The sequence below is a fragment of the Shewanella oneidensis MR-1 genome, assembly GCF_000146165.2.
GTDB classification, from domain to species: Bacteria; Pseudomonadota; Gammaproteobacteria; order Enterobacterales; family Shewanellaceae; genus Shewanella; species Shewanella oneidensis.
This window is the reverse complement of record NC_004347.2, coordinates 4901818-4945000: the sequence shown is the minus strand read 5'-3', so window position 1 is coordinate 4945000 and position 43183 is coordinate 4901818. Positions and strand designations below refer to the sequence as shown.

Sequence of the window (43183 nt, the reverse complement as noted above, 5' to 3'; positions counted from 1 at the left end):
AGGTTAAGCGAATAGCGGAGCCGTAGGGAAACCGAGTGTTAACTGCGCGTTTAGTTGCAAGGCGTAGACCCGAAACCCGGTGATCTAGCCATGGGCAGGTTGAAGGTTGAGTAACATCAACTGGAGGACCGAACCGACTAATGTTGAAAAATTAGCGGATGACTTGTGGCTGGGGGTGAAAGGCCAATCAAACCGGGAGATATCTGGTTCTCCTCGAAAGCTATTTAGGTAGCGCCTCGAGCGAATACCATTGGGGGTAGAGCACTGTTAAGGCTAGGGGGTCATCCCGACTTACCAACCCTTTGCAAACTCCGAATACCAATGAGTACTACTCGGGAGACAGACGGCGGGTGCTAACGTCCGTCGTCAAAAGGGAAACAACCCAGACCGTCAGCTAAGGTCCCAAAGTGTATGTTAAGTGGGAAACGATGTGGGAAGGCTTAGACAGCTAGGATGTTGGCTTAGAAGCAGCCATCATTTAAAGAAAGCGTAATAGCTCACTAGTCGAGTCGGCCTGCGCGGAAGATGTAACGGGGCTAAACATACCACCGAAGCTACGGGTGCAATCCATTAGGGTTGCGCGGTAGAGGAGCGTTCTGTAAGCCGTAGAAGGTGAAGGGGTAACCCACACTGGAGGTATCAGAAGTGCGAATGCTGACATGAGTAACGATAAAGGGGGTGAAAAACCCCCTCGCCGAAAGACCAAGGGTTCCTGTCCAACGTTAATCGGGGCAGGGTGAGTCGACCCCTAAGGTGAGGCCGAAAGGCGTAATCGATGGGAAACAGATTAATATTTCTGTACTTTTGCTAACTGCGATGGAGAGACGGAGAAGGCTAGGCTAGCGCGGCGTTGGTAGTCCGCGTTTAAGGTGGTAGGTGGGTGACTTAGGCAAATCCGGGTCACTATACACTGAGAGCTGATGACGAGTCCCCAAGGGGATGAAGTAGTTGATGCCATGCTTCCAGGAAAATCTTCTAAGCTTCAGGTTAGTAGGAATCGTACCCCAAACCGACACAGGTGGTCGGGTAGAGAATACCAAGGCGCTTGAGAGAACTCGGCTGAAGGAACTAGGCAAAATGGTACCGTAACTTCGGGAGAAGGTACGCTCCTGTTGGTGATGAGACTTGCTCTCTAAGCTGACGGGAGTCGCAGATACCAGGTGGCTGCAACTGTTTATCAAAAACACAGCACTGTGCAAACTCGCAAGAGGAAGTATACGGTGTGACGCCTGCCCGGTGCCGGAAGGTTAATTGATTGGGTTATCGCAAGAGAAGCTCATGATCGAAGCCCCGGTAAACGGCGGCCGTAACTATAACGGTCCTAAGGTAGCGAAATTCCTTGTCGGGTAAGTTCCGACCTGCACGAATGGCGTAATGATGGCCACGCTGTCTCCAGCCGAGACTCAGTGAAGTTGAAATTGCGGTGAAGATGCCGTATACCCGCGGCTAGACGGAAAGACCCCGTGAACCTTTACTATAGCTTGGCACTGAACATTGACCCTACATGTGTAGGATAGGTGGGAGACTTTGAAGTTGGAACGCTAGTTCTGATGGAGTCGTCCTTGAAATACCACCCTTGTAGTGTTGATGTTCTAACTTGGCCCCATTATCTGGGGTAAGGACAGTGCCTGGTGGGTAGTTTGACTGGGGCGGTCTCCTCCCAAAGAGTAACGGAGGAGCACGAAGGTTGGCTAAGTACGGTCGGACATCGTACGGTTAGTGCAATGGCATAAGCCAGCTTAACTGCGAGACAGACACGTCGAGCAGGTACGAAAGTAGGTCATAGTGATCCGGTGGTTCTGAATGGAAGGGCCATCGCTCAACGGATAAAAGGTACTCCGGGGATAACAGGCTGATACCGCCCAAGAGTTCATATCGACGGCGGTGTTTGGCACCTCGATGTCGGCTCATCACATCCTGGGGCTGAAGTCGGTCCCAAGGGTATGGCTGTTCGCCATTTAAAGTGGTACGCGAGCTGGGTTCAGAACGTCGTGAGACAGTTCGGTCCCTATCTGCCGTGGGCGTTGGATGATTGAGGGGAGTTGCTCCTAGTACGAGAGGACCGGAGTGAACGAACCGCTGGTGTTCGGGTTGTCATGCCAATGGCATTGCCCGGTAGCTATGTTCGGAATCGATAACCGCTGAAAGCATCTAAGCGGGAAGCGAGCCCCAAGATGAGTCATCCCTTGGACTTTAAGTCCACTAAAGAGCCGTTCGAGACTAGGACGTTGATAGGTCAGGTGTGTAAGCGTTGTGAGGCGTTGAGCTAACTGATACTAATGACTCGAGAGGCTTAACCATACAACCCAGATGGGTTTTACTGAAAATGTTCCAGACATTTTCCAGTACTTCCTCCTTCCCTGGAGGTCGTACAGTACTTAGACGAATACAAACACTTAAGAAGTGATACTCAATACAGCTTTCTAAATTAATAAATAAGACAAGAGTAGGTTCTAGGACCTAGCAGCACACAGTGCGCTCTCGAGTCTTGTTTAAACCGAATTTGCTTGGTGACAATAGCATTGTGGTCCCACCTGATCCCATCCCGAACTCAGAAGTGAAACGCAATCGCGCCGATGGTAGTGTGGGGTCTCCCCATGTGAGAGTAGGTCATCGCCAAGCGCCTAATTTGATTTCACTTTTAAACGTGAAGACAAACAGTCTCGTAAGAGAGCATAAAGCCAGCTGAATAAGCTGGCTTTTTTGTTTTTCATTTTCAAACTGAACATATCGACACCTTTTCTAAAGTTTCATTTCAGCTATTTTAAAAATCAATAATTTCATTTGATTACAATTAATTACCCTTTGAGTTGTTGATCTGTTTAATGGTCCTTATGTTAAGTCTTTTTGCTTAATAACCGGTTACCCGTTAGCATACTGGGCGTCGACCATTTAATTTAAAATTATTAGCAACCAATGTTTCGCAAACTCTCGCTCGTTGTGTTGATACCTGTGTGCATGCTAACACTTTACTTAGTGTTGGTTACGGCTGAGTATTTTTATGAGAGTAAACAGGTGCGCAAGGAGTTGGCCGATCGTCAAGTGGGTCAAATAAAGCAGCAGCTTTTACGTATGCAGGCCATTGTGCAATCGGCACAAGCATTACAGGATATAGAACGCATTGAGCAGGAGGTCTCTCTCGCGACGTTAGATATGAATGTTATGGTCTATATCTTGCTCGATGCAAACAGCCGGATTCGATTTGCTAATCATGCAGTTTGGCGCGATAGCAATGCGATTGAAGTGATAGATGGGTACGATGTAATTCAGCACCATGCCGTAGTGCAATCAGGGTTGGCGAGTATTTCTGTTAATCCCGAAAGGTTGTCTATTCAAGCCTATTATCCTGTTGAAGCCCAGTATCCTGGAGCGACAGAGTTGGTTTATCTCGAGTCTGATTTAGCTCCTTTAGTAGCTAAAGCCTCAACTGAGTTACAACAACGATTTATGCGTGTATGGGGACTTGGCGCCCTGCTGCTTATTGGCTTTACCTGCGTGTTATATTATTTGTTGATACGTCCATTTAAGTTGTTAAGTAAATCGGCTAAGCATGTCGGTACACCGGAATTTACAATACAAGTACCTTGGAGTGCTGCTGAGGTTTTATCTTTACAGACGAGTCTCCAACAGGTGCATGAGCGCTTAGGTCGAGCGGTTAAGCAGCTTAATGATAGTGAACAGCGCTGGTTGTTTGCCGTTGAAGGCTCGCGCAATGGTATTTGGGATTGGGATCTTCGAACTGGTGAAGTATTTCTCTCCGATCGATGGAAGGAAATGATTGGTTACCTTCCAGATGAACTTGAAGGGGCATTCCAGACGTGGGAGGCGCGTTTACATCCAGATGATAAGCAAGCTGTGTTGAATTGTCTGGATGAATATGTGAGCGGCAAAACAAAGGAGTTTGAGAGTGTGCATCGCTTACTACATCGCGATGGCCATTATGTTTGGGTTTTCGACCGTGGCATGTTAGTTGACTGGGATCATTTGGGGCGACCTACCCGAATGATTGGGATTCATGTTGATGTGTCTGAGAGTGAGAAAAACCATGCTGCTATTGCGGAGTTAGTTAAGCAATCTGCAAGTGGCCACCGAATGCTTCCTGAAGCGTTTATGGAACAATTGTCTCAATACCTGTCTCAACGAAATCGTGCAGGTTATTGGGGGGCTTTATTATTCGTTAATGTGGATACTCATGATATTAGTGATTCGCTGTCAACCCATGAACTAGAGCGATTACTGTCTCAATTAGGCGCAAGACTTTCGAGCTATTTTACTGAGAATATTGTTGTTGCACATATTGAATTTGGTAATTTTGCATTTTTAGTCAAAGATTTAGCTGTTGATGCCGAAATGGCTGGGCGCCGTGCCTTGGCCTTAGCAACCGAGTTAAGGCAAATCACGATGCGTCCTTTCCATTATGGTGAGCATCATTTTAGTTTGGTTGCGAATCTGGGTATTTGCTTATTAGATTCGGTTGAAACACTTGCACCAGAACTTGTGGTTCGGCGTGCTCAACTCGCAATGGAGCATGGTAAGTCATCGGAACATGCAGGTTGTGCTTTCTATCATCCAGACTTAGCGCGTGCATTGGATCCTGAACCGTCATTACTCAATGCATTGCAACGGGCCATTACTGACAATCAGCTCTCATTGATGTTCCAGCCCGTTGTGGATGTGTATGGCAAGATAGAGTCTGCTGAAGTCTTATCTCGCTGGTCTTTAGCCAATGGAGAAATCGTCCCTGTTGCTCAATTTATTAGCTTAGCTGAGCAAAATGGATTGGTTGCCTCGCTTGATTTAAATGTTACCGAGCGAGTTTGCCAGTTAGTCAAACAGTTTAGGCAACTTGGCATTACGTTGCCGCGTTTGACGTTGAATATAAGTACCTTATCTTTCTGCCAAGCTGATTTTATTGAACAATTTATTGCTGTAGTTCGTTCCTATGAGCTTGATGATAAGCAACTGGGCGTTGAACTTGCTGAGAGTGTGTTCCTTACATCTAAAGCATTTGTTGAGCCACGGATTATTCAGTTAGTCGAGGCAGGGATTGCTATTACGTTAGATAACTTTGGTGCCGGGCAGAGTGCCTTAAGTTGCCTACATAACTACCCGCTAACTGAGGTGAAGTTAGATGTGCATTGTGCAGTAAGCTTGTTGAATGATGCGAGTTGGAACCAAGCACTTATTCAAGCGGTACAACCTTTTAAACTGCCGATAGTGGCTAAAGGCGTTGAATCGGTTCAGCAACAACAGCTATTTACCACCTTAGGATGTACCCATTTCCAAGGTTACAATATCGCTCGCGCCTTGAGTTTGAATGATTTTAAACAGCTTGTTTGTCCACGTCCCTTGTTGCGTAGCGTTTAAAAAAATCGAGTGCGTAATTCAGCGCTTGATTGCGATAGCTATCTTTCTCCATAAATATCTCATGGGCTGCTCCTGCAATCACCTTTAATTGGCAATTAGAGCTCACTGCGAGATTTTGCGCTGCATTGTCGACAATTTTATCCTCACCGGCCTGTAGGATCAGAATAGGTGTACGTATATGCGTTGTTGCCAATACACAAGCATCGGCTGCATCTAAGGATTCAGTAAGCCAACGGTTAGTCGGAGAACCTAGCTGCAGCTTTGGCGCCGCCTCATACAATTCTCGGTAGGCTTGGTAACGGCTCTGGCAATGGGTGAGATCATTTCCCTTAAAGGGGACTGGGACTGCCTTATAGTTTTGACCACTTAGCACATAATTAGGCTCTCCACCGTTGAGACTGGTATCGAGTTTACTGGCTAACCAACGGACAAACCCTTTAGGCATGGGTAACTTGATGCCATACATAGGTGCTGAAAATACGGCAGCGGTAAAGACATCGGGATGCTGTTTTAGATACAAGGTGCCGATGGCACCGCCCATAGAGTGCCCAAGTAAGAACAGTGGTGAGGTGGCGTGTTTAAGCACAACCGTTTGCATAAACAGCGCAAAATCATCAATGTAGTCATTAAATCTCCGTACATGTCCTTGATGGGGATTTGCGGTCATTCGACTCGATAATCCTTGACCGCGGTGGTCGATAGCAAACACCGAGTAGCCTTGCTGATACAAGTCAAAAATCAACTCTTGATACTTTAGGTAGGATTCCACGCGGCCACTGCTGATGACTATGCTGGCATGGGCTTTAGGATGCTTAACCATCATATAGGCCAAGGTTAATCCATCGGGCGTGTTGAGTGTGTCTTGGACAACGGTTTGCCAAAAGGCTTGCTGTTCAGAGGTATTTAAATCGTGTTCCGTTGAAAAAACTGATGGCGTTTGGCTCATTCTCTGTCGCGTATCTCTGGCAAAAGGTTCGTTAGAGTGTAACAGAGAACCTAGGGTGTCAGGAAAGGGAGCCTGAAAATACTGACTCCCTAGGATGACATTAAATCGCGGCTTTTTTCGCTTCAATAAAGTCGTTTATCTGTTGTTCAAGCACTGACATCGGCACAGAGCCATTTTCTAATACTGCATCATGGAAAGCACGAATATCAAATTTATCGCCTAAGGCTTGCTCTGCTTTGGCGCGTAAGCGTTTTATGGTGAGTTCACCAATCTTGTAGGAGAGTGCTTGCCCTGGCCAAGTAATGTAGCGGTCAATCTCAGTGGTCACATTGTGGAGTGATAATGCTGTATTATTTGCCATAAACTCAATGGCTTGCTCACGACTCCACCCCTGAGCATGCATGCCTGTATCGACAACTAGGCGGGCTGCGCGCCACATCTCATAGGTGAGGCGACCAAAATTGCTGTAAGGATCTTGATAAAATCCCGCTTCTAATCCCAAGTATTCGCTATACAATCCCCAGCCTTCGCCAAAGGCAGAAATATAGCTGTAGCGGCGAAAATCTGGCTGTGAGCTTAGTTCAGAATTGAGTGAAATCTGTAGATGGTGTCCTGGTACGGCTTCGTGCAGGGTTAATGCCTCTAGTTCATAGAGTGGGCGTTTATCTAAGGCGTAGGTATTGACCCAGTAGTAACCGGGTTCATCGTCACGATTCGAACCAGAGTAACGGCCAGAGGTATATTTAGGCGCGATTTCGGCGGGTACGGGGGCGATACCATAGGGTTTTCGCGGTAATTTACCAAAATACTTTGGTAACGTGGCATCGGCCTTTTTGGCAATAAACGCTGCTTCTTTCAGGAGTTGATCCGCACTGGTTGCATAAAACTGGGGATCGGTTCTTAAGAAATACAAAAAGTCGGCAAAGCTGCCTTTAAAGCCCACAGACTTAATGACTTGCTCCATTTCCTGGCGAATGCGCTTTACTTCTTTTAAGCCGAGTTCATGCACTTCTGCCGAAGTGATATCTAAGGTTGTGTAGTATCGAACACGGTTTTCATAAAAAGCATCCCCATTGGGTAGACTATTAGCAGCAATATTGTCCCGAGTGTTGGGCATATATTCCTGAGTCATAAAATCATAAAAAGCCTGATAGGTCGGGATTACATTTTGTTCGACCAAGGCTCGACCTTGTTGCGTTAACTGAGCTTTTTGCGCCTCGGTGAAATGGTTTGGGTACTGAGTAAAAGGCTTGAAATAACTGCTTTTCTCTACCGGTAAAATATAAGCGCTAATGCTGTTTTCAAATCCTTTAAGGGTCGCTTTGGGTGGGGTAATTCCTTCCTTTAATCCTTGCTTTAACCAATAGGTTTGCTGGGCAAAGTAATTTGGCAGCGCTTTAAGTTTATCCAGATAGTTTTGATAATCCTCTTGGGTGTTGAAGCGTCCTTGAGCAATGGAGGATATGTAGGCGTGGAAGCCACTTTCTGCGGTGATTGGTAGGTAGTAATCCTTGTACTTATACAGGTCGACTTCGTTTTGTAGTTGATCCTCAAGGATTTGAGCATTGATTTTATCTTCTTTACTCAGCTTACTGCGATCCAGTGCTTTCAATTGGACCAAAATCGCTATCTGACCTTGATTGAGCTTGGCTAAGGCTTCTGGGGACAGATCTTGCAATTTACCTGCGGCGCTCTTATCGCCCATTCCATAGGCCATTTCTGGGCTGGCACTGAGTTGGAGTTGCCAGCTTTGATCCACTATCGCTTGTAGTGCGGGGGCCATCGTCTTGACTGAGGATTGCGTTATTGCCACCGCTGTTTGGCTGGCGGATTCTGCAGGGGGCTTAGCCGTGCTACAGGCGCTCAGGACGCAAATGAGTAAGCTAGGGGTAAAGAGTTTATGCATGATTTATCTCGGATATTTTCGTTGTTATTGAAGTCATTATGCCTGAGGTCTTGCGCAGATTCTTGTACGCATATTAAGCGGAATTGTGACTGAATGTGAATTTAAATCCCTCAGTGCCATTAAAGAATGCGTGTTAAACTTAGGGTCCGCCCTAGACCAAATAACAAAAGCATTGGCTGGGTAGTTCACATAGGGGTTAATTATGATCAATACATCCATTCCATTGGTGGATTTGCATCGTCACTTAGATGGTAACGTGCGAGTGAACACCATTTGGGAGCTCGGACACCAACACGGCATTGCTTTACCTGCCGATTCTTTAGAGACTCTCGCGCCGTTTGTACAAATTCAGGGGAAAGAAACCAGCCTAGTTGCCTTCTTAAAAAAGCTTGATTGGATGGTGGCAGTTCTGGCTGATTTAGATGCCGTCAAACGTATCGCTTATGAAAACGTGGCCGATGCGGCGTTATCTGGCCTTGATTATGCGGAGCTGCGTTTTAGCCCATATTACATGGCGATGAACCATAAGCTACCGATTGAAGGCGTGGTTGAAGCGGTTATCGATGGGGTTAAAGCCGGTCTGAAAGATTACCAAGTTAACATTAATCTTATCGGGATTATGTCGCGCTCCTTCGGCCAACCCGCTTGCACTCAGGAGCTTGAAGGTTTGCTCGCCCATAAACAACATTTGGTTGCAATGGACTTAGCCGGCGATGAGTTAGGTTTCCCTGGCGAATTATTTAATGAGCACTTTAAGCGAGTGCGTGACGCGGGATTAGCTATCACTGCCCATGCGGGAGAGGCGGCGGGTTCACAAAGTATGTGGCAGGCGATTCAGGAGCTGGGGGCGACACGTATCGGCCATGGGGTGAATGCGATTCACGATCCTAAGCTGATGGAATATCTGGCTAAACACCGTATTGGTATAGAATCTTGCCCAACCAGCAACTTGCATACTTCGACAGTGTCCTCCTATGCTGAACATCCTTTCAGAACCTTTATGGATGCCGGTGTGTTGATAGGCCTTAATACCGATGATCCGGGCGTAAGTGCGATTGATATCAAGCATGAGTACCGCATTGCCAAGTTTGAACTGGGATTAAGCGATGCTGAACTGGCTCAAGTACAGCGCAACGGGGTAGAAATGGCATTTTTATCAGAGAGCGAACGCAAGGCGCTGTATGCGGCTAAAGCATAGAGTGGCTGATTAAAACCCAATAAAAAATCCGACATTTGAGTCGGATTTTTTATTGGAGATGTGTCAGTGTTAGATCACACGAGAGAACTGTTGTTGACGCGCTTTTTGACGGTAGTAAAGGTCGAAGCACATACAGATATTGCGGATCAACAGGCGGCCAGTGGGGCTGATGGTGATCTTTCTGTCGGCGACTTCAACTAATTTATCATCGATAAAGGTTTGCAGTAGTTTTAAGTCTTCGGCGAAGTATTCCTCAAACTTAATTCCCAGTTTTTCATCTATTTTGGCCATATCTAAGTCGAAGTGGCAGATCAATTGTTTGATCACTACGCGGCGGATTTCGTCGTCACGATTCAAGCTGCAGCCTTTCCAGAGCGCATGGCCATCTTTATCGATGGCTTCGTAGTAAGGGCGAATGTCCTTTTGGTTTTGCGCATAGCAATCGCCAATTTGGCTGATAGACGACACGCCAAGACCAAGCAAATCGCATTCTTCTTGGGTGGTATAACCCTGGAAGTTGCGGTGCAGTTTGCCTTCGCGTTGTAACTTAGCCAGCTCATCGTCAGGCTTCGCGAAGTGGTCCATACCAATGTATTGATAACCCGCGCCAGTTAAGGTCTCGATAGTTTGATGCAGCATCTCAAGCTTTTGTTTTGGCGAAGGTAAATGCTCATCTTTAATTTTACGCTGCGCGGCAAAACGCGCGGGTAAGTGAGCATAGTTGAATACAGATAGACGATCGGGCGACAGATCTAACACGCGCTGCATGGTGGCGGCGAATGTCTCTGGAGTCTGGTGTGGCAAGCCGTAGATTAAATCGATATTGGTTGAGACGAATCCCATAGCCTTGGCTTTGGCCATTAAATCGAAAATAAATTGCTCGTCCTGCTCACGGTTAACCGCGACTTGTACTTCTTTGTTGAAGTCCTGAACACCAATCGAAATACGGTTAAAGCCGGCTTCTTTAAGGGTGTCGAGCATGGAAAGTTCAATTTCACGCGGGTCAACTTCGATAGAGAACTCACCTTCATCGGCAAAGTTAAAGTTAGCCTTAATTAATGCGGTAAGTTTAATAATTTGCTCAGGATTTAAGAAGGTTGGTGTGCCGCCGCCCCAGTGCATTTGGGTGACCGAGTAATGCTTAAACAGTGGGGCGCGCTTAATAATTTCGTGGCTTAAATACTCAATGTATTGGTCGGCCTTATGGGCGTGACGAGTGATGACTTTATTGCAGCCACAGTAATAGCAAAGTTTGGCGCAGAAGGGGATGTGAATATACAGCGACAGTTTGTCACTCTTGCTGTTTTCAATCGCAGTTAACAGGTTTTGTTCAGTGAATGAATCATCGAACTCTAGCGCCGTTGGATAAGAAGTATAACGGGGACCGCTGTAGTTATATTTTTCGATCATCGACTGATCCCAGCTTATCTGAGTGGGCTGCTTCAAGGCGTGTCCTCCGAGGGTAAATTAGCAACAAACGAAGTATGCAAGGTTCTTAGGCAAATAACCTTGATCTAGGTTGTAAAAATGATGTCTGTCATTTTAGAAGTTACGCAATATCTATGAAAAAACAGCGTGTGTCTGTCGTTTTTTGGAGGTTTTGTGCACAGGCTCACGGGAAGTCGCACTCAAAGCACAGAAAGGATTTAGATTGATAGCCTCGATACCGATGTAAGCTTGGTTTCGAGGCGGAGTAAGCATTTTTAGTGTAGTGCTTTTAGCTGATAAGTAGATAACTTCTTGGCATCCTCGTTGATACCATCTGCCAGTTCGGCTTCGGATTTCATTCGTGCAAAATCGAGCTTCATACGCTCCTGTTTTGGTAGGGCTTGTCGTGCTTCCATAATCGGATGATCTTTAATTAACTCAAAATGTTGGAAGAAAGCAGGAAACTCAGGAGCAACCCTTTCGCTTAAGGATAAAATCTCGAATAAACGGCCAATCCTAACTACACCTTCGGAGATTTCGCAGCGGTCTTCAATCATAGCTGTCGCAATATAGCGGATATCTTCGAGTACTTTGGCGCGTTTAGTATTAGCAACAGCTTCGCGTTCGGCTAAAAGCGCTTGTTGACGTTGTTTTTGTTGCTTGAGTTTGAGGAGTAAAAAAGTGGCGTAGCTACTGAGGGCAACAATGATGATAAAACCAAGAACGGTAAGAGTGGTAGACACGAAAACTCCTTGTTCAGAAAACATAAAAACAAAGCTTAATCGCTTTGTTTTTATGCAAATTCTAAGATTTAAAACTTATCTTGATAATCTTTTAGCAGTTCGGCACCTGATTCAAAGCGGTCGAACAGATCGTCATCTGAGTCGGCTTTAGATTTAGCTGGCGCTTCATCTTCTAGCTCGTCGCTAATACCCAGTTTTATCATCAGGGCTTCAATCTTGTTGAGCTGTTGATCCAACCATTTTTGATCGGCATCGCTTAAATTGCGACCTTCTTCTAACATATCAAGCAACTGGTTCAGTCTTGGGTCTTCTTCCAGCTTCAGCAGTTTTTGCTCGTCGGTTAACTTAGGTTGCTTAACCTTCGGGGTGGCTGACTTTTCTGTTGTGGTCGGTAAGGCCAGTGCCACAGGCTTTTTGCTGCCATGACGTGGATCTTTCTTCTGCGCTGCCTTTTTTTGCGGTGCTTGAGCTTGGATCAGTGCTTCATTATGGCGGCTGCCGGATTTATTGCCCTTTTCTGCGCGCTTGCCTGTGACTTCAGCACGATCCTGCTTTTTCACTCTTGGCTGTTGTTTGGGGCTATTCTCGCCGCCCTTGCGTGTTTTCTTGCTACGAGACATGATTTTCTCAATTATTTACAACGTATGGCCTAGCCGATACAGGATCGACTAAGTGCTAAATTCGGTCGGCTGTTATACCAGATTATGATGTTTTTTGCATCAAAACGAGGTCCTTAGCGGCAAATAATAGTTCAAAATCACTATTGCTTGCTAGGTATTCAAAAGTTTGTCGTTGGTAAAAACTCACATGGGTGAGGTTGTTCTTATAGTGCCACTTAGCAAAGCCTTCTAAATCAATTAATAAAGGAGTACTTATTGCTAACCATCCGCCTGGTTTAAGTAAGCGGGTCAGTAAGCTCCATTCTTTTATGGGATACTGAAAATGCTCAAACACTCGGTAGCAGCAAATAAAATCATACTCTTGCTTGAGTGTTTCGTGGTCAGGAGCAAAGAAAGGGTCATACTGTTTGAAAGTGTGCCCCGCAGATTCAATGGTCTCTAGGCTGGTTTGATCTAACACTCGTCCAAAATTCAATCCCGTGAGGCTACCATTTTGCTGCTGTTGTATTTGCGTAAGCAAAGGCAAAATAAATTGCGAGAGGTGGCGTTGCTTTGACGCGATGCGTGATCGGCCATAACGCTGTTTTTCTGCAGCTGGTGGAAGATGACTATTCGCATCGGCAAAGGTTAGCCAACATGTCTGGCAAATATAAAAACACCGTTTTTTGTCCTGTAGGAGCAAGTGTGTTTGCGTGCTATGACAAAGAGGGCATCTGCGCATCGAATCAACTAAGAAAGTATTAAGGCTTTGATTGTAACAATTATATTGGTTTAGCGCACTTTCTAGATGTGAGTGTTTGTTGGTCAAAAATCACAAAGAAAAAGGCGGCAGTTAAACTGCCGCCTTACAAACGGTGCATTTTGCACCCTATTCTGATTCCAAGTATCCTTACTTGCTATGCGACTTTCCCGGTCGGTATCCTTCTTTTTTTTCTGCTTTCCCTGCATTATTTTTGTTAGTGGTCATCCAGACACTTAATTAGTTTCTGTCGCCATCCTGACCACAGTTTCCGTAGATGGTCTCAAGACACATCTTTTATAGCAGCGTCATCAATGACGTAAAGTTAACCATCCTTGTTACTTTAAGTACCTTCCAGTGATAACAAGCTTCCAGCCAGTGCATCCAAAGCTATTCGCTTCCTTTGCAACAGTTTACATCATGTAAGCTGTGTCCTGATGGGGCAAGTTACCCTGAGTGTAAGGCATTTTGCTTATTGCAAACTGGCGTTATCGGCCATCCCTTACAAAAATGTACTGACCGGGATTTCAAGGTGAAATCACTACTCTTGTTATTATTAGAGAGTGGTCTTAGTTATATTATTGTTATTGAGAGTCTTTATTCTTATATCTTTAATGTTAATTATACCGAAATCTGCAAGTTATTATTAATTATTTTGTACAAACAGATGGGTTTATCTCGGTACGGGGGTTATTAAACCCAAATCTGTGATCTATGTCAAGCATGAATCTTTGTCAGTTTACGTTAACGTAAACAAAAATAAGAATAAGGTGTTTATGCATAATGCCACCATTCACTTAAACGAGTGGCACTATGCAGTTGCAGGCTCTTTTAGCGGGGTTGGCAGATACTACAAAATACGGTGGTACGTTGGCCTAAACGGATTTCGCTAAGTAAATTACCACACTGTGTACAGGTTTCGCCGCCGCGGCCGTATACATGCAGCTTTTGCGCGAAATAGCCGGGTTTACCGTCAGCGTTGGTGAAGTCCTTAAGCGTGGTGCCGCCTTGCTTGATGGCGTGGGCGAGGATTTGTTTTACCTCAGCAACCAGTACCGTTAAGCGTTCAATATCTATCTTGCCTGCCTCGGCCTCGGGGTGTATTCCTGCGGCAAACAGTGCTTCATTGGCGTAAATATTCCCAACGCCCACCACAATATGGTTATCCATCAGACAGAGCTTGATGGCCTTTTTCTTGCCCGCCAGCGAGGCAGCTAACTGATTAACGTTAAAGGCATCGGTCAGAGGTTCTGGCCCGAGTTTTTCCAGCAGCGGATGGGCTTCCTCTGGCAATTGGCACCATAACCAAGCGCCGAAGCGTCTTGGGTCGTTAAAGCGCAGAATGCGGCCATTGGCGAGAACGAGATCGATATGGTCATGCTTCTCCACTGGCGTGTCATGGGGCAGGATCCTTAGGCTGCCCGACATCCCCAAATGCACTATGCTGGTGCCAGCATCCGTATCGATTAACAGATACTTAGCGCGGCGGCGCACTTGGCGTATGGTTTGGCCAATGATCTGTTTGGCAAGCTCAGGAACTGGCCAACGCAGGGAGGGGTTACGCACGATTAGGTCAACCACGGTTTGATCGACTAAGTAAGGGGTTATCCCCTGACGCGTGACTTCGACTTCTGGTAATTCCGGCATGATTGGGTTCTTTTATTCAATAGATTAACTTGCGGGTTTCGCATCGAGGATGGGCTGTAAATCAACCCTTAAGCTCGGCGGCACTAAGTACCAGTTTGCCGCAGGAGATTTGAGCAGGCCTTCATCGGGGAAATAAATCCAGCGCTGTGATTGGCGAATATCCGTAATTTGGATCACCAGTTCCTGCGGTTTGCCAGTGGGTTGTGGCGCGTCATTCAAGGGCGAGACCCTTAAGCCTTGCCAAGCTTTTGCCCATCGCTCGCAGTTGAGCACTTGCGGATCGCATTCCCAGCTTGAGGTTTGTTTGTGCAGCCATATACCCTCTAGCTGCAACTGAGCCAGCGGTGCATTGTCATCAAATAGCCGTTGCGCATCACTTGGCACATTTTGGGTTTTCTTATCCATAAACGTGAGCACGGCAATGATAAACACGCTGGCAAGAATAATGATGTTATTCCACTGTTTACGAGTGAGCGCCATAGGAGAAGTAACACAAAAAATAGGACTGATACCATGAGTGTATCACGGCAAAATTGAGATGCTAGCCCTGAGGTGAGGAGGTTAACCGCCGGTAGTGTTCATAAAACGCAGAATTTGCACTTCGTTATTATCAAATACATGTTGCTTAGGTTTACGCTTAATACCTTGGAGAATGGCGGTTTTTAGCCGCTCAATATCTCCGGGAAACTCTCTTATAATGCTTTTTAAATCAATGGAATGCTCATTACCAAGGCAGAGTAGTAATTGGCCTTCTACGGTAACGCGCACCCTATTGCACTCATGGCAAAAATTGTGGCTATGGGGTGAGATAAAGCCGATGTGAATTGGACTATCAGCCATTGTGTAGTAGCGCGCCGGTCCGCCAGTACGTTTATTGGAGAGCTGAAGGGGGTAATGCTCGCTAATCATGGCCTTAACTTCATCGCTACTGCAATGGCGCGCGCGTTTGCGTTCATCCATTTCACCCAACGGCATTTCTTCAATAAAGGCGATATCGAGGTTGCGGTCGCGGCAAAAGTTAACCAGATCGATGATTTCATGATCGTTTTGTTGTTTGAGGATCACGGCATTGATTTTAATGCGCGTAAAGCCAGCTGCAATGGCAGCATCAATGCCTTCGATAACGCGTGCTAATTTGCCGTTACGAGTGAGCTGAGTAAATAGCGCTGGGTTAAGGGTATCTAAGCTGATATTTAAGCGTTTCAGGCCCGCATCAAACATAGGTTTGGCAAACTTACTGAGCCTAGAGCCATTGGTGGTCATCGACAAGTCCTTGAGGCCAGGGAGCTTGCCAAGTAAGTTCACCAGTTGATCGCAATCGCTGCGCACCAGCGGCTCGCCACCGGTGAGGCGAATTTTGGTCACCCCAAGTTCAGTAAAGGCTTGGGCGATCCAAGCCAACTCTTCGAGGTGCAATACATGGTCCTTGGGTAAAAAGCAGGGCTCTTCCGTCATGCAGTAGACACAACGGAAGTCGCAGCGATCCGTCACCGAAAGTCGTAAATATTCGACCTGACGGCCAAAGGCATCCACGAGTTGGCTCATAGGGGCTCTCTGGATCTTATAAAAGATCGGCAAAGGGTTGAATAAAAACAGTTTCACCCGCATTAACAGCGTCAGCATCATCACCGATGATGATAAGACAATTGCCTTTGACCATCGAGCTGAGCATACCTGAACCTTGGTTGCCTGTGCTGCTGACATGCAATCTGCCATCATTAGCGATGCGATAAATGCCGCGGATAAACTCAGTGCGGCCTTGGCGGCTACGCAGGGTTTCATCGGTAATCGCTGGGAATAACGGCGCTTGCCAGTTTGTCTCGCCGCCGAGTTTACGCAGCGCAGGTTGCACAAATTGCAGGAAAGACACCATCACCGCCACCGGATTGCCGGGCAAACCAAAGAACAAACTATCGCCAACCTTACCAAAGGCGAGTGGGCGACCGGGGCGCATATTGATCCGCCAGAAGTCGATATTGCCAAGGCGTGCCAGTACGGCCTTGATATAGTCGGCATCACCAACGGAAACGCCGCCAGAGCTGATCACCACATCGGCCTGCGCCGCAGCCTTGGTTAAGGTGGTTTCGAGTGCGCTTTCGGAGTCTTCGATAATGCCTAAATCGATGACATCACACCCTAAACGTTTTGCCATCGCCTTGATGGTGTAACGGTTCGAGTCATAAATACAATTAGGATTAAGTGCTTCACCGGGTTGGCAGACTTCATCACCAGTTGAGAACACGGCTACCGTTGGGCGGCGATAAACCGTTACACGGTTAAGGCCGAGGGAGGCTAATAAGCCTTGTTCGGCGGCGCTTAGGCGTGTGGCTTGGGTGAGGGCGACTTGGCCTTGGCCAATGTCTTCACCCGCAAGGCGAACGTGTTGGCCCTGTTGAATGCGGCCTTCAAAACTGACCTTGGCATTGGCTTCGTTAGCCAGTTCTCGAGGTTGAACGGTGTCGGCTCCAGCTGGTACGGGCGCGCCGGTCATAATGCGCACGGTTTCACCAGCCTTGAGTGTGCCTGAATATTGATGTCCGGCTAAGACTTCACCGACTAAGTTGAAACTCTCAGGCATGGGTTCTTGATAGGCAAAAGCGTAGCCATCCATTGCTGAATTAGTTTGCTGCGGTACATCTACGGGCGAAATGCTGTCGTGGGCGAGCACGCGGTTATCTAAGTCGTCTAAGCCGATGTCTTCCACCTCAGTGACGGGCGTGACATGGGATAAAATCTGCGCTAACCCTTGGCTGACGCTCAGGTTTTTATCACTGCCTAAGGTGCAGGCATCGACTGTCGCAATCGGTAAGGTTGGGTTAGGGGCTTGCCAGCTATTGGCATATTCCATAACAAAGTCAGCGATTTGTGCGACATTGTTGAGATCGAGTCTTCTGAGCTCGCTCGGCAGTTCGGTGTCATCACAGCAAGCGATGGCGAGAATATTGTCGTCTTGGGTATAAATAAACGGCTTGCCGTGGGCGGCGCGGTGCAGCTCGATTTTTGGCAACGTGAGTTTTTTAAAGCCTTCGACTAAGACAATATCAACCTTGTCGGCTTCAATTTGCTTTAGCAGGTGGACAAGTTCTGGGTCGCCATCGCGGGCATCTTCGGTCATCAGCGCCCAACGCACATGGGAGGCGACTAACATTTGCCGTGCGCCAGCTTTACGCATCTCATAGCTGTCTTTACCGGGAATATCGACATCAAAATCATGGTGAGCATGTTTGATCACCGCCAGACGCAGGCTGCGCTGATTTAATTCGGGGATCAATTGCTTGAGTAGGGTGGTTTTCCCCGTGCCGCTATAGGCACAAAATCCGAGAACGGGAATAGATAGCGGATTGACGAAGGGAGTACTCATTTGCACCTCTAATCTAGGAAATTTGAAGCCTTAGCTTTGGTTTATCTCAGCAGCCAGTCGTTGCTTTTGTTCTGGCGTGTTCACATTTACAAAGGCGTTGGGCTGATCAGCGAAAGACTCAACGACGCAGTGATGTTTGGCATACCAAAAATCAATTTTACGCTCACCCGCTTCGAGGAAGGCTTTCATCGACTCGCGCAGGTTTGGCTTTAATAACATTACTACGGGTTGCTGATACTCACCATCGCTGGCCACGGCAAGCTCAGCATCGTTTGTCTCTATGGCGGCTAATAAGCGGGCGACTAAATCCCGCGGCAGCAGCGGACAATCGCAGGGCACCACGAGCAAATAGTCTGCTTGGGTGTGGCCCATAGCAGTAATCATGCCCGCCAGAGGGCCGAGAAACCCAGTATGTTCATCGCTCAACACCGTAAAACCGAACTCAGCATAGCGTGTTTGGTTACGATTTGCGTTGATCAGGATCTCCTTAACCTGTGGTTTTATCCGCTCGATAGTGTGTTCTATCATGGCCTTGCCGTTTAGCTCGACGAGGCCTTTGTCATCCCCGCCCATACGGCGTGCCATACCTCCAGCAAGAATAACCGCATCAATTTGCAACGACATATAAAGCTCCCTGTGTGGATGGAGTGGGCGTCTGTTGACAGAAGGTTATCACCTGTTGCTCTTCAATGTGCCACTGCTGCTCGCAAATCGCGGTGAGCGCACAGTTTTGGTGGCTGCTTAACAGCATTCCCGCTCCTTGCTGTTTGAGCTGCAGGATCATTTGTAATACTAGGGCTTGGGAGTCTTTGTCCATATTGGATGTCGGCTCATCGAGCATCAGGAGTTTAGGCTGTAAAATCCAAGCGCGGGCGATGGCGAGGCGTTGTCTTTCTCCGCCAGACAGATCGCTCGCTCTGGCCTGTAACAATGAGCCAAGTTGAGCCATTTCAATCGCTTGGCCTATTCTGCGTTTGGCCTCGATTTTTGAGGCAGCAAAATGTAGGCCGTAGGTCAGATTGTAATTCACTGTACCATCAAATAAATACGGATGCTGGTGGAGGTAAATTGCTTTACCTAACAAAGGATTACGTGTCCACCAAGGATCTTTTTTAAAGCCGTTTATCTCAATCTTACCCTTGGATGGCAGCTGTAGACCCGCGAGGATTTTCATCAGAGTTGACTTACCCGTGCCGTTATCACCCTGTAGGTAAATCACATTTCCTTGGCATAATTCGAGGCGCTGGGCTTTGAATAACAAGCGCGAGCCAAAGGACATTTCCAAGTCACGGGCAATCAGTTTGGCTTGGGTCATTGCTTAATGGCTCCTTGGCGTTTCTTTGCCGCGTAAACTACCTAAGGCAAAGTTGAGGATCAAGGCCAAGATTAGCAGCACTAATCCGAGGGCGATAGCTTGGGCGAAATCACCTTTGCTGGTCTCCAGTGCGATAGCGGTAGGAATATTGCGGGTCACATTTAAAATGTTGCCGCCAACCATCATCGAACAACCAACTTCAGTGAGAATACGGCTAAAGGCCGCCACAATCGCCAGTAATAATGGCATACGTAGTTCGCGACAAACAGCCCAAACCGCGCCAGCCCATGAGGCGCCTAAGGTGCGTGAAGTTTCCCAGGCTCTGCGATCGACACTGGTAAATGCCGCTTGGCTCATGGCGATCATCACGGGGGCACAAATCAGCATTTGGCCGAGGATCATCCCTTCTTGAGTAAACAACCACTTTAAATCCCCAAGTGGGCCATTACGGGTCAAAATGAGATATACCAGCAGGCCGATAACAACCGTAGGGATCGATTGCAGTGTCTGCACTAAGTTAGTGACAAACCACTTGCCGGGAAAATGGGCAAACGCCAACACAAAACCTAACACCATCGAAGGGACTAAGGTGATGAGAAGTGCCGCAAACGAAACCGAAAACGAGACAGAAATGATGGACCAAACGTCGGGGTCCAATGAAAACAGCAGGCTTAACGCCTGCTGTAACAGTGCTAGCCAGCCTTCGCTCATTCGCTATAGGTTGCCTTGAACAGTTGCTCGCCTTCAACTTTGAAGCTGTTGATCATGGCTTGACCTTCTTTGCTGATCAGCCAGTCACTGAAGGCTTTAGCGCCTTTGTGGTTTAAATCTGGGTATTTAGCTGGGTTGATCAGAATCACTTGGTATGGGTTTGCTAGGGTTTTGCCACCATCGAAATCCACACCTAAGTCCAACTTGGTTTTGTACGCCACGAAAGTACCACGGTCAGACAGAGTGTAACCTTGTAACTCGTTTGCCATCAGCAGGGTTTTACCCATGCCTTGACCTACTGAAGTGTAACCTTTGAAGTCTGGAGTCACGCCTGCTGCTTTCCATACTTCTAACTCTTTGATGTGTGTGCCAGAGTTATCACCGCGAGAGAGGAAAGGTAAGCCAGATTTCGCGATTTTTGCGAAGGCTTCTTCAGCGGTTTTGCTTTCACGTAGTTTTGCAGGGTCATTTTTAGGGCCTAAAACGACGAAATCGTTTTCCATAATGCCACGTGGCTCAACGCCAAAACCATCGGCAACAAACTTAGCTTCAGCACTTGGGGCATGGGTCATCACTAAATCCACATCGCCTTGCTCGCCCAGTTTCAGCGCTTTACCAGTACCCGTTGCGATAACTTGGACTTTATAGCCTGATGCACTTTCAAACTTAGGCAGTAATTCTTGTAACAGGCCTGAGTTTTCGGTGCTGGTGGTTGTGGCTAACTTAATGACTTCTGCCGATTGAGCGGGTAACACTGTGAGCATGCTGGCTGCAACAACCAAGCCCAGTAATGACTTCATGTGGGATTTCACGTTTAGCATGGATACTCCTTGATAAAAAATAGGGTTCCAACTCAAATGCCTAGTGAGTTGAGGGGGTCCAAATTGTAATGCGTTCGGTTGAAAGCAAATAGGGTGCCAAACTGATATTCATGCTTTTACCTTCACAGCATGATCTAAATTGTGAGCTCGATCTCATGCTCAGCAAATAGTTTGCAGACAAATTGTCTCAACGCATGCTTCTTGTGGTTCATAGTGACCTATTTGTCTAGTTTCAATGCTAGAATTGGTCGCAATTGAGTCAAAATGTCCAGAAGTGAGCACTATGAGCCAGATAGATAATAACCTCAAGCCCCTTCCTTCCGCTGTGTCGGTCCTGATCGTTGATGACGAACCAGGGATGCGCAGTTTTTTAAATAAGGCACTCTCGAAAAAATTCGCCTTAGTCGAAACTGCGGGCAGTATTGAAGATGCTGAGCAGCTACGTAGTCGCTGTCACTTCGACTTATTGATTGTCGATATTCGTTTACCCGGTCGCTCGGGTATTGAGTGGAGCGAAGCGTTAGATGAACAAGGTCGACGTTCCGATGTAATTTTTATGACCGGCTATGCGGATTTAGAAGTCGCGATTAAAGCACTGCGCGCTGGCGCGTCTGACTTTATTATGAAGCCATTCCACCTTGAGCAGATGATGTCTGCGGTTGACCGCTGTATTGAGCGCCGCTTGCTTCGCCGTGAAAACTTAATGCTGCGCCGTGAAGTGTCTATTGGCTATTCCTCCACCATTATTGGTAGCAGCGATGCGATGAAGTCGGTTAAGCAAGTGATTGAACGTGTCGCACCAACTAATGCGGTTGTGTTAATCCAAGGGGAATCGGGCACGGGTAAAGAGTTAGTTGCGCGGCAATTACATTTACTCAGCGGTCGCCAAGGGCCTTTTGTCCCTGTTAACTGTGGCTCGATAGCGCCTGAATTGCTTGAAAGTGAACTCTTTGGCCATACAGCAGGGGCCTTTACTGGCGCCAAGGGTAATCGCGAAGGCTTATTTAGTTTTGCCTCCGGCGGTACGATTTTCCTCGATGAAATTGGCGAGATGCCGCTCAAAATGCAAACCGCGCTGCTCAGGGTGCTGGAGCAGAAGGCGATTCGCCCAGTGGGCAGTGAAAAGGAAGTCAATATTGATGTCCGAGTGATCGCGGCAACTAACCGTACATTGGTGGATGAAGTTGAGGCGGGTAACTTCCGGCGCGATCTCTATTATCGTCTGAATGTGCTTGATATTTTAATTCCACCGCTGCGTGATCGTCCGGAAGATGTGGTCGAATTGACCCACCATTTTACCCGCCAATTGGCTGCAGAGTTAGGCGTGCGCGAAGTGGTGTGGAGCCATGAGGATATGGTGAAACTGCAACAACATGAGTGGCCGGGTAATATTCGCGAGCTACGCAATATGATTGAGCGCTGTATTCTGCTTGGTAAGCCTCCGGCAGAGTATTGGAAGCAACAGGTGAAAACTGAATCCTTGGCTTCCCAAGGTTATCCATTAGATTGGCCACTAAAAGAAGTGGAAAAACATCATGTGACTAGCGTAGTGGATTTGCATTCTGGTAATAAATCCGCAGCAGCTCGGGACTTAGGGGTTTCCCGTAAGACTTTAGATCGCAAGTATAAAGAATGGTTTGGCGTTAGCGACGAGCAGGAGTTTTAAGTGTCTTTTTTTACTCACTTTTTTGGGGTTAGTTGGCAGCAAATGCAGGCTAAAGTGCGTTATCGCATTCTGATCCTGACTTTATTGCCGATTTTGCTCACCTTAGTGAGTTTAGTGTTTATCACGATTTACTGGAATATCAGTTATACAGGTAAGCAACTGTTTATGAAGGTAAAAGCTGATTTGGCTGTCGCTGAGAACACTCTGCAGCAGGTGCAAGTTCGGCAGGAAAAACAGCTAGAAAGGGTGATGACTTCATGGACATTCCAGAATGATTTTAGACCCATCCTCAGTGGCGCCTTAGCCCATAGGGCGAGCATAGATACCTTTCTGCATGAGCAAAAAAAGCAGCTCGATTTAGACTTTTTACGGCTGGTCAGTGTCGCTGAAGCGGCAGCAGATCCTGATTTACGACAGATTTTACCAAAAATTGGTGGAATGTTGCCCTATTCTGGACTGATGGTGCTATCCCGTGAGCGCTTAGCTCGGATTGACCCAGATTTAGCGCAAAGGGCTAGTATTCCCTTGCTGGCGACTTTGCGGGCGCAAAGTCCGGATAAACAAGTTGAAGAGCGGGGTTTACTCAGTCGTAGCTTGCTGCCAATCCCAGATTCTGAAGGTAAAGTGGCATGGTATCTCGACGGTGGAGTGTTGTTTAATCGAGATACTCGCATCGTCGACCATATCCGCGATCTCGTCTACGACAAGGGCACCTTGCCCGAACGCTCAATTGGTACTGTGACGATTTTCCTCGATAACATTCGGGTATCGACCAACGTCCCTTTACACTTTTTTCCACAGCCGAATGAGTCCCAAGGACGCGCACTGGGTAGTTTGGTCTCGGAGGAGGTGCGGGAAAAAGTGTTAAATCACGGGGAGTTATGGGTTGACAGGGCGTTTGTGTACAACGACTGGTTTATTTCTGCCTATGCGCCGTTAGAAGATATCCGTGGACAGCGAGTTGGGATGATCTATACCGGTTTTTCCGAGTCGCCATTTATTCATAACTACCTACTTAATATCATTGAGTTAGGCACCATTCTAATGTTAGTGCTGCTTATTTCTGGTTTGCTGGTTTACCGCGGCGCCTACAGTCTATTGCAGCCGATTGAGCGTATTCACCATGTGGTGCAAGCCGTGCAGTCTGGGCGCAATGTGCGAATTGGTGCCTTGGGGCTAGATAGGGATAACGAGCTATCGAACCTCGCTGAGCAGTTCGACCGCATGCTGGATTTATTGCAGCGGCGTAATGCGCAGATCCAAGCCGCCGCCGAACAGCTAGAAATGAAGGTCGAAGAGCGGACTCGTAGCCTGCAAGATAAGACGTTAGAACTACAGCGCAACGTCGCCTTACTCAATGAGACACGCCAGCAGTTGGTGACCAACGAAAAGTTGACCGCTCTAGGTGAGTTAACCGCCGGTATTGCCCACGAAATCAATAATCCGACCGCTGTTATCCTCGGCAACATGGAGTTACTGCGCTATGAGCTGGGTGATAAAGCCGAAGTCGTAAAAGAAGAAATTGATCTAGTTATTCAACAGGTTGGACGTATTAGCACCATTATTCGAAGCTTACTGCAATATAGCCGTCCGGGTGAGTTCAATGCTCCGTTAGAGATGCATCCCATTACGCCTATTATCGAGGAAATGCTGGTATTAGTGCGACATTCGATTCAAAAACAAGAAGTTGTGCTGATAACTGAATTGAATGCCAGTTGCCCTGTGCAGGTCAATCGCCCGCAGTTACTGCAAGTGTTGATTAACCTTGTGGTGAATGCTGCCCATGCGATGGATGGCAAGGGACGAATTTGGGTTCGCACCTATGATTGGGTGCAGCAGGATATAGCGATTGGTGTCAAAATCGAGGTTGAAGACGAAGGTTCAGGGATTGAGCCTGAGCAATTAGGGCGGATTTTTGATCCTTTCTATACCACTCGTAAAGATGGTACTGGCCTTGGATTATCACTCAGTTATGGCATTATCAAGCGTATTGGTGGCACGATTGAGGTGAGTTCGGTGTTGGGTAAAGGCTCAATCTTTACGATTGGTTTGTACCATGAGGCGAAGGAAGACCATCAAAACAATCCCTACGACGGCTTACATTTTTCGGGAAATCACCCTGAAAGTTAAATGTGGCGCAAACCTAGACATGGTTAGCCTAATGCGCCTATTCGCTGAATAACAGGCAAAAAAAAGCCGGATGATGAATCCGGCCACAAAAGAGTGTGTGAGCAATGTCGTGCTTGCAAACTCAGGAGCACTTTAACAACGTCAGATTACCAGTCATCAGAGTTAAAGATGAGTTTTGGAACGCAAGTTAACGATAATCATTCTCAATTAGCTTTGCAAGCTATTTCTCGCAAATAATGCACATTTTTATTGATGGCGCGTTTATGCGGCCGCAATAGATTTGCTTAAATGCAGTTTATGATCGATCTGACTCATTGGATCGGCTTTAAGCTCGGTAATTAAATATTGGTTTCTAATCAACAGATTGAGCATCGCGGGGAAGCGATTCATGGTCTTCACTTGAATATGGCCATAGCCTTGGTTGCTCGCCCATTTCTCTAGGTATTCAAGTAGGCTTTGCGCCAACCCTAAACGTCTAAAATCGGTAGCGACACCACCTAACCAACTATAAAAAACTCCCTTTTCCTGTTCATAACCCAGCTTGAAGCCCGCCAGTTCGCCTTCCACATAGGCTAAGAGAATCAAGCAACTCTTGCCTGAGAGTCGTGCCGTTAAGCTATCGCTGCTCAATGGACGGTCGAGTTCAGGAATTTGCTTACTCAGGTCGAGGAGTTGTGTGGTCAACTCGGGAGTCAGAGCTGTCATTGCTTTGATTTCAATTGAATACATAATTTTCTCTCACAAAAAAACAGCCCCAATTGCGCATCAATGCTGTGGGGCTGAACACAAAACTGCTCAAATTATAACAGGTCTGGCCAGTTGGGTTAATCAGGAAAATGATTTTTGTGGGCTAGTTTGCAATATCTTGTCTTGTAAGACTTTGAGCAGAACGCCGTACGCGGGTAAGAATAGACCTAGGCTAACGAGTAGTTTAAAGCTGTAATCTACGGCCGCAATTTCAGGCCAGTTGGTGGCCATAAAGCTGTCCGTTGAGGCATAAAAAGCGACACTGAAAAATACTAAGGTGTCGACTAAGTTACCAACGATGGTTGATGCCGCTGGAGCGACCCACCAAGAGCGACTCTGGCGAAGACGGGCGAAGACGGTGATATCCATCAATTGACCAATCAAGTAAGCCGCAAAGCTGGCAAAGGCGATGCGAAATACAAAAGTGTTCCATTGGCTTAATGAATCTATTCCTTGGAAGCTACCTTGATGGAATACCACACCCATGACATAGGAAATCATCAGTGCAGGCACCATGGCCTTGAGAATGATGCTACGGGCTGGTGTTTGTCCAAAAATACGCACCGTCAGATCGGTTGCGAGGTAGACAAAGGGAAAACTAAACGCGCCCCAAGTGGTGTGATAACCAAACAATTGAAACGGTAGTTGTACCAAGTAGTTGCTTACGCAAATAATCAGTATATGAAATCCCACTAATAGCAGGAGTGCGCGACGAAGCTGCGCTGGGGTTAACATTAACATATGTGGCCTTTTTAGTTGTGTAGGGCGGGGTGAGGGAACCCGCTAAGTTGTCTATTGTTATTTTATCCGATACCAGCCTGCTGAAATCGGGGCCGCCATTATAGTGACCGTGCTTGAAGATGCAAGCTTACTGTCTATATTGCAAACGATTTAGCTGTTACTTCCGAGATAGTGGAGTAATAAGGTTCCAGCATAGGCATCGAAATTGTCCTACACTTTTAGGAAATGGTAGGAGAAACCGATGAGATCATTTCTTGCAGCATTGTGTTTGAGTTTATTGAGTTTCTGTGCTGGCGCTACTCCAAACAAGCCCGTCGTGATCAACCTTGTCACCGCGTCATGGGAAGGCTTTGCTAATCCTGATGAGACAGGGTACTACTTTGATATTCTCAATCGAGCTTTTCCACTCCCTAAATGGCAGGTCAATGTGCAGTTTATGCCTTTTGCCCGCACTTTGTACCTGCTTGAAACTGGTCGAGTTGATATGGTCTTCAGTGTTTATAAAGAGGATGTGAAAAATAGCTTATTGAGTGAAAACGCTGTTGAGCTAGATTCGATTGATGCCGCTGTAACCCCTCAAATTGCAGCTACGTGGTCAGGAATGGAGAGCTTATCCCATAAAAAAGTCCAAGCCATGTTGGCCTATCGCTACAATATGTTGACGCCAATTCCCATGTTTTATGAAGAAAGTAGCGACATGTTGAGTATGCTCAATAGCGTGAATGCGGGACGAATCGATGCCATGCTGGACTACAAAAAGAATATTGAGTCGCTTATTCCTCAGTTGAAGGGATCACAACAGTTTGTGATCATCCAAGGTGTATTAAATGCAGAGGTTTTTTTTGCCTTCGCCAATACCGAAAAAGGGAGAATGTTAAAGCTAGTATTTGATGCCGAGCATAAAAAACTTATTGAATCTGGTGAACAAGACAGGCTATATGCTGAAGCAAAAGCAAAGGGATTTTAAGTTTTTGGCATCTGCGCTAGCTGTCTGGTGCCTATAGCTCAATCAAAATTGACATAATAGTCGCTAGCTTGTTTTCAAGCTCTTGCCATTCAGCCTCTGGATCGGAACCTGCAATAATGCCTGCCCCTGCAAACAAATTAATTTTACCTGGCTCAATCAACGCGCTGCGAATTGCAACCGAAAACTCACTTTCGTCTTTATTAAAATACCCACAGGCACCTGCGTACCAGCCACGCATATAACCTTCACGTTGCCGAATAAACGTCATTGCCGACTCTCTAGGGAGACCGCCCACTGCGGGGGTGGGATGCAGTGCTTGTAGCAGTTGAAAGTCGCTGACTCCGGGTTTTAACTCTGCACGAATTGCGCGGTGCAAATGTTGAATATGATTCAACTTAAAGATGGTGGCTTCTTCTTCGGCACCCACATATTGGCTCAGCGGCGTGAGCATACTGACTATATGGCGACGGACCAACTGATTCTCGACGCTATTCTTGTTGTCTTCGAGCAGCGCATTGGCTAGCGCCACATCTTCCTCTTGGTTCAATCCCCGCACTGTGGTGCCTGCTAACGCCTCGGTAAAGAGTTCTTGCTGGCTGCGGCGGAATAAGCGCTCTGGCGAACAGGAGATATAAGTACGATCAGGGCTAAATTGGAACCCAAATTGGAAACTGTTTGGGTTACGTCCTTGCCAACAGGCTAAAACCATCCAAGGGTCAACCTGTTCATTAACCTCAAGCTCGGTTAAACGAGAAAGGACAACCTTAGGGGTATCTTGATTAAACTTAGGCTCAATCACTTGTTCGACTAAGGTTTTCCAGTGTGGAAAGTCAGGAATATCCTGACGACTTACTAAGGTGAGTTTGTTTGGCGGTGCCAAGGGACGCGCAGGCATAACAGCTTCAATGGCGGCGATAGCGAGGTCGATTTCATCAATCGGATTATTATCGGCAAAATTGAGATTCACCCGCAAACTAAACTGATTTGCGCTGCGTCTAAACTCAATTCTGGGTAGCACAAAGCGGGTATTACCAAACTCGGGCCAAGATTCGATACTGCGATCAAAGGCAACACCACCATAGTAACGAATGTCAGGATTGCTAGACAACATGCGTTGCTGCTCGTAAACACTGGCTAATGCCTTATCGTCGACGCCAGTTTCGAATTTGAAGTCTTTACATGCACCAATGGCCGCAACTTCTTCAACCTTATCACGTCCATGCCAGTAGATACGCGGATAGAGGGTTTGTGATGCCAGCCATGAAATCAAAGGGATAGAGACAGTTTTTAAGGATAACTGCACTATCGGCTCCGTTGCGGGAACCTGTTTCATTTGAATAAGTTTGTCGATGAGAGACTTGAGGTCTTCAGACAGGGCGTGAGCAGGCAAGTAAAACTCCAAAGGTAACGAAATGAAGGTGCTGGCTGAAGTTAACGCTCTCAGCGGTGAATATGAACCAAGTTAATGTATTCTTTTTAAAGTTATTTACACCAAGTGGGTGAGTATGTGTAAATAAGAATCTTTCGCTCAAATTAAAGGCCGAGACCGTCAGTGTCAAGATGCAACCCACGAGTGTGTGACTTTTGCCATAGTCTCATTTTGAGACGCAAAAAAATGTGACCAAGATGGGTCTTTTTGTCGATACCGTGGCTTATGTTGGACATTTTGTCTTTTTTGTGAGAGATGCGTTTTCCATTTGTTTCTATTAGTTGATCTAGGTTAGTTTTTGGGTTTTTAAAGGTTGAGGCGGAAATGTCCGAGACCACAATAGGGGGCACATTTTAAACTTCCAGTGTGACAAAGTTGTATGACCAGCAGAAAGCTGCCTCGAGATTTTCACGGATCACCTTGGCATGACGGCAGAGCTAACATGAAGTTACTCGAGCTTGAAGGTGTCAGCTTTAACTATGGTAGTCAGTTACCCTTGGTGTTTCAGGAGATAACGCTAACGATTGGCAGGGGGCAGTGTCATTGTGTGAGTGGGCCAACGGGGTCAGGTAAATCGAGTTTAATAAACCTACTTGCGGGCGCACAAAATCGTCCACATGAGGGGGATATTTGGCGTCACCCTCAACTGGTCACTGGTTTGGTGATGCAAGATCCACAAACGCAGCTGCATCGACAAACTGTTGGTGCAGAAGTCGTATTTTCCTTAGAGAATCTAGGCATTCCTGCCGAGAGTATGTTGCCTAAAGTGCAACATGCATTACGGCGAGTCGGGCTCTTTTTGCGGCTCGATACGCCAGTCAGTACCCTTTCCCTTGGTCAAAAATACCGCTTGATGATTGCGGCTCAGCTTGTTTGTGAACCGGATTTATTGTTGCTTGATGAGCCATGGGCACAGCTGGATGATCACGGTGTTAGCGAACTGCTCGTGGTGCTGCGAAATCTGATTAACGAAGGAATGGCGCTGGTGCTGGTGGAGCACAATGCCACGGCCTTTGCCGAAATCATCCAATATTACTGGCAATTAGAAGACGGCCATCTTTCTGCTGGTTTGCACCAGACGCCTGAGATATTGCCTGTTATTGCTCCTGCTTGGCGTACTGCGAGTAAATGTGAACCGTTTGGAAAAGTTCTCGTTCAAGCAGAGCCGTTTGAGTTCAGTTTTGATAGTGGGCATCTACTATTTACATGTCCGAACGGATTTAAGCTATATGCCGGTGAAATTGTGACTTTGATTGGGGATAATGGTTCGGGTAAAACCAGTTTACTCAAAACCTTAGCTGGCGCATTGAGCTTAAAACAGCGTTTACCGCTCAAAGTGCTAGGTCGACGCCCTAAATTGGGCGTGTACGGGGCTGAACTTGGACTATTAATGCAAAGACCTAGCCGACAACTCTTTGAAACAACAGTGCTTGCTGAAATGCAGTTTAGTCTTAAGCGTTTTGAGCTTCCCTGTGAACGAGCTGCACAGCTACTAGAAGAATTGGATTTGAACCATTTAGCCGAATTACCTCCCCATCAATTATCTTATGGTCAACAACATTTGATCGCGCTCGCATCTTTAGCCTGTATGCGCCCCAAAGTATTGTTACTTGACGATCCTCTCGCCGGTATGGATAAACATTACTCCAGTAAAGTATGGTATTTGCTTCAAAAGTTAACTGCGCAGGGCTGTGCGATTTTGCTCACCAGCCATAGAAAGATACCGCGGGACCAAATATCGCGACAACTGCATTTACATCACGGACAACTGTTTGAAGACGTACCTGAAATGCAACTACGCTATGTGGATCAGATGTCATCGACGTTAGTTGGCTGATTTATGCCTTTTATCTTGAAATAGACACTGATGCGTCAAGTTTAATCTTGGCTTCTTTACGGCGTGAGCTAAACATTTGGTTGGTCATTTAAGTTGCTTACCCCAGCTCAAACCATACAGACTTCATTTGGGTGTGAGAGAGTTGAGCATTTCGAATCTTTAAAATTAAAAACATTGAAATATTAAACGATTAGCTCAAAAAATAATAACCTCCTTGTTTTGTTAGTTTTTTGAACCATTCTCTCATTATCGCCAAATAAGTGTATGGTGATTTTGCGCTTCCCAGCTTAGAATGCCGCATAAATTGGCTATACTACCAAAAGTAAAAACAGAACCGAGTGAGCGAGTGTGGCTCATTATCGTATGGTGGATAGGCATCTATTAAGTCATCCTTGGGGTTGCAGTTATGAGTGAGTCGGCAGAATCGGTTGACCTAATCAAATTGCCAGTGTCGAAATTGACTCTGGGAATGTTTGTCTCGGCAATTGATAAAAATGATCAAGGTCGGCTGGCTATTGCAAATGCTGGGCAAATCAAGCACAAGGACGCGATTCTAAAATTAACTAAAAATGGCATCAAATATGTTTGGGTTGATACTGAACGCTCGGCTGAGCATTGCGGTTTTAAACGCAAAGTCAGCAACGATAGCCAAGTTAAAAAATCCATCGTAACCCGTGAAAAACAACAGGAGCAGGCTCAGGTTATTTTGACTGAAGCTAAGGATTTGATTCGGAAAGTGCTCTCTGAAACATTTGAGGGTAAAGCGATAGAAGTCGCACCATTCGAAGCCTTGGCTGATAGCATGATCGAGTCTGTGCTTTTGGATGAAGATGCCCTAAAGTGCATGTCAGCACTGCGTACTAAAGATGCTTATCTACTTGAACACTCAGTAAATGTTGCCTTTCTTTTAGTCACTTTTGGCAAATATCTAAAACTTGACCGCAGCATGCTAAGAGAAATGGCCGTTGGTGGCATTTTGCACGATATAGGCAAGATTAAGGTCGATAATAAAGTCCTGCATAAACCGGGCAAGCTTACGCCTGAAGAATTCGAGCATATGAAGTTGCATCAAGTGTATGCACTTGAAATTATGAGCGAAACAAAAGGCCTTTCCCAGATCAGTAAAGATGTCTGTCTAATGCACCATGAAAAGTTGGATGGGCGAGGTTATCCAAGGGGATTAAAGGGTGATGAAATCCCGCTCCATGGACGCATGAGTTGTATCGTCGATATTTTTGATGCCTTAACCGCCACGCGCTGTTACAAAGAGGCTATGAGTCCTGCGGCCGCCTTTAAGATATTGCTGAGTCTGACGCCATTCCACTTAGATCAGCAGTTAGTCTACGATTTTATTCGTTGTATCGGGGTTTATCCTGTTGGTTCGTTGGTGGAATTGTCCGATGGGCGCGTGGGAATTGTTTGGGCCTCTAAGGATAGAGATGCATTACACCCAATAGTTAAATGTTTTTATTCTCTAAAAGCAAAACGTTACACAGAAGTTGTCATAGTTGATCTGCTCAAGTCAGAACTACACATTGAACGTGGTGTGTCACCAAGCTCCTTAGATATAGATCCAACCCCTTTTTATTGATAAGCCTTTGTTGTACCTGATATCGGCCATGATGTCAGGTGCCATTCATTGCACTTGCGACGTTTAAGGCCTTACACTGAGCTAACGTTTATATTGGGCTCAGTTATGAATAATGTACGGAAATCAATCTTACCCATTCTCGTCATTCTGCTGTCTTTAGCACTATTGATCCCTGGTGTGACGCAACCTATTTTGAGCATTAGCGGCAGCATAGATAAGGCCAAACTTACCGAGCAAGGCATCGAACAAGTAGCGCGAAGTTTTGATGAGGATTTAGGGCGCGGCAGTGCCCGTGGCATGTTAAATATGGTCAGTGGTCTACTGGGGCTGCATACCCTCAAAGGTGAGGTGCAAGTATTACAGCAGACCCGCAGTATTTGGAGCACAGTCACTGAATTATATAATACAGGCAATGGCTTAGTCGCAGGGCTGGTGATGCTATTTAGTATTATTATCCCCGCCATTAAACTTAGCCTAATGTTGGCACAACAAAGCGTAAGTTCAATTGCGCTACAATGGCGAATTCATCATATTGTCGATTTGCTTGCTAAGTGGTCTATGGCCGATGTGTTTGTGGTGGCCTTGATCATTACCTTTTTGGCGGGCAATGCTTCGGGCGGTATGGGGGAAATGCTCAAGACACAGGCACAATTTGAGAGCGGATTCTATTTCTTTACCGCTTACTGCATTCTATCCATTGTAAGTGGTTACTTAGTGCGTCGACCCACACCTATTCTGTAGCAAATTTAAGGGTATACTGAGTTACTCACTCTATATGCCTTCTGTGATTAGCGAGCGGTTTGCTTATCAACGTTTATCCCGTTCATGCTGTCACCTCAACACGGGTTTACTGGCTTAGTTGTTATAGCTATTTGTTATTTTAAATCGATATTGGCCGGTTTTTTAGTTCTAAAGAATACTGAGCATCCCCTAACTTTGCTGGAGGATGCAAATGAAAAACTCGCTGCTGATTGTGTTTTGTCTTATTGCCCTAGTTGCATCCACGCAAACCACTGGACTACTTCGATCGTTTATCGAGTTTTCGGCCTTTTTAGGTGTGCTAGGGTTGGCTTGGCGGATAAAGCCTAATGCCGAATAAGCCTACAATTTATTGAAAATACAGAATATAAGCTAAAGATGTGACCCCGATCGCCATCCACAAAATTACCCCTAACAGCAATGGTTTTGGGCCACTTGCACGCATTTTTTGTACTGTAATCCCTGCGCCAATCAAGAACAGACACAGCACAAGCGTGTGCTTCGATACCATAAATAAGGTGTTGTAGAGCGGTTGGAATTGCGGTAACCAATGGGCGATAGCGATGGCTAAACAGTAAAAACCGATAAAATACGGTAGGTTAAGCTTGCGCTTATCACCACCAAAGATCAGTGCACTGACAAGGGCAATCGGAATAATCCACAGTGCGCGTGCCAGTTTAATGGTCGTTGCAGTTTTTAGCGCTTCATCACCGTAGGCGGAGGCAGCGCCCACCACGGAGGAAGTGTCATGAATCGCAATAGCACTCCACACGCCAAAATCATATTGGCTCATATTGAGTAAATGCCCAAGGGCGGGGAATAAAAACAAAGCTACCGAATTAAGTACAAACACGCAGGCTAATGCCGTAGCGGTTTGATCGGCTTTGGCATTAACAGCAGGTGCCACGGCCGCAATAGCACTTCCTCCACAGATGGCAGTGCCGGAGGCAATCAAGTGCCCTGTAATAGGGTCAAACTTCAGTGCTCGAGTGACTATAAAGCCTAAAATCAGCGTGAAAATAATTGAGCCGATAATGAGCCCTAAGTTGTGGCTACTGGCCTCAATCGCAGCGGTTAAGTTAATGCCGAAGCCTAGGCCAATAATCGAATAAGACAGTAATTTTTTGGTGAGTGCCGCGATATTCCAGTCTTTAGGTACCCACCCAAGGCTAGCTAAGGTAAAGCCGAGCACAAGCGCCATGGGAGATGACATAAATGGCGTGAGACATAGCAACGCAGCGCAGATAAAAATAAGGCGATGGGGATCTTTAAGTTGTGAGAATATCGATGAAAAATTCATAACGCCTTAGGGGGTAGCGACACAATCCTATCGTTCTCACTACAGCAGGACTCGCAATATGGCGATCATCTGATCAGAACGTGGACGCTGATAAAAGCGGGTATTATAGCGGCTAAATTAATCTTCAATAAAATCAATTAAATTTATCTTTAGAATCAATTAAGCTTATTCTTAGAGTCAATTTATCTGACTGATTAGCTGACGATGGTAATTAAAAGTTGAGGAGAACCACCGAGCGGTGTTTCTCCTCGGTAGTGTTCATAATTCTGTGTCATTTCAGTAAAATATTCAAAAACAGGAATGACACATGACCCAACCTTTTAACTTCGAACAAGCCCTTAAAGATCTGCAATCAGGTAAAAGCCTCACAGGTAAAGACAGCATTCTTGGCCCACTGATCAAGCAACTCACTGAAGCGGCTCTCCAGGCTGAGCTTGAGCAGCATTTAGCGCATGATCCTCAGCCTAATCGTAAAAATGGCAAAACCCCTAAGACCATTAAGCATCCGTCCGGTAACTTTGAGTTAGACGCGCCTAGAGACCGCAATGGCACCTTTGAGCCTCAGTTGATTAAGAAAAATCAAACTACGCTAACCGATGAAATCGAACGTAAAGTGTTATCGATGTTCAGTATAGGTATGAGCTATCGCGATATTAATCAACATGTTGAAGATATGTATGGACTCAATGTGTCTAACGCAACAGTCAGTGCTATCACTGACAAACTCATCCCCGAACTTAAAGCGTGGCAACAGCGCCCATTAGATAGCCATTATCCTATCGTGTGGCTTGATGCGATACATTATAAAGTCAAAGAGGATGGGCGTTACGTCAGTAAAGCCGTTTACACATTGTTAGCGCTTAATATGAAAGGAAAAAAGGAAATTTTAGGGCTTCACTTATCCGAAAATGAAGGCGCTAATTACTGGCTATCCGTACTGACCGATCTTAATAATCGTGGTGTAAAAGATATTCTTATCGCCTGTGTTGACGGCTTGACCGGTTTCCCTGAGGCCATAGCCAGTATCTTCCCTCATACGGAAACACAGCTATGCGTTATCCACCAGATCCGCAACTCAATGAAGTATGTCGCCTCAAAAAATCAGAAAGCGTTTATGGCTGATTTAAAGCCTGTGTATCGAGCCGTGAGTAAAGAAGCCGCAGAGATGGCATTGGACGAACTGGAGGCCAAATGGGGTGATGCTTATCCGCTGGTAATCAACTCTTGGCGTCGCAAATGGCATAATTTGTCCCATTATTTTAAGTACCCAGAACATATCAGGAAAGTGATTTACACGACCAATGCAGTTGAGGCTGTGCATCGCCAATTTAGAAAGCTCACCAAAACCAAAGGTGCATTTCCTAATGAAAATAGCTTGTTGAAGCTACTTTACGCAGGCATATTAAACGCCTCAGATAAATGGACCATGCCAATCCACAATTGGAGCCTTTGTTTATCACAGTTAGCGATTTATTTTGAAGGGCGTTTAGATAGCGTGCTAGAAATTTAAAAATTAGCCTGACACAGAATTTTGAACGCCCTCTTCTCCTCTGAGCATAGAGCGGTTTTAGAGGTTTACGATACTTTGTAGGCTGTAGTCCCCACCATCCTTAGCGGTAAACAGCTTGTCTTGAATATCGTTTGCGCTTGGCATTCCTGCATGTAAGAGGCTTAACCAGTGGCGAGATGCGGTGTTACGTGTAGTCTTTGGCTCTGCAGTGAGTTCCATTGGTGTTTCGATTTGCACATCTTCTAAATTAGCCAAATCCCGTGCGCCAATCATACCTGTGCGGTCAAAACATAGCTCTACATGGCAACCTTGATCCTGTAACACTATGGCGCTAGGCGCATCCTTTGTGCCATTAAAGGCCACAAACTGTTTGGCTTGACGTAATCCGCTGTGGCTACCGTCGGCAAAAAAAGCCAGCAGATGTTGGTAGTAAACCACATAGCTGATCACCTCTTGGTGTGAACCCGAATCCAGCGGGAAATGACGGTCGAGGAATTGCTTCGCATGAGCGAGTTTTTCATGTTCTGCCGCATTCACTTGGGCGACGGCAAGTACTTCTTCGGCGATGAAGCTGTTTAGATTCGGTTGGATCTGGTGGCTCTTGATAATTGACATATTCATCGCTAGTTCCTCTACACTTTCCAATTTAAAAAATTAGGGCCTTGATTTCACATCTAATTGTTCAACATTCGTCTTCAATTTGGCTTGTCCGACAGCGTTAATGGTTAAGCAGTATCAGGTGGATAACCTTTCCTCGATTGCTTGATTTGTAGTCTAGTGTATTTTTTACTACAATTTCACAATAAAAATTTTACAATGTGAATTTTACAAAATGCGCAATGACCAGAGCTTGATGAGAAAGTCACATTTCCTTGGCACCAAAATACGTAACCTACGGAAACGTAATAATTTAACCATGGAAGATTTATCGGCACGCTGTATCCGCGTCGATGCGAGTAGTGCGCCATCGGTGTCATATTTATCGATGATCGAGCGTGGTAAGCGCGTGCCCAGTGCCGAAATGCTGGCCGTGATTGCGACAGTGTTTCAAAAGGACGTTGACTGGTTTTTAGACGATGTGCCCGAAGAGAGTGCCATCACGCCAGACAAAGGCCGCCGTGGTGGGATTAGCGGTATGGCACTCGAACCCAGCTTTTTGTTTTCAAATGATATTTTGCAAATTGCTATACCAGAAATGTTGTCGCAGACCGGGATCTCGGGTCGGCAATTTGCCCATTTGTTAATCCGCGCCCATCAAGAACACCATCAAAACCATTTCCCCGATCTTGAACGTGCCGCCGAAGAGGTAGGGTTGAAGCGTATGCCCTTATCCCTCGATGAAATGCTGGATATTGCTAAGGGAGTAGGTTTAAAAATCAAGTGGATAGATAGCACTCCACAGGAAGTGATTGATGAGCGTGGTGTCAGTTCGCATCAGTTAGTCACGTCTTTTTTTGAGCCACCCAGCACGATTTATATCAATAAAATGCTTAAAAACCGCCCCAGTCGGCTTAAGTACGATCTCGCCGCCCATATCGGCCATTGCGTGTTACACAATAAGGATGGGCTTAAGAGTGTGATGATCTCCGGCCGTAAATTGCAGATGGATGAAGAAGTGACAATGCAATCTAATACCCTGAATGCACAGGATATTTTGCATGCTTGGCGCGACTTCGAATCCAGCTTTTTTGCCGGAGCCCTGTTATGCCCTAAAGTGCCCTATCGACAATTACTCGACCGTCACGGTTACGAAATTGAGGTGCATAAACAGCTACAAGTGTCGGCTTCGGTTGCTATGCGGCGGATGACCGTGGTATCGCCTTATCCCCATTGGCATTATTTTGATGCCTACGCGCCGGGCAAACTTAAAGCCGTTTACCGCGGCAACGGTATTCCCCTGCCTTGGGGCAATATGCGGCTGGTGGAAGACCCCTGCCAACACTGGGCGGTGTTTAGAATGATCAGTGAGCCTTCAGTTGGGACATCAGCGCAGATTTCGATTTTAAATGTGGGGAATGAACCGCGAATTTATTGCTGCGAATCGATTAAGGTCGAAGATTCGGCGGGCAACCCCCATGTGCTCTGCGCTGGCATTGATCTCAATCCGGCCATTGAAGCTCAAGGTAAAGATGCCCTCTCTATCGCCCATGATTTAAAGGCCGCCTGTGTTACTGGCGGCGGCTCAGTGGCGATTCCTAAGCATATAAAAAGTGACTTAGTCAGCATTGCTAAGATATTGAATATCAACTGGATTGAGCGCGGAATTAAAAACGATGCCCGCTTGATTTGCTCCCGCGGCGCCGTCTGCCCACGGCAACCCAGCTGTTATCAAGCGGGTAAATCCCAGTGTGATGGGGCTGAGTAAGATGTCGCGGAGGGGATTGAGGTTAAGCGCGCTCACCTGTTTAGCATTGTCGTAGCCTGTAGACTTAATAACCTTAATCAGCACGTTTTTGGACAGAAGAGCGTCGATCCATGGTATTTGCTCGGCGACACGCAGCGAGTCCATCCGTGGATGCTCGACCGCCCCGTCCATGGGGCGGACGGTCGTCTCGCTAATCACCATGGCTCACCTGTTTAGCATTGTCGAAGCCTGTAGACTTAATAACCTTAATCAGCACGCTTTGGACATTTCCGAGTTAAAGCCTTAACTCTAACGCGTGTGTTTCGGATACAAATTTCTATTGGGTAACGTCTGAATTCACCGGCGCTGCGCGGCTTTATCGGCAGCGTCCGGTGGAATGAAGGGTTAGCCCTGAACAACGAGAGAGCCAACCGGGATGGAAATTTCAGGAGGGGAGAGCTGAAGGTGCTCCTCAATGACCTCATGACCAGTGGCCCCTTTCACTCCCTGCCCCCAAAGAAACACCTCGGCTCCAAAAACGCTGGGAGCCATTATGACGCCAGGTTCGGTGGCGGCCGGAAATGTTTTTGCCAAGTGCTCTTTGCTACCGTAGGAAAAGTTTGATTCGACCAGACTCGACCTCACAAGCCCTTCGACTGAGTGAACAAGAATTGCTACAGCATTTTCCGAAGACGAAAACGACATGGCTTCTAGGTAGACCGAAACTGGAATATAGATAGACATTTGGGTGCAGTCGGTTCCAAGGCTCTTTCCTTTTCCCTTGTACATGCTGTGCACAAGCGAATAGAAGATATAGTGCAAACGAAGCTGGTAGACAGACAAAGACTTAATTATAGCAAGGACTGCAACGCCACGGTCATCGCGTTCGATCTCAGATTTTGACGAGGCAAGAACGCCTCCATAATAGTCAGCAACGATTGAGTCTTCGCAAAACCGACCCTCGTCGATTACGTGCTTTAGGACCCTCGGGCTAACCTGTCCATCTTCGTCAATTCGATTATCTAGTTTCTTTTGTGCTCGTATAAAAATGTTGTCCAAATTCACATTGCATTTTGTGACAAAGTTTTTTACTTCGCCCCCAACATAGTCGGCTGTGGGGCCAAGTATTTTTACTAGGATGTCCTTTGAGCCGATTACCGCAAGGCCGGCACCCACAGTTGAAATTGGATCCATGTGTTCTCCGAAAGGCTAACTTCTTAGTATTTATGCGCTGCGCTGTTTGCAAGACATAAATCGCTTGTTGGACTTGGCCGCTGCCACATCCATGTCAATTGGTATAAATGATGCTATAGGAATTTGCTTTTTTGCGGTAGCGGTTTTTTATACAGTTTGATTGGTAATTACTTGATATGGCCTACCTTTTTGTTCTTTCACGCTTATTTTTTTCTCATGAATCACTATCTAACGACTCAAAAATCCAAGGAATACACCTCCTCTCGGAGTTGCCGCTGGGCGAATAGACAAATTGCGTGAGTCTCGCCATGGATGGCGAGCTAGCTTACGCAGGTGCAGGGACGCATCCTTCGGAAGCGATAGCAAATTTGGCAATGAGCACAAGGGGCTTTCAACTCCGTTGGGGGCGTCTTGGAGCATCCAAGGAGGATAGGACGAGCAGTCCTCCTTGGTCGGGTGTGGGGTGAAGCCCCACGACTTTGATTTTGATTAAAGCATTCAAACTACGAAAAATATGGGATACATAACTTCTAAGTCGCACCATCAACTTTTCTATAGGTAAAGCTTTACTTGGCCACTGCGAAACACGCTTTGGGGCATTAGCTTTTTAGTCGGACGAACCAGTTCAAGGGTCGTGAAGATTGCCATTGTTGCAACAGTGACCTTCTAAAACATGGAGGTTTTAGTAGAGCCCTCATGGATGAGTTCACGGCGTGTCACTGGGGAAACAATGACAATTCTCTTAGTACACCTAACGAAAAGTTATCTTGTTTTGGGCATAAGCTTTTTAGAAAGCCAGTGTATCAATGAGTCAATAAACAAAGGCCAGAGAACGAGGCTCCGGCCTATCAGTTTTTCTACAGTAAGAACGTGTGTAGGTGGGTTTTCTACACTAACGCATCGTAACAAATTCCTCTGCGCCAGTTGGGTGGATGGCGACAACGGCATCGAAATCGGCTTTGGTGGCGCCCATTTTCATTGCTACCCCAAAACCTTGGAGGATCTCATCCATTCCAAAGCCAATGCCATGAATACCAACAACTTTATCTTCTTTACCCGCGCAGACTAACTTCATCTTGCAGGCTTGGCGATGGCTTGTTACAGCGGTATACATGGAGGTGAAGCTTGAGGTGTAGACCTTCACATTGCCATCGCCATATTGCGCGCGGGCTTCTGGCTCGGTCAACCCCATAGTGCCAATCGGTGGATGGCTAAAGACTACGGTTGGGATTTGGCTGTAATCCATTTTTGCATCGCTCATGGCATTAAATAGACGCTCGGAGAGTAAACGACCGGCTTTTACGGCGACAGGGGTCAGCTCTACACCGCCCGCCATAATATCGCCCACACAATAAATACCTTTGTGGGTGGTATTTTGCTGTGCGTCGGTAATCACATAACCTTTGCTATCCAGTTGTACCTCGGTGTTTTCTAAGCCGATATTGCCTGTTGCTGGTGAGCGACCAATCGCCCATATCAGGCAATCGACGGTAACGCTTTCGCCATTTTCGAGGTTCAGAGTCAGGCTGTCGTCGGCATTTTTGACCACTGATTGTGGGACGCTGTTGGTATGTAGGGTTGGGCCTTCGGTCTTCATGGCATCGACGAGGGCGTCGATCAGCATAGGGTCAAAGTTACGCAGCGGTGCATGTTTACGTACAAATAGATGAGTTTCACTGCCGAGTGCGTGTAACACGCCTGCGACTTCAACGGCGATATAGCCAGCGCCGACAACAGCGACACGTTTAGGTTGTTCGCGCAGGGCGAAGAAGCCATCGGAATCAATGCCATATTCCGCACCAGGAATGTTAGGGATGGTTGGCGCGCCGCCAGTGGCGATGAGGATATGGTCGGCAGTGTAGTGCTCGCCATTCACCTCAATGGTGTTACCATTCACAAAGCGGCCGTAGCCATTGAGTAAGGTGACTTTATTATTGGTAAAGCCGCGACCGTAGGCTTCATGGATGCGACCGATATAAGCTTCGCGGCTGTTGACTAAGGTGTTCCAGTCGAATTTGTTTACCGAAACATCAAATCCATAATCTTTGGCGTAGAGGTTCATGGCTTCGGCGATGTGCGCGCCATACCACATGACTTTTTTAGGCACGCAGCCCACGTTTACGCAGGTGCCGCCGACATGTTTTGCTTCGATGAGTAGCACTTTAGCGCCACGCATAGCAGCTCGGTTAGCTGAGGCGATGCCGCCGCTGCCTGCGCCTAGGCAGATATAGTCAAAATGTTGGGCCATGAGTTTCTCCGTCTAATCCTAAGAATGAGGTGCTTAATAGCAGAAGGCCATTGTAGGTTGGATTGAGTTTGCAGACCAGCCTATTAAGTTGCCTTGCTATAGACCTTGGTTTGCCGCAAAAAATCTCAATCAGCCTGATATCAAACGTATTAACAACCTGTTAATTCTGCGGAAGTTTAACGGCGGTATTGGCAGCGGTGGTGATCGTCTTGGTTTGGTCCTTCAACACCGCATTTAAGACATTGCCATTCCTGCCTGCGAGCGCTGAGCTCATCGCTTTGATAGTCGGCGGCTTTGTCTTGCTTATTGCCAATCTGCGTTTCGAGTTGTGACATCCGGGCATCAAGCCAGCGGCAACTGGGATCGTTAGCGACTTTTTCGCGGCTGGCGAGTTGTTGCTTGCGACTCAGTTTTTTCTTTTTAGTTTTAGTGGATTGCGTTTTGTCGGTCTTTGCTTTGGGTGACTCATTATCAATATTTACTGTGGGTGGTGAATAATCCAAAGCGCTTTGCTCTACGGGAATGGGCAGCAGCTTACCTTCGCTGTCGAGCAGTGTTCCCAATGGCAGTGGGTCAGTAGTGGTACTTTTTGAGAGGGATTCGAATACTAATTCAGGCTCGCTCTCAGGTACTGCGGCTAAGGATGGCAGACTGCAAAAGGTCAATATGATAAATGTGTTAGTGAGTATTTTTAACTGGTGAGCCAACATTCCCTGTGCCTCGCTAAATCAAGGTCGCTCCATCGACATCTTGAGTGTAGTTAGGTGTGGGATAGTTTGCCAAGCAGCAGTGATATCGATAAAACCTAGAAGCTCATATTGAAATGGATACCCGCATAGGTTTGGTCTTGCGAGTTCACATCACCATTGGCTGCCGCTTCTTGCTCGATATCGGCCTGCGCAATACTGTGGCTAATATGACCGCTAATGATGATATTTTCGGCGAGGTTATAGCTTGCTTCTAGCCCAAATTGGAGATGATTTTTGCCATTGTGTTCTTCTGTTCGATATTTAAAATCAAGACCTTGTGTTACATATGGTGAAAGCGTAAATTGCTCTGTAAGTTGCCAATAGCTGTGTAGACTCAGCTCTACAAAATAGCCTGCCGCTTCGGTGGAATAGACATAACTCACTGAAGGCACTAGCCAAGGCGCGGCGGTGTAAGCCAGTTCAGCAAACAGTTCGTTATCCTGACAGCGGCTATCGCTATAGCCTTCGATTCGTTGATATCCAAGAGTTGCTTCTAAGTGTTCGTTCAAGTTTAGGGCGTATTCTAGGCCGATATTCCACTCGGTATAAGCTTGGCTATCGCCGCGGCCCACGAGGGCGTAGGTGGTGAGATTGCCGTATTGGACGCTGGCATTCATCCAATAAATTCCGCCCTCTGCTAAGTTATTACGCCCTTGCGAAACATACTTGCTATCCCAGCCTAAATCTACGCTCACAGCCCAAGGATTGGTGGTGGTTGCAGGCAATAAGCTGCTCGCTACTCCTTCGGTTTGCGTCAAGCTCTCGTTAGCTAAACACGGATGGCTTAAGCACACTAAGCTAATGACGCCTGCGGCGCTAATGATGGATTTAATTGAAACTGCCATATTTAAGCCAATCTGATTGAAAATGCGGAATATGCGTAGATATTAGCCCATATAAACACAATCATTAATGAGAATGGATTTGATTTGCGATCAAACCGTCAAGATTCAAAGGGTAAATTTGGTGTAAATCCTAATTGAGAACTGGCTCACTTTTTTCTTTGTGGAATGTCGTTAAGCGTACGAGCGAAGATGACAATCGATTTTCTCGCCTTGATAAATCGAACATAAGCCCTTATTTATTAGCTACACAGATTGTAGAGGAATCATTATGAGCAACCCTTTGCTTAACGGCGCAAGCTTACCGCTTTTTTCACAGATTAAACC

At 46.5% G+C, this 43183-nt stretch carries 35 protein-coding genes and 2 rRNA genes (2 of these 37 running past the window's edge); 14 read left to right on the top strand and 23 right to left on the bottom strand.

What is annotated here, in order from left to right; genetic code table 11:
- The 3 genes from SO_RS22020 to SO_RS22010 form a co-directional block, all read left to right on the top strand.
- Positions 1–2301 (top strand): 23S ribosomal RNA (locus tag SO_RS22020); it begins 592 nt to the left of the window's first position.
- A 205-nt stretch (positions 2302–2506) separates the two neighbouring features.
- Positions 2507–2622, top strand: a 5S ribosomal RNA gene (rrf, locus tag SO_RS22015).
- 294 nt (positions 2623–2916) lie between these two features.
- Positions 2917–5367 carry an EAL domain-containing protein gene (locus SO_RS22010; protein WP_011074320.1) on the top strand — a complete coding sequence of 817 codons (2451 nt, stop codon included), beginning with the start codon at positions 2917–2919 and terminating at the stop codon, positions 5365–5367.
- On the opposite strand, the gene SO_RS22005 is transcribed toward SO_RS22010, so the two are convergent.
- Together SO_RS22005 and SO_RS22000 are read right to left on the bottom strand one after the other, a co-directional pair.
- Positions 5324–6313 (bottom strand): alpha/beta fold hydrolase, encoded by a 990-nt coding sequence (locus SO_RS22005; RefSeq protein ID WP_011074319.1) that lies wholly within the window; start codon positions 6311–6313, stop codon positions 5324–5326. The genes SO_RS22010 and SO_RS22005 overlap by 44 nt on opposite strands.
- A 100-nt stretch (positions 6314–6413) precedes the next feature.
- Positions 6414–8219 carry a DUF885 domain-containing protein gene (locus tag SO_RS22000; protein WP_011074318.1) on the bottom strand — a complete coding sequence of 602 codons (1806 nt, stop codon included), beginning with the start codon at positions 8217–8219 and terminating at the stop codon, positions 6414–6416.
- A gap of 202 nt (positions 8220–8421) precedes the next feature.
- On the opposite strand from SO_RS22000, the gene add reads away from it, so the two are divergent.
- Positions 8422–9417, top strand: a complete 996-nt coding sequence (gene add, locus SO_RS21995) for an adenosine deaminase (RefSeq protein ID WP_011074317.1) — start codon at positions 8422–8424, stop codon at positions 9415–9417.
- A 69-nt stretch (positions 9418–9486) separates the two neighbouring features.
- Here the strand turns inward: add and hemN are convergent, their stop codons facing one another.
- The 12 genes from hemN to SO_RS21935 all read right to left on the bottom strand — a co-directional run bounded on the left by hemN (position 9487) and on the right by SO_RS21935 (position 20802).
- Positions 9487–10863, bottom strand: coding sequence for an oxygen-independent coproporphyrinogen III oxidase (gene hemN, locus SO_RS21990; RefSeq protein ID WP_011074316.1), 1377 nt, complete (start codon positions 10861–10863; stop codon positions 9487–9489).
- 257 nt (positions 10864–11120) lie between these two features.
- Entirely contained in the window at positions 11121–11588 is a 468-nt protein-coding gene (locus SO_RS21985; RefSeq protein ID WP_011074315.1) for a DUF2489 domain-containing protein, read from the bottom strand.
- A 68-nt stretch (positions 11589–11656) separates the two neighbouring features.
- Positions 11657–12208, bottom strand: a complete 552-nt coding sequence (yihI, locus tag SO_RS21980) for a Der GTPase-activating protein YihI (protein WP_011074314.1) — start codon at positions 12206–12208, stop codon at positions 11657–11659.
- Positions 12209–12290: 82 nt separating this feature from the next.
- Positions 12291–12929 carry a class I SAM-dependent methyltransferase gene (locus tag SO_RS21975; protein ID WP_011074313.1) on the bottom strand — a complete coding sequence of 213 codons (639 nt, stop codon included), beginning with the start codon at positions 12927–12929 and terminating at the stop codon, positions 12291–12293.
- A gap of 849 nt (positions 12930–13778) precedes the next feature.
- Positions 13779–14594, bottom strand: a complete 816-nt coding sequence (gene mutM / locus SO_RS21970) for a bifunctional DNA-formamidopyrimidine glycosylase/DNA-(apurinic or apyrimidinic site) lyase (protein ID WP_011074312.1) — start codon at positions 14592–14594, stop codon at positions 13779–13781.
- A 24-nt stretch (positions 14595–14618) separates the two neighbouring features.
- Positions 14619–15074, bottom strand: a complete 456-nt coding sequence (locus SO_RS21965) for a hypothetical protein (RefSeq protein WP_011074311.1) — start codon at positions 15072–15074, stop codon at positions 14619–14621.
- Positions 15075–15155: 81 nt separating this feature from the next.
- Positions 15156–16139, bottom strand: a complete 984-nt coding sequence (gene moaA / locus SO_RS21960) for a GTP 3',8-cyclase MoaA (protein WP_011074310.1) — start codon at positions 16137–16139, stop codon at positions 15156–15158.
- Between the two features lie 16 nt (positions 16140–16155).
- Positions 16156–17955 carry a bifunctional molybdopterin-guanine dinucleotide biosynthesis adaptor protein MobB/molybdopterin molybdotransferase MoeA gene (locus tag SO_RS21955; RefSeq protein ID WP_011074309.1) on the bottom strand — a complete coding sequence of 600 codons (1800 nt, stop codon included), beginning with the start codon at positions 17953–17955 and terminating at the stop codon, positions 16156–16158.
- A 30-nt stretch (positions 17956–17985) separates the two neighbouring features.
- Positions 17986–18579 (bottom strand): molybdenum cofactor guanylyltransferase MobA, encoded by a 594-nt coding sequence (gene mobA / locus SO_RS21950; protein ID WP_011074308.1) that lies wholly within the window; start codon positions 18577–18579, stop codon positions 17986–17988.
- On the bottom strand, positions 18563–19270 hold the full coding sequence (locus SO_RS21945) for an ATP-binding cassette domain-containing protein (RefSeq protein WP_011074307.1): 708 nt from the start codon (positions 19268–19270) through the stop codon (positions 18563–18565). The genes mobA and SO_RS21945 overlap by 17 nt, the downstream gene beginning before the upstream one ends.
- Positions 19271–19273: 3 nt before the next feature.
- A complete protein-coding gene (locus tag SO_RS21940; RefSeq protein WP_011074306.1) occupies positions 19274–19981 on the bottom strand; it encodes an ABC transporter permease in 708 nt (235 codons plus the stop codon).
- Positions 19978–20802 carry an ABC transporter substrate-binding protein gene (locus SO_RS21935; RefSeq protein WP_011074305.1) on the bottom strand — a complete coding sequence of 275 codons (825 nt, stop codon included), beginning with the start codon at positions 20800–20802 and terminating at the stop codon, positions 19978–19980. Before SO_RS21935 ends, SO_RS21940 begins: the two co-directional genes overlap by 4 nt.
- Positions 20803–21085: 283 nt before the next feature.
- Here SO_RS21935 and SO_RS21930 point away from each other — a divergent pair, with 283 nt between their 5' ends.
- Together SO_RS21930 and SO_RS21925 are read left to right on the top strand one after the other, a co-directional pair.
- Entirely contained in the window at positions 21086–22468 is a 1383-nt protein-coding gene (locus tag SO_RS21930) for a sigma-54-dependent transcriptional regulator (protein WP_011074304.1), read from the top strand.
- The gene (locus SO_RS21925; protein ID WP_011074303.1) at positions 22469–24598 is read left to right on the top strand and encodes a sensor histidine kinase; all 2130 of its coding nucleotides are present in this window, start codon (positions 22469–22471) and stop codon (positions 24596–24598) included.
- A gap of 261 nt (positions 24599–24859) precedes the next feature.
- Here the strand turns inward: SO_RS21925 and SO_RS21920 are convergent, their stop codons facing one another.
- Together SO_RS21920 and SO_RS21915 are read right to left on the bottom strand one after the other, a co-directional pair.
- Positions 24860–25327 carry a GNAT family N-acetyltransferase gene (locus SO_RS21920; RefSeq protein WP_011074302.1) on the bottom strand — a complete coding sequence of 156 codons (468 nt, stop codon included), beginning with the start codon at positions 25325–25327 and terminating at the stop codon, positions 24860–24862.
- A gap of 99 nt (positions 25328–25426) precedes the next feature.
- The gene (locus SO_RS21915; protein ID WP_011074301.1) at positions 25427–26086 is read right to left on the bottom strand and encodes a 7-cyano-7-deazaguanine/7-aminomethyl-7-deazaguanine transporter; all 660 of its coding nucleotides are present in this window, start codon (positions 26084–26086) and stop codon (positions 25427–25429) included.
- A 241-nt stretch (positions 26087–26327) separates the two neighbouring features.
- Between SO_RS21915 and SO_RS21910 the strand changes: the two genes are divergently transcribed.
- Positions 26328–27053 carry a substrate-binding periplasmic protein gene (locus SO_RS21910; protein ID WP_011074300.1) on the top strand — a complete coding sequence of 242 codons (726 nt, stop codon included), beginning with the start codon at positions 26328–26330 and terminating at the stop codon, positions 27051–27053.
- Positions 27054–27084: 31 nt separating this feature from the next.
- Here the strand turns inward: SO_RS21910 and SO_RS21905 are convergent, their stop codons facing one another.
- On the bottom strand, positions 27085–28443 hold the full coding sequence (locus SO_RS21905) for an isochorismate synthase (protein WP_011074299.1): 1359 nt from the start codon (positions 28441–28443) through the stop codon (positions 27085–27087).
- 481 nt (positions 28444–28924) lie between these two features.
- On the opposite strand from SO_RS21905, the gene SO_RS21900 reads away from it, so the two are divergent.
- From SO_RS21900 to SO_RS21885, 4 genes are all read left to right on the top strand, one after another.
- Positions 28925–30319 (top strand): ATP-binding cassette domain-containing protein, encoded by a 1395-nt coding sequence (locus SO_RS21900; RefSeq protein ID WP_011074298.1) that lies wholly within the window; start codon positions 28925–28927, stop codon positions 30317–30319.
- A 406-nt stretch (positions 30320–30725) separates the two neighbouring features.
- Complete coding sequence (locus tag SO_RS21895; protein WP_011074297.1) at positions 30726–31910, top strand: HD-GYP domain-containing protein; 1185 nt, start codon at positions 30726–30728, stop codon at positions 31908–31910.
- A 105-nt stretch (positions 31911–32015) separates the two neighbouring features.
- Positions 32016–32651 (top strand): paraquat-inducible protein A, encoded by a 636-nt coding sequence (locus SO_RS21890; RefSeq protein ID WP_011074296.1) that lies wholly within the window; start codon positions 32016–32018, stop codon positions 32649–32651.
- A gap of 211 nt (positions 32652–32862) precedes the next feature.
- Positions 32863–33009: a hypothetical protein gene (locus tag SO_RS21885; RefSeq protein ID WP_011074295.1), complete on the top strand. Its 147-nt coding sequence runs from the start codon at positions 32863–32865 to the stop codon at positions 33007–33009.
- A gap of 9 nt (positions 33010–33018) precedes the next feature.
- Here SO_RS21885 and SO_RS21880 read toward each other — a convergent pair whose 3' ends face one another.
- Positions 33019–33969, bottom strand: a complete 951-nt coding sequence (locus tag SO_RS21880; protein WP_011074294.1) for a YeiH family protein — start codon at positions 33967–33969, stop codon at positions 33019–33021.
- A gap of 307 nt (positions 33970–34276) precedes the next feature.
- On the opposite strand from SO_RS21880, the gene SO_RS21875 reads away from it, so the two are divergent.
- The gene (locus SO_RS21875; protein WP_005054087.1) at positions 34277–35479 is read left to right on the top strand and encodes an IS256-like element ISSod4 family transposase; all 1203 of its coding nucleotides are present in this window, start codon (positions 34277–34279) and stop codon (positions 35477–35479) included.
- A gap of 57 nt (positions 35480–35536) precedes the next feature.
- On the opposite strand, the gene SO_RS21870 is transcribed toward SO_RS21875, so the two are convergent.
- On the bottom strand, positions 35537–36100 hold the full coding sequence (locus tag SO_RS21870) for an aldolase/citrate lyase/malate synthase family protein (RefSeq protein WP_011074293.1): 564 nt from the start codon (positions 36098–36100) through the stop codon (positions 35537–35539).
- Between the two features lie 211 nt (positions 36101–36311).
- Here SO_RS21870 and SO_RS21865 point away from each other — a divergent pair, with 211 nt between their 5' ends.
- Positions 36312–37844: a DUF3612 domain-containing protein gene (locus SO_RS21865; RefSeq protein ID WP_011074292.1), complete on the top strand. Its 1533-nt coding sequence runs from the start codon at positions 36312–36314 to the stop codon at positions 37842–37844.
- Between the two features lie 384 nt (positions 37845–38228).
- Here the strand turns inward: SO_RS21865 and SO_RS21860 are convergent, their stop codons facing one another.
- From SO_RS21860 to SO_RS21845, 4 genes are all read right to left on the bottom strand, one after another.
- Positions 38229–39017: a hypothetical protein gene (locus tag SO_RS21860; RefSeq protein WP_011074291.1), complete on the bottom strand. Its 789-nt coding sequence runs from the start codon at positions 39015–39017 to the stop codon at positions 38229–38231.
- 892 nt (positions 39018–39909) lie between these two features.
- Positions 39910–41265, bottom strand: a complete 1356-nt coding sequence (gene gorA, locus SO_RS21855) for a glutathione-disulfide reductase (protein WP_011074290.1) — start codon at positions 41263–41265, stop codon at positions 39910–39912.
- A 176-nt stretch (positions 41266–41441) separates the two neighbouring features.
- Positions 41442–41975 carry a hypothetical protein gene (locus SO_RS21850; RefSeq protein WP_011074289.1) on the bottom strand — a complete coding sequence of 178 codons (534 nt, stop codon included), beginning with the start codon at positions 41973–41975 and terminating at the stop codon, positions 41442–41444.
- A 95-nt stretch (positions 41976–42070) separates the two neighbouring features.
- Positions 42071–42859, bottom strand: a complete 789-nt coding sequence (locus tag SO_RS21845) for a hypothetical protein (protein ID WP_011074288.1) — start codon at positions 42857–42859, stop codon at positions 42071–42073.
- A gap of 268 nt (positions 42860–43127) precedes the next feature.
- Between SO_RS21845 and prlC the strand changes: the two genes are divergently transcribed.
- Positions 43128–43183: the start of an oligopeptidase A gene (prlC, locus tag SO_RS21840; RefSeq protein ID WP_011074287.1), read on the top strand. 1984 nt of this gene lie beyond the right edge of the window; only the first 56 of its 2040 coding nucleotides appear in the window; the start codon lies at positions 43128–43130; the stop codon falls past the right edge of the window.

What these genes read in the sequence shown, in the direction of transcription:
- SO_RS21915 (WP_011074301.1), bottom strand. Translation starts at nt 26,086, where the DNA reads ATGTTAATGTTAACCCCAGCGCAGCTTCGTCGCGCACTCCTGCTATTA.
- SO_RS22010 (WP_011074320.1), top strand. Translation starts at nt 2,917, where the DNA reads ATGTTTCGCAAACTCTCGCTCGTTGTGTTGATACCTGTGTGCATGCTA.
- SO_RS21860 (WP_011074291.1), bottom strand. Translation starts at nt 39,017, where the DNA reads ATGGATCCAATTTCAACTGTGGGTGCCGGCCTTGCGGTAATCGGCTCA.
- SO_RS21965 (WP_011074311.1), bottom strand. Translation starts at nt 15,074, where the DNA reads ATGGCGCTCACTCGTAAACAGTGGAATAACATCATTATTCTTGCCAGC.
- SO_RS21955 (WP_011074309.1), bottom strand. Translation starts at nt 17,955, where the DNA reads ATGAGTACTCCCTTCGTCAATCCGCTATCTATTCCCGTTCTCGGATTT.
- SO_RS22000 (WP_011074318.1), bottom strand. Translation starts at nt 8,219, where the DNA reads ATGCATAAACTCTTTACCCCTAGCTTACTCATTTGCGTCCTGAGCGCC.
- SO_RS21940 (WP_011074306.1), bottom strand. Translation starts at nt 19,981, where the DNA reads ATGAGCGAAGGCTGGCTAGCACTGTTACAGCAGGCGTTAAGCCTGCTG.
- SO_RS21930 (WP_011074304.1), top strand. Translation starts at nt 21,086, where the DNA reads ATGAGCCAGATAGATAATAACCTCAAGCCCCTTCCTTCCGCTGTGTCG.
- moaA (WP_011074310.1), bottom strand. Translation starts at nt 16,139, where the DNA reads ATGAGCCAACTCGTGGATGCCTTTGGCCGTCAGGTCGAATATTTACGA.
- SO_RS21880 (WP_011074294.1), bottom strand. Translation starts at nt 33,969, where the DNA reads ATGAATTTTTCATCGATATTCTCACAACTTAAAGATCCCCATCGCCTT.
- mobA (WP_011074308.1), bottom strand. Translation starts at nt 18,579, where the DNA reads ATGTCGTTGCAAATTGATGCGGTTATTCTTGCTGGAGGTATGGCACGC.
- SO_RS21945 (WP_011074307.1), bottom strand. Translation starts at nt 19,270, where the DNA reads ATGACCCAAGCCAAACTGATTGCCCGTGACTTGGAAATGTCCTTTGGC.
- SO_RS21865 (WP_011074292.1), top strand. Translation starts at nt 36,312, where the DNA reads ATGCGCAATGACCAGAGCTTGATGAGAAAGTCACATTTCCTTGGCACC.
- SO_RS21975 (WP_011074313.1), bottom strand. Translation starts at nt 12,929, where the DNA reads ATGCGCAGATGCCCTCTTTGTCATAGCACGCAAACACACTTGCTCCTA.
- yihI (WP_011074314.1), bottom strand. Translation starts at nt 12,208, where the DNA reads ATGTCTCGTAGCAAGAAAACACGCAAGGGCGGCGAGAATAGCCCCAAA.
- mutM (WP_011074312.1), bottom strand. Translation starts at nt 14,594, where the DNA reads ATGCCGGAATTACCAGAAGTCGAAGTCACGCGTCAGGGGATAACCCCT.
- SO_RS21870 (WP_011074293.1), bottom strand. Translation starts at nt 36,100, where the DNA reads ATGAATATGTCAATTATCAAGAGCCACCAGATCCAACCGAATCTAAAC.
- SO_RS21845 (WP_011074288.1), bottom strand. Translation starts at nt 42,859, where the DNA reads ATGGCAGTTTCAATTAAATCCATCATTAGCGCCGCAGGCGTCATTAGC.
- SO_RS22005 (WP_011074319.1), bottom strand. Translation starts at nt 6,313, where the DNA reads ATGAGCCAAACGCCATCAGTTTTTTCAACGGAACACGATTTAAATACC.
- SO_RS21890 (WP_011074296.1), top strand. Translation starts at nt 32,016, where the DNA reads ATGAATAATGTACGGAAATCAATCTTACCCATTCTCGTCATTCTGCTG.
- SO_RS21910 (WP_011074300.1), top strand. Translation starts at nt 26,328, where the DNA reads ATGAGATCATTTCTTGCAGCATTGTGTTTGAGTTTATTGAGTTTCTGT.
- add (WP_011074317.1), top strand. Translation starts at nt 8,422, where the DNA reads ATGATCAATACATCCATTCCATTGGTGGATTTGCATCGTCACTTAGAT.
- SO_RS21935 (WP_011074305.1), bottom strand. Translation starts at nt 20,802, where the DNA reads ATGCTAAACGTGAAATCCCACATGAAGTCATTACTGGGCTTGGTTGTT.
- SO_RS21875 (WP_005054087.1), top strand. Translation starts at nt 34,277, where the DNA reads ATGACCCAACCTTTTAACTTCGAACAAGCCCTTAAAGATCTGCAATCA.
- SO_RS21900 (WP_011074298.1), top strand. Translation starts at nt 28,925, where the DNA reads ATGAAGTTACTCGAGCTTGAAGGTGTCAGCTTTAACTATGGTAGTCAG.
- SO_RS21895 (WP_011074297.1), top strand. Translation starts at nt 30,726, where the DNA reads ATGAGTGAGTCGGCAGAATCGGTTGACCTAATCAAATTGCCAGTGTCG.
- SO_RS21850 (WP_011074289.1), bottom strand. Translation starts at nt 41,975, where the DNA reads ATGTTGGCTCACCAGTTAAAAATACTCACTAACACATTTATCATATTG.
- SO_RS21920 (WP_011074302.1), bottom strand. Translation starts at nt 25,327, where the DNA reads ATGTATTCAATTGAAATCAAAGCAATGACAGCTCTGACTCCCGAGTTG.
- SO_RS21885 (WP_011074295.1), top strand. Translation starts at nt 32,863, where the DNA reads ATGAAAAACTCGCTGCTGATTGTGTTTTGTCTTATTGCCCTAGTTGCA.
- gorA (WP_011074290.1), bottom strand. Translation starts at nt 41,265, where the DNA reads ATGGCCCAACATTTTGACTATATCTGCCTAGGCGCAGGCAGCGGCGGC.